This is a genomic window from Pseudomonas fluorescens (assembly GCF_902497875.1).
GTDB classification, from domain to species: Bacteria; Pseudomonadota; Gammaproteobacteria; order Pseudomonadales; family Pseudomonadaceae; genus Aquipseudomonas; species Aquipseudomonas fluorescens_BR.
Map to the genome: position 1 here is coordinate 57,672 of NZ_CABVHY010000015.1, position 57,671 is coordinate 115,342.

At 57.4% G+C, this 57,671-nt stretch carries 49 protein-coding genes, 1 other RNA gene and 1 pseudogene (2 of these 51 cut by a window edge); 18 read left to right on the forward strand and 33 right to left on the reverse strand.

The window, feature by feature from the left end; translation table 11 throughout:
- The 3 genes from F8N85_RS16580 to F8N85_RS16590 all read right to left on the reverse strand — a co-directional run.
- A protein-coding gene (locus F8N85_RS16580) for a CocE/NonD family hydrolase (RefSeq protein WP_150804641.1) crosses the window boundary here: on the reverse strand, window positions 1-1,572 show its 5' portion. 288 nt of this gene lie to the left of the window's left edge; only the first 1,572 of its 1,860 coding nucleotides appear in the window; it begins with the start codon at window positions 1,570-1,572; the stop codon falls past the left edge of the window.
- Window positions 1,573-1,662: 90 nt separating this feature from the next.
- Window positions 1,663-3,111, reverse strand: coding sequence for a YfcC family protein (locus F8N85_RS16585; RefSeq protein WP_150804642.1), 1,449 nt, complete (start codon window positions 3,109-3,111; stop codon window positions 1,663-1,665).
- 283 nt (window positions 3,112-3,394) lie between these two features.
- Window positions 3,395-4,300 carry a LysR family transcriptional regulator gene (locus F8N85_RS16590; protein ID WP_150804643.1) on the reverse strand — a complete coding sequence of 302 codons (906 nt, stop codon included), beginning with the start codon at window positions 4,298-4,300 and terminating at the stop codon, window positions 3,395-3,397.
- Between the two features lie 227 nt (window positions 4,301-4,527).
- Here F8N85_RS16590 and F8N85_RS16595 point away from each other — a divergent pair, with 227 nt between their 5' ends.
- Complete coding sequence (locus F8N85_RS16595) at window positions 4,528-5,751, forward strand: OprD family porin (protein WP_150804644.1); 1,224 nt, start codon at window positions 4,528-4,530, stop codon at window positions 5,749-5,751.
- Between the two features lie 131 nt (window positions 5,752-5,882).
- Here F8N85_RS16595 and F8N85_RS16600 read toward each other — a convergent pair whose 3' ends face one another.
- The 7 genes from F8N85_RS16600 to F8N85_RS16630 all read right to left on the reverse strand — a co-directional run bounded on the left by F8N85_RS16600 (window position 5,883) and on the right by F8N85_RS16630 (window position 11,356).
- Window positions 5,883-6,905, reverse strand: a complete 1,023-nt coding sequence (locus F8N85_RS16600; protein ID WP_150804645.1) for a sensor histidine kinase — start codon at window positions 6,903-6,905, stop codon at window positions 5,883-5,885.
- Window positions 6,906-6,914: 9 nt separating this feature from the next.
- Window positions 6,915-8,399, reverse strand: a complete 1,485-nt coding sequence (locus tag F8N85_RS16605; protein WP_150804646.1) for an ATPase domain-containing protein — start codon at window positions 8,397-8,399, stop codon at window positions 6,915-6,917.
- Window positions 8,396-8,830 carry a hypothetical protein gene (locus F8N85_RS16610; protein WP_224795701.1) on the reverse strand — a complete coding sequence of 145 codons (435 nt, stop codon included), beginning with the start codon at window positions 8,828-8,830 and terminating at the stop codon, window positions 8,396-8,398. The genes F8N85_RS16605 and F8N85_RS16610 overlap by 4 nt, the downstream gene beginning before the upstream one ends.
- A gap of 375 nt (window positions 8,831-9,205) precedes the next feature.
- Window positions 9,206-10,009, reverse strand: a complete 804-nt coding sequence (locus F8N85_RS16615) for an alpha/beta fold hydrolase (RefSeq protein ID WP_150804647.1) — start codon at window positions 10,007-10,009, stop codon at window positions 9,206-9,208.
- A gap of 63 nt (window positions 10,010-10,072) precedes the next feature.
- Complete coding sequence (locus tag F8N85_RS16620; protein ID WP_150804648.1) at window positions 10,073-10,318, reverse strand: DUF3079 domain-containing protein; 246 nt, start codon at window positions 10,316-10,318, stop codon at window positions 10,073-10,075.
- A 353-nt stretch (window positions 10,319-10,671) separates the two neighbouring features.
- Window positions 10,672-10,947: a hypothetical protein gene (locus tag F8N85_RS16625; RefSeq protein ID WP_150804649.1), complete on the reverse strand. Its 276-nt coding sequence runs from the start codon at window positions 10,945-10,947 to the stop codon at window positions 10,672-10,674.
- A 19-nt stretch (window positions 10,948-10,966) separates the two neighbouring features.
- Window positions 10,967-11,356, reverse strand: a complete 390-nt coding sequence (locus F8N85_RS16630; protein ID WP_150804650.1) for a DUF6124 family protein — start codon at window positions 11,354-11,356, stop codon at window positions 10,967-10,969.
- A gap of 720 nt (window positions 11,357-12,076) precedes the next feature.
- Here F8N85_RS16630 and F8N85_RS16635 point away from each other — a divergent pair.
- A complete protein-coding gene (locus F8N85_RS16635; RefSeq protein WP_150804651.1) occupies window positions 12,077-12,511 on the forward strand; it encodes a hypothetical protein in 435 nt (144 codons plus the stop codon).
- Window positions 12,512-12,825: 314 nt separating this feature from the next.
- Here F8N85_RS16635 and F8N85_RS16640 read toward each other — a convergent pair whose 3' ends face one another.
- From F8N85_RS16640 to mads1, 12 genes and pseudogenes are all read right to left on the reverse strand, one after another.
- A complete protein-coding gene (locus tag F8N85_RS16640; RefSeq protein WP_150804652.1) occupies window positions 12,826-13,113 on the reverse strand; it encodes a hypothetical protein in 288 nt (95 codons plus the stop codon).
- A gap of 257 nt (window positions 13,114-13,370) precedes the next feature.
- Window positions 13,371-13,830, reverse strand: a pseudogene (locus tag F8N85_RS34990) (isochorismatase family protein).
- Between the two features lie 512 nt (window positions 13,831-14,342).
- Window positions 14,343-14,609, reverse strand: coding sequence for a hypothetical protein (locus tag F8N85_RS35595; RefSeq protein WP_150804730.1), 267 nt, complete (start codon window positions 14,607-14,609; stop codon window positions 14,343-14,345).
- A gap of 812 nt (window positions 14,610-15,421) precedes the next feature.
- On the reverse strand, window positions 15,422-15,517 hold the full coding sequence (locus F8N85_RS35790) for a transposase (RefSeq protein WP_150804654.1): 96 nt from the start codon (window positions 15,515-15,517) through the stop codon (window positions 15,422-15,424).
- 274 nt (window positions 15,518-15,791) lie between these two features.
- The gene (locus F8N85_RS16670; protein ID WP_054897182.1) at window positions 15,792-16,094 is read right to left on the reverse strand and encodes a hypothetical protein; all 303 of its coding nucleotides are present in this window, start codon (window positions 16,092-16,094) and stop codon (window positions 15,792-15,794) included.
- A 713-nt stretch (window positions 16,095-16,807) separates the two neighbouring features.
- Window positions 16,808-17,239, reverse strand: a complete 432-nt coding sequence (locus F8N85_RS16675; protein ID WP_150804655.1) for a hypothetical protein — start codon at window positions 17,237-17,239, stop codon at window positions 16,808-16,810.
- A gap of 75 nt (window positions 17,240-17,314) precedes the next feature.
- A complete protein-coding gene (locus F8N85_RS16680) occupies window positions 17,315-20,089 on the reverse strand; it encodes a DEAD/DEAH box helicase (RefSeq protein WP_150804656.1) in 2,775 nt (924 codons plus the stop codon).
- 9 nt (window positions 20,090-20,098) lie between these two features.
- Window positions 20,099-20,617, reverse strand: coding sequence for a hypothetical protein (locus tag F8N85_RS16685; protein ID WP_034115125.1), 519 nt, complete (start codon window positions 20,615-20,617; stop codon window positions 20,099-20,101).
- Complete coding sequence (locus F8N85_RS16690; protein ID WP_034115124.1) at window positions 20,614-23,826, reverse strand: DUF1156 domain-containing protein; 3,213 nt, start codon at window positions 23,824-23,826, stop codon at window positions 20,614-20,616. The genes F8N85_RS16685 and F8N85_RS16690 overlap by 4 nt, the downstream gene beginning before the upstream one ends.
- A gap of 67 nt (window positions 23,827-23,893) precedes the next feature.
- Window positions 23,894-24,901 (reverse strand): hypothetical protein, encoded by a 1,008-nt coding sequence (locus tag F8N85_RS16695; protein WP_150804657.1) that lies wholly within the window; start codon window positions 24,899-24,901, stop codon window positions 23,894-23,896.
- Window positions 24,901-27,645, reverse strand: a complete 2,745-nt coding sequence (locus tag F8N85_RS16700) for a DUF499 domain-containing protein (protein ID WP_150804658.1) — start codon at window positions 27,643-27,645, stop codon at window positions 24,901-24,903. The genes F8N85_RS16695 and F8N85_RS16700 overlap by 1 nt, the downstream gene beginning before the upstream one ends.
- The gene (gene mads1 / locus F8N85_RS16705) at window positions 27,645-27,911 is read right to left on the reverse strand and encodes a methylation-associated defense system helix-turn-helix domain-containing protein MAD1 (RefSeq protein ID WP_224795703.1); all 267 of its coding nucleotides are present in this window, start codon (window positions 27,909-27,911) and stop codon (window positions 27,645-27,647) included. The genes F8N85_RS16700 and mads1 overlap by 1 nt, the downstream gene beginning before the upstream one ends.
- A gap of 723 nt (window positions 27,912-28,634) precedes the next feature.
- On the opposite strand from mads1, the gene F8N85_RS16710 reads away from it, so the two are divergent.
- From F8N85_RS16710 to F8N85_RS35000, 5 genes are all read left to right on the forward strand, one after another.
- The gene (locus F8N85_RS16710) at window positions 28,635-29,171 is read left to right on the forward strand and encodes a LasR-specific antiactivator QslA (protein ID WP_150804659.1); all 537 of its coding nucleotides are present in this window, start codon (window positions 28,635-28,637) and stop codon (window positions 29,169-29,171) included.
- Window positions 29,172-30,238: 1,067 nt separating this feature from the next.
- Window positions 30,239-31,645: a YfjI family protein gene (locus F8N85_RS16715; protein WP_150804660.1), complete on the forward strand. Its 1,407-nt coding sequence runs from the start codon at window positions 30,239-30,241 to the stop codon at window positions 31,643-31,645.
- Window positions 31,632-31,985, forward strand: coding sequence for a hypothetical protein (locus tag F8N85_RS16720; RefSeq protein ID WP_150804661.1), 354 nt, complete (start codon window positions 31,632-31,634; stop codon window positions 31,983-31,985). The genes F8N85_RS16715 and F8N85_RS16720 overlap by 14 nt, the downstream gene beginning before the upstream one ends.
- Window positions 31,969-32,949: an integrase domain-containing protein gene (locus tag F8N85_RS16725; RefSeq protein WP_150804662.1), complete on the forward strand. Its 981-nt coding sequence runs from the start codon at window positions 31,969-31,971 to the stop codon at window positions 32,947-32,949. Before F8N85_RS16720 ends, F8N85_RS16725 begins: the two co-directional genes overlap by 17 nt.
- Window positions 32,946-33,215, forward strand: a complete 270-nt coding sequence (locus F8N85_RS35000; RefSeq protein ID WP_150804663.1) for a hypothetical protein — start codon at window positions 32,946-32,948, stop codon at window positions 33,213-33,215. The genes F8N85_RS16725 and F8N85_RS35000 overlap by 4 nt, the downstream gene beginning before the upstream one ends.
- 164 nt (window positions 33,216-33,379) lie before the next feature.
- Here the strand turns inward: F8N85_RS35000 and F8N85_RS16735 are convergent, their stop codons facing one another.
- The 8 genes from F8N85_RS16735 to F8N85_RS16770 all read right to left on the reverse strand — a co-directional run bounded on the left by F8N85_RS16735 (window position 33,380) and on the right by F8N85_RS16770 (window position 43,399).
- Window positions 33,380-34,636: an integrase domain-containing protein gene (locus F8N85_RS16735; RefSeq protein WP_150804664.1), complete on the reverse strand. Its 1,257-nt coding sequence runs from the start codon at window positions 34,634-34,636 to the stop codon at window positions 33,380-33,382.
- A 186-nt stretch (window positions 34,637-34,822) separates the two neighbouring features.
- Window positions 34,823-35,216: a transfer-messenger RNA gene (ssrA, locus tag F8N85_RS16740) on the reverse strand.
- Window positions 35,217-35,313: 97 nt separating this feature from the next.
- The gene (locus tag F8N85_RS16745; RefSeq protein ID WP_150804665.1) at window positions 35,314-35,592 is read right to left on the reverse strand and encodes a hypothetical protein; all 279 of its coding nucleotides are present in this window, start codon (window positions 35,590-35,592) and stop codon (window positions 35,314-35,316) included.
- Window positions 35,593-35,799: 207 nt separating this feature from the next.
- The gene (locus tag F8N85_RS16750) at window positions 35,800-38,610 is read right to left on the reverse strand and encodes an FAD-binding and (Fe-S)-binding domain-containing protein (RefSeq protein WP_150804666.1); all 2,811 of its coding nucleotides are present in this window, start codon (window positions 38,608-38,610) and stop codon (window positions 35,800-35,802) included.
- Window positions 38,607-39,278 (reverse strand): LutC/YkgG family protein, encoded by a 672-nt coding sequence (locus F8N85_RS16755; protein WP_150804667.1) that lies wholly within the window; start codon window positions 39,276-39,278, stop codon window positions 38,607-38,609. The genes F8N85_RS16750 and F8N85_RS16755 overlap by 4 nt, the downstream gene beginning before the upstream one ends.
- The gene (locus tag F8N85_RS16760; RefSeq protein WP_150804668.1) at window positions 39,278-40,732 is read right to left on the reverse strand and encodes a LutB/LldF family L-lactate oxidation iron-sulfur protein; all 1,455 of its coding nucleotides are present in this window, start codon (window positions 40,730-40,732) and stop codon (window positions 39,278-39,280) included. The genes F8N85_RS16755 and F8N85_RS16760 overlap by 1 nt, the downstream gene beginning before the upstream one ends.
- Window positions 40,729-41,553: a (Fe-S)-binding protein gene (locus F8N85_RS16765; RefSeq protein WP_150804669.1), complete on the reverse strand. Its 825-nt coding sequence runs from the start codon at window positions 41,551-41,553 to the stop codon at window positions 40,729-40,731. Before F8N85_RS16765 ends, F8N85_RS16760 begins: the two co-directional genes overlap by 4 nt.
- Before the next feature lie 151 nt (window positions 41,554-41,704).
- Window positions 41,705-43,399, reverse strand: coding sequence for a lactate permease LctP family transporter (locus F8N85_RS16770; RefSeq protein ID WP_150804670.1), 1,695 nt, complete (start codon window positions 43,397-43,399; stop codon window positions 41,705-41,707).
- Window positions 43,400-43,660: 261 nt separating this feature from the next.
- Between F8N85_RS16770 and F8N85_RS16775 the strand changes: the two genes are divergently transcribed.
- The gene (locus F8N85_RS16775) at window positions 43,661-44,428 is read left to right on the forward strand and encodes an FCD domain-containing protein (protein ID WP_150804671.1); all 768 of its coding nucleotides are present in this window, start codon (window positions 43,661-43,663) and stop codon (window positions 44,426-44,428) included.
- Between the two features lie 158 nt (window positions 44,429-44,586).
- Here F8N85_RS16775 and smpB read toward each other — a convergent pair whose 3' ends face one another.
- Window positions 44,587-45,069, reverse strand: a complete 483-nt coding sequence (gene smpB, locus F8N85_RS16780) for an SsrA-binding protein SmpB (RefSeq protein WP_150804672.1) — start codon at window positions 45,067-45,069, stop codon at window positions 44,587-44,589.
- Between the two features lie 118 nt (window positions 45,070-45,187).
- On the opposite strand from smpB, the gene F8N85_RS16785 reads away from it, so the two are divergent.
- Genes F8N85_RS16785 through F8N85_RS16795 form a run of 3 tightly spaced genes read left to right on the forward strand, consistent with a single transcriptional unit; the run spans window position 45,188 to window position 47,337 of the window.
- Window positions 45,188-46,591: a sodium-dependent transporter gene (locus F8N85_RS16785; RefSeq protein WP_150804673.1), complete on the forward strand. Its 1,404-nt coding sequence runs from the start codon at window positions 45,188-45,190 to the stop codon at window positions 46,589-46,591.
- 7 nt (window positions 46,592-46,598) lie between these two features.
- The gene (locus F8N85_RS16790; RefSeq protein WP_150804674.1) at window positions 46,599-47,033 is read left to right on the forward strand and encodes a type II toxin-antitoxin system RatA family toxin; all 435 of its coding nucleotides are present in this window, start codon (window positions 46,599-46,601) and stop codon (window positions 47,031-47,033) included.
- The gene (locus tag F8N85_RS16795; RefSeq protein WP_150804675.1) at window positions 47,026-47,337 is read left to right on the forward strand and encodes an RnfH family protein; all 312 of its coding nucleotides are present in this window, start codon (window positions 47,026-47,028) and stop codon (window positions 47,335-47,337) included. Before F8N85_RS16790 ends, F8N85_RS16795 begins: the two co-directional genes overlap by 8 nt.
- A 64-nt stretch (window positions 47,338-47,401) precedes the next feature.
- On the opposite strand, the gene F8N85_RS16800 is transcribed toward F8N85_RS16795, so the two are convergent.
- Window positions 47,402-47,929, reverse strand: a complete 528-nt coding sequence (locus F8N85_RS16800; RefSeq protein WP_150804676.1) for an outer membrane protein assembly factor BamE — start codon at window positions 47,927-47,929, stop codon at window positions 47,402-47,404.
- Window positions 47,930-48,027: 98 nt separating this feature from the next.
- On the opposite strand from F8N85_RS16800, the gene fur reads away from it, so the two are divergent.
- Entirely contained in the window at window positions 48,028-48,432 is a 405-nt protein-coding gene (gene fur / locus F8N85_RS16805) for a ferric iron uptake transcriptional regulator (RefSeq protein WP_150641005.1), read from the forward strand.
- Window positions 48,433-48,489: 57 nt separating this feature from the next.
- On the opposite strand, the gene recN is transcribed toward fur, so the two are convergent.
- The gene (gene recN, locus F8N85_RS16810; protein ID WP_150804677.1) at window positions 48,490-50,163 is read right to left on the reverse strand and encodes a DNA repair protein RecN; all 1,674 of its coding nucleotides are present in this window, start codon (window positions 50,161-50,163) and stop codon (window positions 48,490-48,492) included.
- A 251-nt stretch (window positions 50,164-50,414) separates the two neighbouring features.
- Between recN and grpE the strand changes: the two genes are divergently transcribed.
- From grpE to carB, 6 genes are all read left to right on the forward strand, one after another.
- Window positions 50,415-50,981 (forward strand): nucleotide exchange factor GrpE, encoded by a 567-nt coding sequence (grpE, locus tag F8N85_RS16815; protein WP_150804678.1) that lies wholly within the window; start codon window positions 50,415-50,417, stop codon window positions 50,979-50,981.
- Between the two features lie 102 nt (window positions 50,982-51,083).
- Window positions 51,084-53,000: a molecular chaperone DnaK gene (dnaK, locus tag F8N85_RS16820; RefSeq protein WP_150804679.1), complete on the forward strand. Its 1,917-nt coding sequence runs from the start codon at window positions 51,084-51,086 to the stop codon at window positions 52,998-53,000.
- Window positions 53,001-53,324: 324 nt separating this feature from the next.
- Entirely contained in the window at window positions 53,325-54,449 is a 1,125-nt protein-coding gene (gene dnaJ, locus F8N85_RS16825; RefSeq protein ID WP_150804680.1) for a molecular chaperone DnaJ, read from the forward strand.
- A 10-nt stretch (window positions 54,450-54,459) separates the two neighbouring features.
- Window positions 54,460-55,263 (forward strand): 4-hydroxy-tetrahydrodipicolinate reductase, encoded by an 804-nt coding sequence (gene dapB, locus F8N85_RS16830; RefSeq protein WP_150804681.1) that lies wholly within the window; start codon window positions 54,460-54,462, stop codon window positions 55,261-55,263.
- A 257-nt stretch (window positions 55,264-55,520) separates the two neighbouring features.
- Window positions 55,521-56,657: a glutamine-hydrolyzing carbamoyl-phosphate synthase small subunit gene (gene carA, locus F8N85_RS16835; RefSeq protein WP_150804682.1), complete on the forward strand. Its 1,137-nt coding sequence runs from the start codon at window positions 55,521-55,523 to the stop codon at window positions 56,655-56,657.
- Between the two features lie 141 nt (window positions 56,658-56,798).
- Window positions 56,799-57,671, forward strand: the 5' end (the start) of a protein-coding gene (gene carB, locus F8N85_RS16840; RefSeq protein ID WP_150804683.1) for a carbamoyl-phosphate synthase large subunit. The gene runs 2,349 nt beyond the window's last position; only the first 873 of its 3,222 coding nucleotides appear in the window; the start codon lies at window positions 56,799-56,801; its stop codon lies beyond the right edge, outside the window.

Here is a 57,671-nt window from a genome sequence, read left to right on the forward strand (position 1 = left end):
CCAGGAGTCACGGTAGCGGCAGCGACGGATCCCGTCGGTGATGTTCATTGCATAACCCTGCGGATAGTCGGCGCTGGCCGGATAGACGTCGACCAGTTTGGCAGTGAAGTCGGTGTCCGGCGCGTCGCTCTCGATCCAGAGCTCGATGCGCAGCGGGCCTGCGACCACCAGGTCGTCTTTCAGCGGTTCGGTCTGGAAACTCAATACATCGCTACGCTCTGCCAAGGGGCTGTTATCGCCACGTGTGCCGAAGAAGTCCGGATGCTCGCGTTGGTCAAAGGCTCCGCCAACGAACACCGGGGCGCCGGAAGTCAGCGCGCCGCCAATGGTCGGCACCGGTGATGCAGGATCCACTCGATAGCTCAGATGCGCCTCATCGGCGGTCGGTGGCTTGCTGCTCAGCTGCTGTTGCCGGTCAAGGTACAGCGACAGTTGCTGACTGCCCGGCAACGGCCAGTGCTGACTTTCAAGCCAGCGCCCTCCGTGCTCCAGCCGGCCATTGCGGTCTTTGGCGCCGCTACCGCCACCCATCAAAAATACCTTTACCCCAGCGTGGGTGGACGTCTGCTCCAAGGGGCTTTTGAGTGAGCGTTCGAACCAGTTCAGGCGACAGCTCAGCCAGTTTTCGGCGACCTGCCCATCGAACGCCGCCCGCGGACCGAACTCGACATTGCCGCTGTGGCTGATATTGCGATCACCGTGTAGCCAAGGCCCCATGATCAGCTGCTGCGAGGCCTTGTTGTTGCGGCTGAATGCCGCGTAGTTGGCAAGGGTCGAACTGACATAGGCGTCGTACCAACTGGACATGAACAGCACCGGGATATCCGGTAGTTGGTCATAGTGCCCTTCGGCGTAAATGCCGGGCTTTTGCCAGTAAGGCCCGAAGCTGCCCCGAGCCCATTGTTCGAGCAGGTAGGCTTCGTATTCCGGGACGTGCCGCAATGGCGACTGACCCGCTTGCCAGGGCATGCGGCCAAACCATTGATGAATGTCTTCCTGCTCCAGTGCATGGCGAATCAGTGGATCGGCCAGGGCGGCGGGGCTCTCTTTGGCTTGCCTCCAGGCCCAGGTCGCCTGCTTGAGTTCGAACGCGCCACCTTGGCGGATGCCGCACTGAAAGGCGTTGGCGAAACCGCCGGAGTCCAGGACCATGCTGCTCAATCCGGGAGGATGCAGACAGGCCATCGCCAGTTGTGTATGGGCGGCATAGGACAAGCCCATACTGCCGATCCGGCCGTTGCACCAGGGCTGCTCGATGATCCAGGCCAGGCTGTCGTAACCGTCCTCGCCCTCGGCGGTGTACTTGGTGAACACCCCTTCGGAAGCATAGCGGCCACGACAATCCTGAAATACCGCAACAAACCCCTGGGCAGTGAAGCGCGCTGCCATGTTCTCGCGGGAAAGATGGTGGCCGTCGAGTTGCTTTTCCGAGCGTGAGGGTTTGCTCTTGTCGTAAGGTGTGCGCTCGATGACCACCGGGAATGGGCCCTTGGCATCGACGGGCAGGTAGATATCGGTGGCCAGGTGCACGCCATCGCGCATGGGGATCGGTTGATTGCGCAGAAGCTGCATGGCCGGGAACGCTCTTTCGCACGTTAAAGTCATCTCAAAACCTTATTGAAACCGGCGCCGGACGGCATGGCCGCGGACGCCGTTGAACACTCAGTAACCGGTCGTCACCGCGATGGCCAGCAGGACCATCGCCAGCGCCGTATAGATCAGGAACAGTGGCAGGATGTAGCGCGCCCATTGGCCCCAGCCCACCTGCGCGGTGGCCAGCAACACCAGCAAACCACTGGAGGTCGGGGTGATCATGTTGGTCAAACCGTTGCCCAGCAGGAACGCATAGACGGTGGTCTGTGGGCTGACACCCGACAGCTGGCCGAGCGGCCCGAAGATCGGCATGGTCACTGCCGCCTGACCGGAGGTGGAGGGAATCAACACATCCAGGCCCAACTGAGCGAAGAACATGCCATAGGCAGACACCACCGGCCCGTGGTCACTCACCACACTGGCCAGGCCGTTGACGATAGTGTCCAGAACCTGGCCGGTGCTGAGGATGATTTCCACTGCGGTGGCCAGGCCGATCAGCACACCGGCGATCAGCACCTTTTTCATGCCGTCGACAAACGCACTGGCGGCGACGCTGGCGCCCAGACCGGCGATCAGGGTGAAGGCCACGCTCAACAGCAGGTAGAACGCCGACAGCTCGTGGTATTTCCACTCCCAGCGGTTCGAGGCATAGACCATGAAGGCGATGCCGCTACCCAAGACCAGCAGGTTGATCAGGTGCCGGATCGGCAATGGTTTATGTTCGAAGGTGATTTCCGCGCTGGCGTCGTACCCGTGTTTGCGGATGCTCCACAGCACAAACGCGATGCCCACCAGCAAGAACAGGCCGTACGCGGCGATGCGCATGCTCATGCCGCTGAAGATCGGCAAACCAACCATGGGTTGTGCTACGGACAGGGCCACCGGGTTGGTGATCGATGCCAGGTAGCCGATCTTTACCGAGATGCACACGATGGCCAGGCCGATCAGGTTCGACAGCCCGAGGCGGTTGGCCATGGCAACCATCAACGGCACGATCAGGATGAATTCCTTGGCCAGCCCCATGAAGGTGCTGCCGGCGGAAAACACTAGCATCAGCGTCGGCACCAGCACATAGATATTGCCCCGGGTCAGGCCGAGCAAGCGCTCGAGCCCGGCATCTATCACCCCTGCCTTGTTCAGTACGCCGAACATGCCGCCGATGAACAGCACCATGAAAATCAGCCCGGCGCGCTTTTCGATGCCTTGGGGAATGGCCATGAAGCCTTCCACCAGCGACACCGGCCGGGCAGCCGTATCGCTGGCCTTGCGCGGCTCGATGGAGAACAACTGGCTCAGCGAGTCCTGTTTTTCCAGCACCTGATAGGAACCGGGGATCACCAGGCCATTCTGGCGCTGGAACTTGCCGGAGTTGACCGCATAGGTGAAGGCCACGGCGAGCAGGACGATGCTCAAGAGGATAATCGCGGGGTTGATTTGTTTGCGTTGGTGAAGCTTGCCCGACTCCACCAGAGGGGGGGTGGCGGTCGATTGGCTGATGGTGATCTGTGGTTCAGTCATGGTGCTTGCCCTGGCTGGCGACATGTCGTTGGAGGTCGGGACACAAGGTCCCGAATGAACGGTGCGAGGACGACGCTACGCTGGGTGCGGCGATGGTCCGGCAGTCAAAAGAGGGGCAACGTGGCGCTTTTCAATGAACATGGGAGTGTGGCCCTCGCGGTTATTGTTTTTGGTAGTGGCTCTTGGTGACGCAGACACTAGGGCAAACTTTCGAGGGCGACAACGTTATGCGTGGAGCGGGTTGAGCTATGCGTTTTGTCATGGTTCTCGGGTGGCATGACGCTTAATTTACCTTGTGTACGGCCTCACTCAAACGCTGCTTGAGGTGCTCGGCAAACGCACTCACCACCCTGGAACGCGGTTCGTCACGGCGGAAGGCGAGGCCGAAGGAATAGGGCAGGGCAGGTCGGAAGGGCCGTGTGACAATCGGCAAATGGAGGAAATGGCTGGCCAGCAGACCGTTGACGATCGATACCCCCAGACCCTCAGCGACAAAGCTGCACGCGGCGCCTGCCGAGTGCACTTCGATCCGCACTTGCGGCGTCAGATTGGCCCCGCGAAAGATTTGATTGAGCTCTGCCCGCAACGCTCGCTGGCGCCCCAATAGCACCAGCGGCACATCCCGTAAATGCTGCACCTCTATCACTTCATGGCGAGTCAACGGATGGTCTTCCGGCATCACGCACACGCCTTCGGTTTCCAGCACCGGTTCGATGTCGAAGTCTGGTATTTCCGTAGGCAAGCGCACAAATCCGAGGTCGGCAGATCGGTCGAGCACCGCCCGCTCAATCGTGTCGTAAGAGCCGGTCAGCAGCTCGACAACGATGTCCTCGTGGTCCTTGAGAAACCCGGCAACAATTTTTGGCAGCAGCTCCTGAGTCATGCTGGTCGGTACCCCGACCTTGAGCAGGCTCTTGCGCGAGCGGCCGACCCGAATCTCGTCCGCCAGCCGCTGAATGCGCTGCATGCCATCGACCAGTCCGGCGACTTCGGCGAGCAGCTCTTCGGCTTCGGGGGTGGCCATCAAACGCCCCTTCTTGCGCAGGAACAGGGCAAACCCCAGCGCCTCTTCGAGCTGGCTCAGCAAGCGACTCACCGCGGATTGGGAAAGGCCCATTCGGGTCGCTGCGCCGATGGTCGAGCCGGTGGACATGATGGCTTTGAAGGCTTCGAGTTGTTTGAGGTTCACCCTGGTTTTCCTGTGGGTCACGGGTTTTCGAAAGGTCTTGAAACCTGATTTGCGCATAGCCTGATGCGCTTCTCGCATAACGTTGTCGGCTCTCCGGCGAGCCGTTAGTGTCCGCTCCACAACGACACTGAGTCCAGCGTTCAGCCAAACAACAACGAATCATTTTCCGTTCGCGGGATCATTGCGACTGCCAAATAAAACCGACAATACGGCACTGGGGATTTTTTATGCGTGAGCTTTTCACGAGGGCTAGCTTCGTCTGTGCGGGGCTGTTGGCAAGTCTTTCGCCGGGGCTGATGGCCCAGGGATTTTTCGAGGATGCACAAGGCAAACTGACGCTGCGCAACTACTACTTCAACGACGGTTATCGCGACGGTGGAGCGGACCGCAAGGAGTGGGCCCAGGGGTTTTTGCTCAATCTGCAATCGGGTTATACCGAAGGAACCGTTGGTTTTGGTCTTGATGCCTTGGGGCTGGCCGGGTTGAAGCTGGACTCGAGTCCGACCCACGCCGGCACCGGGCTTTTGCCTGTGCATGGTGACGGGCATGCCGCGAATGAATATTCCAGTCTCGGCGTGACAGCGAAGATGCGTATCGGTGATGCCGTGGTGAAAACCGGTACGCTGCTGCCGAAGATCCCGGTGCTGGTCCACAACGATGGCCGTCTGTTGCCGCAGACCCTGCGCGGCACCCAGATCGAATACTCCGGTGTTTCCAATCTGTACCTGCACGCCGGGCATCTGGACCAGTTCAAGCAACGCAACTCCACCAACAGCGTGGACATCTATCCTCAGGGCTACAACGGCAACAAAGGCAGCGGGTTCGATTTCGCCGGCGCGACTTACAGGTTCACACCCAACCTCAGCGGCACTTGGTACTACGGCGAAATGCGTGAGTTCTACCGCCAGCAGTTCCTTGGACTGGTCCACAAACAACCGCTCGGCCCAGGCAACCTGACCAGCGACTTGCGTTATTTCATCAGCAGCGAAGCAGGGGTGGCACGTAACGGCAAAGTCGACAGCGACATGTTCAGCGGGTTGTTCACCTATCGCCTCGGCGCCCAGGCACTGGGCCTGGGTTACCAGAAAGTCAGCGGTGACACCGCCCTGCCTTACACCAGTGGGGCCACGGTGTACTCGTTCAGTAATGCCGGTGTCGGCAAATTCATCCTGGCCGGTGAGCAGACTTGGATGCTGCGCTACGACTATGATTTCGCCGCCGTGCTGCCCGGCCTGAGCTTCATGACTCGCTACTACAAAGGCGAGAATGGCGATTACAAAGGCCGCGAAGCCCGCGAGTGGGAGTCCGACACCAACCTGCGGTATGTCGTTCAGGACAGCACCCTCAAGGGCCTGGGCGTCGAGTTGCGCAAGGCGACTTACCGCTCGACCTACGCCAGTGACCGCGATAACTATCGGCTGTACCTGACGTATGACATTGCCCTTTGGTAGGCGGTCAGTGAATGCGCGCCTGATCCTGGCGCGGACTGAAAAAAACACCCCGTTGGGGCCCGTTGAGGTGATGTTTTTTTTGCCTGAAGAGGCGTGTATTGAGTTTTGCGCGGGATTTTCGCGTGTAAAGGTCAATGCCCCGTCAATGGCAACCTGACGATGAACTCGCTACCCATACCGTCACCTTCGCTGAGTCCGATCACCGTGCCGCCGTGGGCTTCCACCAGTTCGCGGACCACGGTCAGGCCGATGCCCAAGCCGGCTCCGTTGAAGCCGACGGCGTGCACGTCCTGGACAAAGGGGTCGAAAATAAAGGGCAGGGCCTTTGCCGAAATGCCGATGCCGTTGTCGCAAATACTCATCACCAGAGTGTCGGCTTCGAGCGTTACGGACAGGCTGACGATGCCCCCGGCCGGTGTGTATTTGGCCGCATTCCCCAGGACGTTGCCCAGAATCTGAGTGAGGCGCACCGGGTCGCCGTTCACCGCGAGCATGCCGTCGGGAAGTCGGGCACTGAAATGTAACTGGTGAGCAGTCATCACCGGGCTGCAGACGGCGATGGCTTCGTGGATGATCTGCAGCATGTCCACGACGCGGCGATCGAGGCGCAACTTGCCGGTGCTGGCGCGGGAGACGTCCAGCAGGTCGTCGACCAGCCGTGACATGTGCTGAACCTGGCCTTCGATCAGCGCCTGCATCCGCGGTAACTCTTCGCTCGGCACCCGCACCAGACGCCCGGCGATCATGCTGATGGGTGTCAAGGGATTGCGCAGCTCATGGGCGACCAGGGTGAGAATATTCCGTTGCTGCCCCAGTGCCTGTTCGGCCGAAGCTTGAAGGTTTTGCGCACTCAGCGCAGCGATCACCAGTTGTGCGTTGGCTTCACGCAGCTCCTGATACAGGCGTTGTTGTTCGCAGTGAAGGGGTGTTTGAGCGTCCGATTGCGCCAGGAGTATTGCCAGTACCAGCTGTTGATTGGCCTCGATCAGTTGCTCGACCTGCTGGCTGTCGCCCAGACGATTATTGGCATCGTCCAGCTCTTGCTGCAGCGCGGCCAGTACCGCACGCGCTTCAACGGTTTTTTGGCCAAGCAGGAAGAGTTCGCGCGCGGCACTGGCCATCGCTCCCTCATTCTTGCCATTGGCCTCATTCATGATGCCGGCTCAAGCTTTTCTATCTCCTGGGTGCTCCACACCTGAAATCTGTTTGGTCGGCCGGCCACCGAGCAGGCCTTCTTGATCTGCAAGCATTTCGCCGATCTGCAGGCCGTGGTCGTCGATACGGTACAGGCGCAGTTCATCGGAATGGGCGCTGGCCCTTACTTTGACCACAGCCATGATGCGTAGCAAGCGGCTTTGCACTTCAATATAGCGTTGAACGATGATCGCGTCGGTGAGAAACGCCGTGCCATAGGGGCTGAAGCGCAGATCGGTGTAGCGGTCTTCAAGTTCGGAGGTCATCAATACGCTGACACCGACACTGGTCAATGCGGTGACCATGCGGGCCAACGACTCACGGAAGTCTTCGCGAAAGGTCGGTGCCAGTGCCAGCTCGAAGCCCGAAAGTGAATCGATGACCACTCGGGTCGCTTTCAGACGGGTTATTTCGCTCAACAATAACTGGACGATTTCGTCGATGGACAGGTCCGGTGCACGACTGTCCACCAGTCCGACCTGACCGCTTTGGATCAGCTGAGTCAGCGTGGCACTTCGCAAATGATGGGGGCGTTGCTCGAACACCGCGATCACACCGGTTTCACCATTGCGGGCACCTTCAGCCAGGAAGGTGGCCGCCAGGATACTTTTCCCGGAGCCGGAAGGACCGGCCACCAGCAACGAATAGCCACGGGGCAGGCCACCGCCGAGCATCTCGTCCAGCCGCGGAACGCCCATTTTCAGGCGCGAAGACGGTGTGCCGTCGGACGGTTCGACCGGCTTCGTGGCATACACCGCTGCCGGTGCGAAGACCTTGATGCCCGAAGTGCCGATGCGGAAGGTGTGCAGCCCCGGCAATGTCGGCTGGCCGCGCATCTTCATGATTTCCATTTTGCGCACCATGGAGTTGCGCTGCACGCTCTGGCGCAGCCAGATCAGGCCGTCGGCCACGGTGAAAATCGGATTGGTGTCGGTCTCGGTGAAGTATTCGCCGATCAGGAAGGTGGTTGCCTGCCAGGTGGTCATCAACATGCCCAGTTGCTGAATGAACTGCGGCAAGTTGTTATTCGGATTGTCCTGGGTTCGGCTTGCCAGCACGACCGAGCGGAACGAGTCGACGAACACCAGTGCCGGACCGTGGGCCTCGACCTCGGCGACGATGCGCCGCAGCACCTCATCCAGGTCGCCCGCCAGCGTATCGTCTGCCAGGTTGATATAGCGGACCGAATGGTTGATCGCTTCGCTGTCGAAAAAGTCGAACTGCTGTTGGTAGCGCAGCATCTTCAGCGGCGGTTCACCGAGCACGGTGAAGAACAGCGCCGGACGTTCCGGGGTGGCCAGGGCGAACATCATCTGATGCGCCAGGGTGGTCTTGCCGCAGCCGGGAGGCCCGGCGATCAGGTTGAACGAAAACTCCGGCAATCCTCCGCCAAGCACCTCGTCCAGTCCTGGCACGCCAGTGGCCAAGCGGTTGATTGTCACTTTGGTGGTCATGACGAAGTATCCTGCGCGGGGCTGCCGCCCAAAGAATTTTCCCACACAGCACGAAGCAATCGTGCGGTGAGCGAGGGCCCGATCAGCGTGGTCAGCAGTTCGTAGAATGTTTTTAGAAACGCTTCACCGAAAAAAATCGCTTCGGCTTCGCTTTGCTGAACAAGTACGGATTTGAGTTCCGTCAGATCCATGCCGGGCTGCACACTTTCATAAGTACCGGCCAGGCGTGGATGGGTGGAGGCGCACAGATGGAGACTGCGGCGATAAAGCGCGGCAACCCCTTGCTGTCCGATAATCGGCGTAAGGGCTGCATCCATTTCCTGCAATGTTGTAACGATCGCATCGGCGACCTGGGCAATGTCAGCGTTGTGGCCAACGCGGTGCGCCAGAGAAGCTACGATCTGACTGCTCTCTTCGCTATCCGTGGGCATGGCAAACTGATATCTGGATGGATAGACCCTGATAGTACACCCAAAGGCGTGTAGTGGAGGCTGGTTTGAGTGGCTGTTGAGGGCTGATATTCCGTCCTTTGATCCTGATTGCCGACAGGGTTGGCGTTACCGACGAACCTTTCCCCGATTTGCCTCTGGCAGATGGGGGTGGCGGTGACCCTGATCTTGAGTTTGCACTAAGTTATACAAAGTGAAACCTTGCATTGAGCTAGTCGACCGACGGTTCGCCAGGCAAAAAAGCCCGCGGCAGAGCGGGGAAACCTTAGTGCCTTGAAATGAGCGCTCGGGAATGTACAGCGCGGGGACCGCCGATAGGGTGAAGAAAAACTCATTTCTATTGGCCGAAGAGAAGACTCAACTGCGCTCGATAAATCGTGCAATGACCTGATTGACGATGTCTGGATGGGTAACGGGACCCATGTGCCCAAGTTCCTCGAATTGCACCCTCTCGACTTTTGGCAGAGCCCCGGCCAGTAACCGCGCCACCCCAAGTGACGAGGCTGGCGAGTCCTTGCCTGTCATGTAGAGCACTGGAATGTCGAGCGAGCGAAAAGCCTGCAGTGGGGTCGGCTCGGTCAACAATGCGTGAGCCCAGCCGCGCACATTGGCCACCGCAGCGGCGATGGATTGCTTGCGTTGCTCCGGGGTTCGTTTCCACGCTGCAGAACCCATCCAGTAGTCAATGAACCGCTCGGCGGCGGCGCCCTGGTGACCTGCATCGAGGGCTCGGCCGGCATCGGCAACGACCTCGCGTATCAGGTCCGCCTCATTGGGTGGGGGCATTTGCGCATCAAGCAGCGAAAACAGCGTGGGCTCATACACCGCGATGGCACGCACCCGCTCGGGATGGTGCAACGCGGCAATCAGTGCGACTGCGGCGCCATAGGAATGACCCACCAGCGTAAGAGGTGCGCCCGCTCTGGCAAGCACCGGCTCTGCGAGCGCAACTTCGTCGCTGAGGCTGATGATCCGATCGGCTGGCCAGGCAGGGCTCTTGCCTGCGCCATAGGAGTCGAGAGCCAGCACATGGAACCGCGGAGCCAGGCGCTCCAACAGCCCTCGCCACTGCGCCGAGCTGCTCGCATTGGCGTGAAAACACACCACGCCCGGGCCAGCACCCACGCCAGACTCCTGAAAAAAGGCTTCGATGAGTTCCACGCAGACCTCCGGAGAAGAGAGACTGGGGACAATTATTTGCCTGATCGGGAAAAGAGGACAGTGCTATTTATCAACTTCTACAAGCCGAATAACACCGCTGCTCGGATCGTCCACCGGCTTTTGCGCCACGGTGGCCGGGTCAATACCCCAATCCCCGTGTAAATACCAGTCATCGCCGATCATCTCGGCCGGATGCATCGTGCGGTCAGAGCCATTGCCACACGCCAGGGAGCTCGCCGGACAGTACCTGTCACAGCCCCAGCAGATGCGCTCGGGGTGTTTCGGGTGGATGGGGAATATCTTGGCCATGGCGATCTCCAAGTGACGTGTAGGAGTGGCCTTCAGCCTACAGAACCCGGGAGGGTAGGGAGTTGATGGTGATCAAGAATGGGGAATTCGCTGCGTGAAAAGGGCACCCTCTCTGTGGGCATGAGGCCCAATGCCAGTCAGTTAAGCATTGGATACTCCCAAAAAGATCGCAGCCTGCGGCAGCTCCTACGCCGAGCCGATTCACCCTTGTAATAACGGATGTGCGCAAAACTTGTAGGAGCTGCCGCAGGCTGCGATCTTGGCGATATTACACTCGCCGAAAGGCTCTGGTTTATGTCGAAGTACTGTGCATTTTTTTAACTGACCGGCATTAGCCTTCAGGCCACCCATCTTTACGACGACGAAACCTGCGCCTGCAATCGTCGCCCAATGACATCCATCAAATCGCAGCCATCACGCAACGGAATGGCCAGCACTCGCGCAAAATCGTGCAGGACCACGGCATCGCTATGGATCTCCTCGCGCAGGGCGAGGTTCTCCAGCAGTTGCGTCACGGCGCTGATGCGGTAGGCCGCGGTTTCGTGCAGCACGTCGAGGGGCGCTTCGGTGTCAATCAACAGGGAAGGGATGGTGCAGTCCAGGCCGGTGATGGGCATGTATCGAGCCATGGGTAGAAAACTCCCGCTTTCATTGGAAGGCTGTTGGCTTCACCACAGATGCTTGTGAGGCGAGGTTATCCAGCGCTCGGTTCACCAACAGCTCACCCAATACCACCCTCTGCTGAATCGCCAGCGCCACATTGCGGCGTGAGCCTTCGAGCTCGAAGGCCAAGCCCGGGGTCATGACATTTAGCGACGCGAGCGTTTCGCTGGCGTGAACCAACAGCGTTTCAGTGTCGACGTCGGGGGTAAGGGCGAAGAGGTTGTCTGGCCGTTTGTCGAGCTTGGGTTTATCCAACGGCGGCGTCAGCTGGAAGTCGAGGGCGCTTTCGGCGGCCTCGCGGAGTTTGCTGCAGTCGAGGAACGCGTAAGCAGAAAGGCTTGGGGTTTCGGGGGGATTGGGGGTGATCTTTTTCATGGTGAAGCTCCATTGTCTCGAGAAGCTACACTTTCCGGCCTGTCAAAACCGATCGCTGATTTGAAGCGATCCCTGAAGATTATCTTCGTAGTTTGTTCCTCGCCAGTTCACCGAAGACGCCACAGGTTGCAGGAAGAGTCTGAAGCTCGTATTCAGGGGCGGTTCTGCCCTGTGGAAGACGCAACATGGGGATTGTTTCCCCACTGTTGGGTAAGTATCGACCTGCATCCCAAGTGTGGGCCTTTCAGGTTTCTAATTCAGAAAGGTGTAACCAACCTTGGTTACTGATTCAAACGAAGAGATACCGGTTCTGTAACCGGGCTTGTATCTGATTATCGGTACTCTCCGGTCATCATTTGACTAATGGCCATTAGCAATCTCTCGAGTATTGCCTATAGTCTGAGCGTGGGCCGCGGCGTTGTCTTCCAAGCCACGATCAGGCCAGAGGCAGAGCGATTGCTGGCCCATATTTTGCGTGCTGTCCCAATCGTTCTGGGGGGTAAACCAGAGAAGCGAGCGGACGGTATTGTTCTGGGCCTGGAGATGCTGAATGCGCTGCAAACCAGGGTCTGGAAAGCCTATTCGAGTAACAAAACTGGCCCAGAACAGTCTCCGACTCACCGATCGGGTAAGTCCCCCGTGTGATTTTTCGATAGCGGCTATTGGCCGCCATGGACGAGCTACCATAGGTAAACCGCATTTTTTTCCCAGGAGAAAGTCATGCCGCGTTTGGTCAAACCATCGGACTATGTACTCCAGGCTGTGATGGATAAAAAGATCTATATCCTCCCCTGGGAACGACGACTTTGTCCGGGCAATCCTACGGAGGAACCCGAGCAAGGTGCGCTGCTCTACAATAATTACATTCTGAATTTCATACATGGAGTGACACCGCGACCACCCAGCGAGCGGGTGATCGAAATTGCGCAATGGTGTCTGGCCATGGCTGGAGAGCCTGCCAGGGCCTTGGCCGATGATTTGTCTGCGGCTTATCTGAGCCGATACAGTTTTAGACTCGATGACGTGTCGAAATATGACGATGAATCGAAGGAGTTTCGGGGACATTTGGCGGTTTGGTCTGACGAGATCAAAAAGCTGCCGGCGACCCTGGTGATGGCTTTGCGCGCTCGTGCTGCAGGCCTCTTGCGACACTGACGTTTGTTCGTTAACAGAAAAAAACGGGGGCAGACCACGATGAGTCAGGTACCAACCTGCTCACTCAATCGTGCTCCGACCGGGAGTGAAAACCCCCGATCGTCCCAACAGCCCCCACTCGACTCTGTCCTCTTCGTGGTTCAAGCCAGCCCCTCAGGGCATCGCTTCCACAGTAGAGGGCGTCGAGCCAGAAGCTGGCGATCAAATCCCAAACCCCAGATGCAACAAAGCCCGCAAAAGGCGGGCTTCTTTTGATGGGCCGGGGGATTTGAACCCCTGTCTGCCAGTACTCGGCTGTCGGCCTTCACTCTCGCTTACTGATCACCTTTGGTGGTGTTCTGGATTTTCTGCATCGCCTGGGTGGTCAGGGAAATGCATTCTTTGGCCCCATCCTCGGTGCCCCTGGCTTTAGCGGCCGTTGCCTGATGAATAGTGGCATCGATATCGGATTTCAAGCCCTCGCTCATTTGCTCGGTGCTGACCTTGGCGTCGCGGATTTTTTGCAGGTTGATAGTGCAAAGATCATCCTGCGAGCCAGCAAACACCGGGGAGGCCAACATTGCAGCGGTAATGAGCAGTCCAGCCAGTGCAGAACGCTTCATGGGTATCTCCTTGAACTGATGGTCTCGGTGCTGCCGTTCAATGGGCGGCCTGGCCGAGGTCGGTTGTGAGCCTCATTCAATGGGGCCTAAGCAAAAGACTATAACTGCGCTCAGGAATTCGATTTTCTTTTTGAGATAAGAGGAATAAGCCGGTTTTGGTCCGGCAGGGGCACTGATAAAGGACGAGAGAACGCCCCTTTTCACCTGTGGCAATCCTTAGGCCGGTCTGGCCTCGATGTTTGAACATCGATTCGCCATCACACTTCACTCAACTCCACTGTGTGCCTGAAGTGATGCTGCCAAAGCCTGACCCCCAACCCTCCCGTCCGATCAGCGACGATCCCACCGTCAGATCCGTAATCAAGGTCGGTTGCAGGTCGGCATCGAACAGCGCAAAACCGGCGGCCAGGCAGCAGGTTTCAGTCTGAAGGCCTCAAACAAGTATGCGGTCCAGATTCAGGCTCTGCAGATGTTCGATAGTTTCCGGGGACGGCGCGTAACCGTGCTTGATGAAGACACGATCGGCCAGGACCAGGCTGTCGTCATTCGGCGTGGGGTGCCAGCCGAGTTGTTTCTGAAAGGGGTAGTGGCTTCGTCGTGGCGCTCGACAGTGGCGACGCTGGTTAGGGTGCCAAGCAATGCCTGGATGCCTTCGACCAGCCATTGCGGTGGGGAGAAACTGGGTTGGACGTCGATGATCAGCAGGGATTGGCGCATGTGGGGCTTCGAGCTTGGGGCTGGAATCGGGATGGGTGTGCGGGGCGTTTGCTCTTGTTGCGCCAGAATCCAAACCTCAAACCCCAGATGCAACGAAGCCCGCACAAGGCGGGCTTCGTTGATGCTTCGTTTGGTGGGCCGGGGTAATTTGAACCTGGCTTTTATCTTATTGATTATTATGATTAATAAACGGTTTGTTTTTTATTTGGGATACCAATTGGAATGCCTTTCAGCTGTTGAGGTGTGCTGTTCACGTTTTCTCTTGGAGTGTTGTCTATGACAATCCCGGAAGCTCGTAAGCGTCCGGCGAGCTCATCTGTCAAAGTCCGAGGGAGTAAAAGGCCACCAGACGCAGACTGATCTGTAAGCAATGTGAAAAATTTGCATATTGCATTTGTCGTCCACGCATTACGCTTGAATGCGTCATTGGTACAGACATCATGGTGATAAGGCAGTTGTGTCCGCTAAAAGGGGGTATACCCATCACCAATGCCAGAATGCTGACGTTATGTTCACTGGATGCTTTGTTGAGGCCAGTCAGCGGCTTCAACCTCAGAGGAAACCTCAGTCGCAGCTTCCCTGGCCTTGCTCAGAAGCTTCTCCTGCCTTTTGCTCCTTGCCTCGAGCTTCTTGAACGACTCGAATTCTGACTGAATCAACTCGTAGCATTTATGGGTGGAATAGACTTCATCCAGCACGCGGCTCTGAATCTCAGCATGGTTATCAGCTTCATAGAGCTGCCAAACGCTTTTGCCCGGCTCGAATTTCGTCCCGTACATGTATTTATTCAGAATGTGATTTTTGGACTTTGGATATAAGAGGTTGCTAGGATTGTTGAACGTCCCGATGACGAGCAGGGAAAGGTCTACGACTCGAAAACTGTTTTGGAACGCGAAGGCTTGCTGATTCGAAAGGATATGAAAGCGTTTGAACAGCTCGAACAGAATCGGAACGTCTGAGGAGGTAATTCCGATCCCGCACAAAATTGCGGACACCGCACCATCATGGGCGTTTTTCACCTGGTCACATGCTGTTTTGAGTAAGGCATAGATATGCTCAAGCATCTCCTTCTCTGTCGCATGCTCCCATAGCCAGAAGGATTTGGTCTTCTTAAGGACTTCGGATTTTGCGATGCTGAAGTCCCGCTCGGGGTTAGCCACCAGGAATGAGCCACCGATGAACCTGCAATCCTTGTCCCATGGGTTGTAGCAGAAACCCGATGCTGTGCGCTTCTTCTCAGGAACGTAAAACTCCAAATCGAAGAACACCACTTTGCATTTTCCTGGCCTGAGTCGACCTTTTTGACTTGCCATCCTTGCTTGCCCCCTTCCACGTTGCGCCAGTTACAGAGGGTCGCATCATCGCAATGAACACGAGTAGCGACAAGCTCAGCCGCATGTTCAGTGGGGCAGTTCACTTTGACCGTGCCACGCGAGTGCTGGATTTCAACGCAGATGCTCGATGAAGCAACCTGGGAATGCCCTCCGGCGAGCTGTAAAGGTAGCGGAATGAAAGCAGGTTGTAGCTGCGTGACTTCGTTCGTTTGTACCCGAATCCATTTATGGACGAGGTTCGCGTTAAGGCTGTGGTGCTACGCAACGCTGGCAATCGACGCGCCGGGCTGAGCGCACTCTTGGACTACCTGGGCCTTGAAGGATTTGGAATAGGATCGGCGTTGTGGCTGCATAGAAAGACCCGCTTAAAAGGCTAGAAATGGTGTCCACCCAAATTTAAGTGCACACCATGTCCTCGCCTCGCGGGGCTGGGTAGATGACTTGGCCGGACGGATACGGAAGCTCCTCAGAAAGTGAGTTTTTTGGTTTTTGGCCGGAGGGGATATGCATTCGTATTCTTGTCAAGAAGGCAGCGGCAACAAAAACCTTTATTTGAGCCGCTTTCTGGAGATTAAGATAAATATCTTCAAATGGAAGGTTTGAAACTAGGACTCCATGAGTACTATTTTATAGCCAGTGTGCCGGCAATTTGGTCCCGTAACTCTTTTCTACCATCCTCAATGTGGTAATGATCTCGGTATGCCTGGCTTGGTCGGCGGGCTTCCAGTCGTCTCGGTGATCCAGCAGAATCTTCAGCTCTCCAAGATTGTACATTCCCAAGCGGTGGAAATTGCCCCAGTTGGGGATACCGAACAGATTGTATATAGTTACTGTAGCGTCTCGTTCACTGGCAAGCCGCTTATCTCCAGTCACCTTTTCGGCGGCGTCTTCGGCTTCGTCACGGTCTTCGTAAGTGTTGAGAAGTTTCATAGAATTCGGGTGCAATGATAGCTGGGGTGAGGATTCTGCCTGGATATAGGCTGTTATGAACAGGTAAAGGATCAAAGAATACGTCAAAAGTTGGCGCCAGGGCAATGACTTTGATTCTGCCTAGAAAATGCCTAGGGCATGATGAATGGAAAGTTTATGCGGATGGGCAGGGTATTTCTTTCTCTGACTATCCAGAAACAGTTCTTAGATCCAACATGCCAGTCCAAGAAAGTGCACTATTTGGGTGGTCTTAATATTACTTAACATAACTAACCTACTGTAGGTGGATAAAGCGCGCTAAAGGGATCTCAATTTCGAGGCGACGTCGGCCTGCCGTCAGGACTTGGCGCGATGCGACAATGTCACGGGCTATTTGAGGAAGTAATCACCGTTCTTAGGGAATTTCTGCAAATCACTGGTGACGGGTATTATTTTTTTCCGCACAAGAGTAACAGGTCGATACGAAGTTGGGCATGCACTTTAGTGAATCAGAAAGTAGCGGCCGAGACTTATGGGAAGTCACTCCGGTTTCTACAAGCAAGGTCGAGTTGTCGAAATGACCAATGAAGCGTTCCACTAGTAAAGATGGCACGCTTCATTGGGATCCTCCGTTGTTAGCTTGCTCCCTTTGAGCTAAGAATGCCATGGGAACTATTTGAGCTAGGAGTTATATTTGCTCACGTTTTCCAGTCACGGCCTCTTCTATATGTGTATCAAAGGTATTCCGCCATCAAGCGGAGCACTCTCTTAAACTCGTCGTCTGCACCCCCACCGCCAGTTCGCGTCCCTCCCAAGGTTGCAGTTGTGTTTCTCTTAAATTTGTCGTAGTCGTACCCATAGGTAGCGCGTCCTAGGGGGCCACTCTGGTCAGCAATCCATGTCCTTAAATCGTTCTGAAGATCTGGATTACTTGTCACGTCATATGGCTTTGTCGGATCAGTTGACCTGATGTTTTCAATGTGTTCGGGGTGGGTTTGCAGGAACTGCTGGGCAACACCCACTGCTTGTGTCACATGGCCCCGGGTACCATCAGATTGGCCAATACCCTTTTCAACCACAGCCCACGCCATGTGTGAGTTGGGTGTGTGAGTCTTGATTTCAGCCAAACATTGTTTGTAAAACCATTCCTTAGACTTAAGTGCCATCGTAGTTTTCCTTTAAATTATAAAGCTACGTCAGACGTAGCGCCGAGCATCCGCCCTGATGGGCGGCGAAAAATATTACTTATTTGGAAATATCTCAGCATACCCAATTAAATCGAATGAGTAGCTTCCATCGCTGAGAAATCCGCCTTTGTGTTTTAGATCTCGTTCCAAGGCAGGTTCAATGATATTAGAAAATAGCGTGAGTCGATGCTCTAGTAGTAGTTTCGGCGATGTCGTAGGAGCCTGTAGATACCGTTCGCATTGTCGTTCGACTCCAGGAACCCGTGTACCGTCTAGCTTGACAGCAATGGGTTGGACGACGGTGCGGCGCTCTCCGTTGCCAGCGGACGCATCTACTATCCACAACGATAGCAGCACAGGTTCGTCCACATCAGCAGTTACTGAAATGCCGATGTCTTCCGGCGGTACGCTGCGCCATCGGCCAAGTGCCTCCTGCATCAACGGGTGATCCAGACCAAGCAGCTCCAGATCCCTCTGACTGGTGGCCGCGTCCCGGTTCAGGGTGAAACGAGTTCGACGGCTTCCGTCAGCAAACACCAAATCGTATGTTTCATCGTCGACCTTGACCAACTGTTGTTGGTTATCTGTCACCGCTACCGACAAGAATCGGACCAGCCTATTCAAGCTTGACGACACGTCCGAGAACGGCTGGTAATCGTCGAGGCTGAAACCATCGAGGTCTTGGAACAAGTCGAATACCACTTGCCGAGCCTCGCGAGAATTTGACAGTGCGGCTTCAAGCTCCACCTGAGTTCGCTTCAGTTCGGGGTCCGAGAGCGCCTCTTGGTAAAGCCGGTCATAATTCAGTCGCTCGGAAAGCTGTCCAAGAATCTGGGCGCGCAAGTCTTCAGCGATATTACCTTGGTCATCCACCTTGCCGACCGTGCGCGCAATTTCGACTAGCTTTTCATCAAGTAGTAAGAAAATTCGACCCTCGATGGTGTCCGACAGTACCAAGTTGTATACCTGTGCGGTGTCGCGCTGGCCATAGCGATGAATGCGTCCGATACGCTGCTCCATGTCCATGGGGTTCCACGGTAGATCGAAATTGAATAGGACACGTGCGAACTGCAGATTAATACCTTCTCGCCCCGCCGCTGTGCACACCAAAACGCGAGGGCCATCCTTTTGGCGGAAACGTCGTTCTGCTGCCAGCTTGGTACCGTGGTCGCCACCGCGCAACACTGCCACTCCCTGGCCAGGAAAGGTGTGCTCGATCTCACGGGCAATCAGGTCCACTGTGCCTAGGTAAGTGGCGAAGATTACAATCTTTTCGTTCGGGTTTTGCCGCCATAGATGGCCCAGACCGTCAAGGAGCTTCTGCGCTTTGGTCTCGCGCAGCTGCGGGAAGATGTTCAGCAAGTCGCCAATACGCAAGCGCTCCTCAGGAAGATGCAAATCAATCATTGTGGATGCAGCATCCTCGGCACCCGTGGACAAATACTCGCTACCGTAGGGGTCAGAGGCCATCTCTAATGCCTCTTCGTCCAGTTTCTTCACCAGCCTATACTTGAGATCAGCTAGAACCCGATCAACCTCGCTGCGACCGATGTTGTCATAGGCGAGACCAAAATCTTCGTGGATCAAAGCGCGAGCTTCTTCTGTGAGCCTTTCGCGACCCTCAATATCCAGCTCCTTGTCGCGCAGCAACGCCTCGTGCAGCGTCAACATCAGCAGGCGACGTCTGAGCGTGCGACGAACCGCGGAAAAGCTTGATGCCGCGATCTTCTGGAAAATCGCCATTAGAAAGCCCAGAGCACGTCCCTGGTTACCCTGGCGACGCGCCAGATCAAAGCCGTCCTCCAGATACTCGCGCAGCTTTTCGTAGAACAGCCGCTCTTCCTGATTCATCAGGAAGGACTCGGTGTGCACCCAACGCCGCGCAAACAGCGGTGAGCCATCGGGTTGGCAGGCATCGGCCTTTGTGCGACGGAACATCACCGTGTTGAGCCGATGACGATGTTCAAGCATATCCTCCGGGCTACCAAACAGCGTAGGATTCAAAAGCTGTGCGAGCATCCAAAACTGGAAGTGATCCCCTTGATGTGGGGTGGCGGACAACAGCAAGAGATCACGTGCATGGTCCTTCAATGCCTCGGCCAACTTGTAATTCTCGGTCTTGCGTACCTTGCCGCCCATGCGATGTGCAGTCAGGTGGTGTGCTTCGTCGAACACCACCAAGTCCCAGCGTGGGGCATCCAACAGACGTTTGATTCGAGCCGGGCGCTTCAGGGTGTCGATGCTGGCAATCAGTCGATCGTGTTTAGCGAAGGCATTGGTTTTGCGGTCGGTGATATCGCCCTCGGAGCCGAACACTTCAAAATCGAGGTTGAATACCTCGTTCAGTTCTCGATGCCAGTTGTTCACCAAGCCCGCAGGTACGACCATTAGCGCTCGTGTCAATTCGCCACGGCTGGCCAGTTCGCGCAGGATGAGCGCTGCTTCAATCGTTTTTCCCAGCCCTACCTCATCGGCAATCAGATAGCGCCGAGGCGAGGCGGTGGCAATGCGGTGGGTGAGTACTACCTGGTGTGGAAGCAGATCTATGCGAGCTGAAGTAAGCGCCGAGGCGCTTTCCATCACTGGCAGCGCGTGCGCCTCATAGCACAGCCACGCTTTGCGCCCCCGTTCTGCACTACCATCTACGGTGCGCAAGATGCGCTCAGTGCGCGAGAGTTCGCGTCGTAGTGACGCATCTGGTACTCGTCGTTCGCCGACGCCAAAGAACGCGCGCACGTAGCCATCACGTGGGAGATCAAGAACGACTCCTTGGCCATACTCGTGGTGAGTGATGCGCTCACCGGGCTGGAACAAGTCTTCTGTATGCACGCGCCGACCTCAAGTAATCCGCAAATGGAACAGACCCGCAGTTTGAGCCCCTTCGCGCAGTAGTATTTCCTGTGGGTACTCATTGGCTTCCCCCCAGAGGAGGCGGCCAAAGTCAAGCTGTTGACCTCGATTTGGTGCCTCGCATAGCCAGCTCACTGCATCGGTCGAGGCTTGCACCTTGAGACGTCCGTGCTTCTGCGGCAACCAGAATATCAATGCGGCCTCGCCGGCGTATTCATCCTGAAACGAGAGGATGGCACGCTTGATGGTATCTCCGAGCCAGACTTCACCCTGATCCGGGGCTAGTAAGTCAAGGCTACCCTCAAGCCCGGCCACTATCAGTGTCCGGCTATTGTTGCTGGGCAGGTCATCGGGCCAATGGCTTGGCTTACCCGGTGCCTGCGCGGACAATAGAAACTGACGCAAGCTCCATACTTCTTCCGCCTTGCAAACTTGATTGCGCGCTTCCTCATCCCACAACCAACTTGTGCCGCGCCGTTGCCACACTGTATCGAGGACCTGCCTCATTGCGCATACTCCCAATCGTCATCGAACAACGATACCTGCCGTGGTTTGGGTGCTTGGCTACTTTGCCACGTGATGTAGATCGACAGCGCACGTGAAGCAGCATTGCGTGTGATTTGATCTGGGCCATTTTTTTGCAGCCATTCCAACAACGGTTTCAAGGCCACGTGTGCCTTGAAATTCTCATTTTTTAGCGTGTCTGAGGCATTGACTCCGCTGCCGTCTACACAAGCACCGATCAGCACCAATGCCTGGTCAAGGTCGGAAATCAGCTTACGTTTGTGTTTGCCTTGCCAGTCACGGGCGAAATCGAGAGGCGCGGTGCGGGTGAAAACCTTCTTCACTTCGCTGCACCAACCACGCTGCTCAAAGTCATCAGGTGTAGTAATCGTGCCGCGCAAGAATTTCTGTAACTGGTCGCGCTTCATTTCGGTGGCCGTACCGAAGGTGCGGAGGAACTGACGGGTCATCGGTTCGGCGTTCACGGGCGGAGGTTCTTTACCCTTATCGGCGTCTTCGTCAATGAGTTGATTGATACCGACCAGCGCGTCCCTAACGGAAATAGTCCGGCCTTCATCCACATAGACCTTGCCATAGTGGCGCGAGAAATATTCCAACGCCTTGCCGCGGCGGATGACCTGGATATCAGCTGCAGGCAGTCCTTCCTTGGCATGGTTCTCCAGCATAGCCTGTAACTGCCGCACGTCAGCCATCACCTCGCGGCGCATGCGTCCCCAGCTCACGGGTTTAGGTTCCTCGGTTCGCTTGCGGCAGACATGAATGATGTCGTACTCGATAGTCTTGGAGCCGAATTCGCCGTCTCCTTTAGTTTCGTCGGAGCGGATCGGATACGTTGCTTCGAGGTAATAGCCGGCGTCGAAAAGTGATTCCAGCACCGCTACCCACGGCTCATCCTCGCTATGGTGAAATGTGAAGGCGAGAATGCCGCCGGGCTTCAAGAGCCGATGCGCCTCACGCCAGCACTGCGTGAGCAATCGCTGGTAGAAACCATCTGGATCTTCCGGCTCGCGGGCGCGGTTGGCCACTGCTTCCAACGACTTGGGGGTGTACTCTGGGCCGAAGATTTCTGGGTACTTATTCTTAAGTGCCAAACGCAGCCAGACGTAGAAAAAATCTGCAAGCTCCGAATAGTGCAACAGCCCGCCAAACGGTGGGTCGGTGATGATTAGGTCAAGGCTACTGCTTTCAAGCTGGGCCAGATCAGTCGACGAGCCCTGATACAGATCCACAGCCTGCACCGGATCCCCCGGCATGACTTTTTCACTCTTGCCGCTCAGTTGGTCAGCCAGTACAGGGTTTTTGCGCTTCAGTGCCTCAATGCTCACCGCCTCCCATGGCTGAACAGCCCATTCGCGGCCTTCGAGAATACCTTCAGTACTGGATGCCCAGTTGCCTCGACCCAATGAGGGAAAGACGCAGTTCTCTACCACCGTCGATTTCGGGTGATAGTTGTTGTTCGCAAACTGGGGTTCTAGCTTGTCGCCTTGGACATTCCACAAAGTGAATAGACTTTGATTACGCAGGTATTGCTGAAACGCACCTAGCACAAACTCCCGTACTGCCCAGTCGTAGTTCCCTACTTCACCGATGGCTTTTAGTAGCTGTGCGTGGACAAGCAACTGGCGAGGGTTGAACATGGTCCACCAGTGGGTGAAGCCGTGATTTGGCACGCCACCTTGCAAGTGGTGGGTCATGAAGCCGTAGGGAAGCTCCGAACGTGGCCAGTATTCTTTCAGATCGGCATCTTTGCGCGCTTCCCATTCAGCAAGCGCAGTGTCGTGCTGCTGTGCTTGCGCTGTGCCGTAGGCTGCGAAAAAGCGTCCATTGTAAGGTTTACCTGACGCACCGCGTTTGGGCGCATAGCCTTGCACTGCATAGGCTGCCATCGGTCCTGTCTTGCCAGTGGCCTTGACGGTGGTCAGTACATCCTGCACCGTGCCGCAGGCTCCACAGGCGTAGTGTGATCTCTTTGGTACGGTGCCGCTTTCCGGAGCGAAACTAATTCCGGTTTCCGGGTCGGTCACTTCTGCCGGCAGGGCGCCGCGCACTTCCAAGAGGCGAATCTTTTTGGCGCGTGCTGCATCCCATCGCGTAGTAGCCGCTACGTCATCCTGCGCAGAGCCACCAAAGGGCTGACCGTTGGCATCTTGCTTTGCTTCGCCTGCGAGCCACTGCGGATGGACCAGCAGGCTCAGTTCCACCTTCTTATTCTTACCTTTGCCGAGGTTGACCAAGGCCGTGTGGCCGCATTGTGGACAAATCACGCCCTTCTTACGGTCGAGAACGGAATAGGGATATTCGCTTGGTGAGACGTAGAGCAATGCGTCAGGTGCCATGCGAGCGGCATCTTCCTCTACGTCGAACGCTTCACCACACTTACCGCACGAATGTTTCCAGTGCTTGACCGTGAGTGTTTTTACCGCCATCACCGGGCTGGTCATGATCGGAGTACGATGACCGCAACCCGTTACCTGACAAGGCCCGTGTTTGGACCAGAAGGTGTAGATGATCTCTGGTCCTTCATAGCTATAGTTTTTACGCTCTTCACGCGGAATGGCGAGCGGGTCGAAACCGGCTGGCATTACCTTGTCCGTTGGAAGGTGGGTCCACTTGCCTTTTTCACCATCAGGGCCGTCGCAATAGTAGTAAGGCATGATCTGCGGCTTGACCTCTGCCTCAATGTCAGCGAGGAGTTTCTTCACATCACCGAGATCGACGTCAGCCAGTTCTTGCTTGACCACGAACCACGCTACCGGATTGAGGTCGTTGCCGACCATCTGCATACCGAGGCGAGAGCCTTCCACTAGTGTGGTGCCGCCACCCATGAAGATGTCCGCCACCTTCAGGTGCTTGAATGTGCCTTTCTTCTGATGGTTGGCGTAGTAGTTGTCCCACACGAGTCGGGCGGCGTGCGATTTGTCTTCCGGAGCCTTCGTTGCCGCCGCTATCAACATAGAGCGGAACACACTGGAGCGACGTCGTGCCCACCACTTCGACATTTGGTAGATCGGCTTGCCTGCATTGCCCTCTATGATCGCTACCTGATTGACAGGCAGGATGGGGAAGTCCACTTCTAGGCAGGTCTTAGGGCGCTTGGGGTCGTTGAAATCGACTGTTTCTAGCGCGACGGCCTTGCCCGCGCCGACTGCCTTAGCAACCTCTTGAGCGAGCAACTGTTTTTTGGTGGCCATTCAAAGCTTCCTTAGTTTTTCTTGCGTGCACGACTGTTCGCGCATGTTCTCTACGAAGGCTATATGCCTACTTCGATAGTTCTATGAAAGGCGACAGAACTTCCAACAGCGACAAGCCACCATGTGTGAGCGTCGGGTAACCGCCCTGGCTGCGCCATTTTCTTCGACCCAGTGCCAACAGGTGTGGGCCATGCGGACCGTCTATTTGCAATGCGACCGGTGGGACGAAGGGGCCGGGATCACTTCTGCCTACCTTGCTGCGTCCGCTCGAAAATGTTTGTTTTAGATGTGTCGCGACATCACCATCGGCATCTGGGAAGTAGCCGGTGGCGGCGTAGCCGTGGTCGGAAGTGATAATTAAACGTCTCCCGGTGGCTAGGTGTTCGACAAAAGCCCAGAAGTCGTCACTGGAAAGCTGCTGTGCGGCGTCCTTAGTCAGTAGTTCCAGCCCTTGGCCTGCACCGTAATCATGCAACTTGGCGTCCGGCCAGTGGTGCCAGAACACCCAGTTCTTCGCGCCTGAGGCATTGTCGAGTAAACCTTCACAATCTTTCCAGGGGAGATCAATGCTTTCTGTCTGCGCCGGTTGTAGTTTATGCGCCAAGCCGCCGCCGTTGGCTTGCAATTGACTTCGGCTGGTCAATCCCAGTGCGCGGGCAAACTCGTTTGTTTCACCGGGTAGCTCAGATGCCGTGGCAGTAACTCCATGAATAGTAAAACCGCGCTCTTTAGCTCCCTGCAATAACCACGGAAGCTCACGCAGGCTCAGGGCATCCAGTATTAAGACTGCCCGGGCCGAAAAGGGCTCATCCCACCACCGTGCGAGGCGCTCCGATGTGCGTTCTACGCCACTGATATTGGGCTGCCCGAAGGCCTGCCACAAATCCCATCCGCTGGACGCCAGGAAGAGATCGAGCTCTGCAATTTCGCGCTCGCGCTTTATCACCTCCCCTGGCGCATTGCCCTCAGCTAGTGGCCTGGAGGCAATGTTGATGGTGCGTTCAATGATCAAGCGCCAAGCTTCGGAAGGCGTGCCTTGAGTCAGTTTTTGCAATATACCTGCATCGAGCGGCATCAGTTGTCCTCCTTCTCAAGGCTCAGCTCGAATGTCATGCCATCAGGTAGCTTTTTGAGCAGTTCCTTTAGCTGCGCGCCTGTTGCAGCAGATACTTTTAGCGAGACTTCTGCCAGAGGGGTGGCTGGGCCTATGCCCCAGCCTTCAAGCTTGCCAATCAGGTTGAGAGGCGAAGTGGGCGGATTAGAGAACGGGATGCGTAGCTTAGTGGTGTTCTCTGTGTTGCCACCGAAAATGCCGCCGTTGTCCGTCGGCGCGACGCGCCCGAAACGATTGTCGCCATCGACTGACGAGGGTTGCGATGTACTCGTTCGTCCGCCAAAGATGTCACCGCCATTGTCCCCTACGAGCGGCAGTGGCACAGACGGTGCGCTGCCTCCTGTGGCGGATACTGCCGAGGGCTCCATCAGATACACCTCATCAAGCTGACGTCCGGTAAAGGAGAGCTTAGGCCGCAAACGTCGCCATGCGGTATCTTCATCTTCGCCTGCGTGAGTTTGCAGGTTTTCAAGGTTACGCAGGTTGATGGCAATCTTGCCGCGTGCACACAGGCGGAGGATACGCTCCTTCATCGCTGTTTCACCCAGCCAAGGAATACAGTCTTGTCCTGCTGGGCGAGGCTCTTGCAGCTCACGCAGCAATTTTCCTACTGATGCGTTTTCTGAGGAGGCTTCAAGCACGAGGTCTTCAAAATCTTCAGGTACGAAGAGATCGTTGATCAATGTCTCCTCGATGCCTTCAGGGATTTGCGCGCCTTGCTTTTTCAGATGCTCCACACTGAACAAAGACTGCTGCGGGCTTTGGTGGTCGTAGCGGTGCAGGACAGCAAAGCGGTCAAAACGCTTTTTCAGGTTTTCGCGCAGCGTGCTCTCGAATTCCTTATGCAGTTTCTTAAACTCGAGGTTTTGGCTACTCCACTCCTGCGCCTTCATCTCGGCGCGTGCGAGGATGAGCAGATCGCGATCCAGAAAGGCATTGGAGGAGCCGGCTCGGGGCATAAGAAAGCGAATGGTGTTGCGACGCTTCTGTAGATGATCCCTGAGCCAGCGGCCTAAAGTCTGTTCGATCTTTTCTGGCTCTTCCGGCAATACCAGAATGGGTAAACGGTCGTCCCATCGTTCAGGCTGTTCAGTTTCACCCAGCGATGTCCAAGGATCGTTCTGCCAAGATTTAGGTAGAGCGATCACGCGGAAGGTCTTGGCTACCTCATCGCTGCCACCGATGACGTAGCACACCTGTTTGGCTAGCTGTGCTTGATCGGAGCCGTCAGTGAACAGCTTGTCGTTCCGGACGCAGGCCATGAGTTTTGCACGCGGGTTTTCCTCTTCTCGGAAGACCAGGCGCGAACCATCCTGGTGGATGTTGAAGCTGTTTTCGAGAATGGTCGCCAGCTCAACCTGAAAGGCATTGCTGTCCACCGGCTTGTCCCTGGTTATATCTACCTGCAGTGTGGCGGGGTCGGCCCCGGCAAGGTTGCCGACGGCAATTGAGCGCAGCCACAACGCACCCACAATTTCTTGCAGGTGTGGCGCCAAGTTGGCGTGGTCGTACACCGCTTCGGTGACCGAGATGATGTTGTGCTGCGCTTTCTCACGCAGACTTCGGTGATGCTCGTTGGATACCGAATCCAGCAGTGCACCAATGCCCGATGCATCATCGTCGAGCCGGAAATCCGCAGCAGTGAGCACCGGAACTGCTTCGCCTTGGCTCTTGTAAAGATTGGCCAAGATGCGAATCATGTCGCGGGTTTCTTGCGCGTCAGTAGCGATAAGAACCTGCTCTTCCAGCAGGCGCAACAGGTGAGGCGCGTATGGCCAAGACTCAGTGAATTCGCGGCGCTTGCGGTCCTGCTCGGCTGGGGGGACGTCGAGCAGACGAAAAGACTCGGCCACGTGCTGAGCGATCAGAGATTCGATGGTTCCATCGGCAATTTGCATGCGATTGTCGAACAGACGGTGCAACAGCATTCGCCGCCGATCCCGCTGAATTCGCTCGGCGTTGCCACCTGCTTTGAAGTCGATAGCGACTGGGTTGACACGGTGCACCTGTTGGTAGGCATCGCTACCCCCGTTGCGCACAGAAATAACCAACACCAGCAGATCAGGGCGTTCCTTGGCGATCTCCGACAGTATTTGGATGAAATTAAACGCCCAATTTTTCCAAGGGTATTGCTTAGTGTTGGTCAGGCCGTCGTACCAGGTCTGGAATTCGTCGAGTAGCAGCATTGTTGGCGTGTGTTCGAGCAGCTCGATGATAAGCTTGTCAGAGGGAATATCGGTTTGGGCTGCACCCATACCCTCCCACTTGCCTTTGATGAATTCACCACGCGGATGGCGCTCGAACAATAAGTCCCAAAGAAATTTGTAGCGTTGGCGGTGCAGACTCTCGCCAATGACTAACATTCCTTCCCGAAGGGCGATCTTCCCGATGTTGGCATCACCCAGCGCACCGGCCCAAGAATTGAGCCACGCCCTGGTCGATGCCGCGTCGTTAACGGAGTGGTAGAGCGCAGCCATTAAGTGGGACTTACCCAAGCCGCGCTCACCGATTACCACGACGGGGCGCCCCTTATCGGGGCCAACTGCCTCTATACCCTTTAGCAGGTCGTGCGTCGGATAGGTGATCTCCAGAAACTGCTGAGCTGCGATCTGCGTCGCGCCAGTGTTTGAATCGTTAGAGAGCTCAATAGCTGTCCCTCTAAGCCGTTTACCCCGAAATTCATCTCGTAGTATCAGTCCTAGCATTACTTGCGCTCCCCATCATTCATTTGGTCTTTGGCTACGTCATCTCCTTCGCGTCCAGCATCGAGCCCTTCTAAGGACTGCAGCTTGATCCAGCTGTCGATGTCAGCACGCGAAAAACGCCAAGTTCCACCTACTTTGAAAGCAGGGATTTTCTTGGCTGCAGCCAGCCTGTAGATCGTCCGCTCCGTAACCTTCAGGTAGTCGGCGACCTGTTTAATGGTGAGGATCTCGCCTTCACTGCTATTTATGAGCATGGTGGTTGCCATTCAAGGTCAAACGACGACAGGGTAGTGTAAAATTTTCAAATCTGCGGCAAGAATTGCATGTTTTGCGTAGATTTTTCAAGATATTGACTGACGCACGACGCTAGTGAGGATCAATAGATGCGGCATTGGCGTCCCTGCAACCGGCTGCATGAAAGCGTTCAGGTCGCCAAAGGTTAATTGCTTAAATTAATGAGTGTCAGCTTCAAGAGCCAAACTATCTACGCCGGACATCATACAAACGTGCAGCGGGACAAGGGTTTTGATCGGACCCTGCGTGCTGCGGCCTGCCAATGAGGTTGCCACACATACCGTTGTCCAAGTCGAATAGGACGCTAGGTCTGATGCGGTGCTTATTGACGCTCATGCTTGTGTTGTCGCGACTTCACATTTACGCTTTGCCCCATCGCGGTCAATCCCGCGATCGGGTGTCGCAACCTGTATCGAAACCAAGGCGCGGTACGTGCCATATCGCACAGTCAGCACTTCAAGTGCTAGCTGCTGCTTTTCTATGGCGCACCGTGCAGGGCAGGCTTCGGCCTGGCCGGGTTCCTTGGTTTCCGGTTTGCGACCCCTGTACGGTGTGCCACCCATTCGTGTCGCAACGGTGAATGGCACTCCTTAATCAAACCAAGGAGATAAGGAAAATGCCCCGTCCCCCTTTCAAGCTCGTGCGCCGCCCCGGCTGTTTGTTTCGTACTTCAAACTATCTCGGAGGATTCCGCGATGTTTGATCTCTCGCTTCTAATCGGCCTACCTAAACCCAACACCATCGATACTGCTTCGCTTACCCCCGAAGATGCCGCAGTTAAATTACGGCAGGCTGCCACGCTTCGGCTTAATGGCGCGCAGAGTATTCTGCTTCATTTTCCGCAGGACGTTGAGCTGGCTGTTGAGCTGCTGGATGACGCGGCAGTGCTTTTCGACAAGGCCTTTCGATATTTGACTGGCATACCCGCTCAGCGCGTTCATCAACAGCTCGGTGAGTACGTCTCTGTCCCGCCCGCTGAAGGTTCGCCCGCGATCCAAACCCCCTGGGGCGATGAATTCGCTCCGACGATCAAGGATGGCGTTCGGTGTGCTGAGACCTGGCTCAAAGGCTCGTCATTACCGTTATGGTGGGCGCTGGCGCAGAACCGAAAACGTCATCGTCCTGGTGACTTTCAGGAGGCGTTCGAGGCCGGTTTTCTGCTGCGTTTGCAGCAGACGCTGCTCAATCTCCGTGAAGCTACTACATCTCGACCAGCCAGTTTCGATGCTTGAGGCTCTAATTGACGCTTGAGACTTTTCTTTTCCCGCCAAACCCTCTGATCAAGCGATCTTTGATCGCGCCGATCGGAGGGTTCACTCGCTTTTTCTCGAAGCTACCTCGTTCCACCCTTCCATTTCATATTTGATTAGCGCTACGTCTTCTTTTACCCGATTGATTTCCCACGATCTCTATCGAGCGCAACGCAGAGTCAGCGTTAGAGCCGAGCTTTCGTAGGGCTATGGGTAGAGATGTGGCGAAACCGGCGACAGCGGCGACAACCCACGCCTGACGTGGCCTGGAACGTGGCGACAAAAGTGGCGACAGTCGCCACTTTTTGGGCGCTTTGGCCGTGACGCTTGACCGCGTTTTCGAGTGGGTATAAAAATTGGCGCACGGATCGCTGTCGTTGACAGCACCTGCCCAGGTAGCCAGAACCTTCAAGGCTACGCCACTTGCGTGGTGGTTCTTCCCCAAGTGCGATTAGCGTCCGGCGGCTCGCACGGTCACTCCCCAAGAGTGATGGATGCCTATTCTACCAATCTGCCCACTGCGGCAGACAATGGACCTACCTCGCTGCTCTGCAGCAACCTCACCTCTCTGCACACTTCGCTGCGCCAGACTGCGCCCGTCTCTTTCTCCTGGAAAGAGACGGGCGCTCGTAGCACTGCTGCAAGCCACGTCGTACAGGGCATTGCCGCAACTCTCCTCGTGACAACCGGCCTGACAAATCTGATTCGTCGCCATCCGCAACTACACAGGCACCGGTGCCGCAGCCAATGGAAAGGCTGCACCTGACTGACAGTCAGGCATGCCCCAGGTGTCTAGGTCTTTGCCTTCTCCCCCCATGATCTCCAGGCGCCGAACTCGTCAGCCGGCACAGCCTCCACCCGCCCGCATCTTCGGATGCGTCTAAGGAGGCCAGATTCATGGGTTTATGCCCTTGCTCCCGGTCGTAAGGAGCCGTTCGTTCCGCGTCAGTGAACACCTCACAGGCCGCAGGGGCCTTGATCCCTGATAACACTCAACAGCCGTGGCGGGACTACGTGAGGACAACCAGTAATGAACGAGGAGAGGGCCCATGCAGCAGTTAGATCCGAAGCTTGAACTACCACGACCACCTCGACCGTTGATTGAGTCGAATCCCGTGGCCCAGCCTTATCCGGTGCAGGCACTGGGTGGGATTCTTGGGCCTGCGGTTCAGCGCATGGCCGAGGTCATCGGCGTGCCCCAAGCACTGGCCGCGCAGTCGGTGTTGGCTGCCTCGGCCCTGGCCACTCAAGGTCATGCGGGCTTACAACTCGACGGGAGACATTATCCCCTGTCGTTGTACCTGATCACGGTGGCTGCGTCCGGTGATCGCAAGACCGCGGCAGACCGATCCGCACTGCTGCCAGCGCGCCAATGGGAGCGTGAACAGTGGCAACACTATCGTGAGCAGCTCTTTCGGTACCGTGCCGCACAGCGACAAGCGCAGCGTATCAATCCTGCCGATCCCGCCCCCACAAACAGCGTACCGCTTGAAGCGGAGCCTTCGGCCCCTCGGCTGATCACCACAGATCCGACGATCGAGGCCCTGATCAAGGGGCTCTGCCATGACTTGCCGAGCATGGGGCTGTTCTGTGACGAGGGCGGACAATTCCTCGGCAGCAGCACCATGAGTCGGGACAACCGTTTGAAAGCGGTCACGACCTTGTCGTCACTCTGGGACGGTAGCCCGATTGATCGTGCTCGCTCTATGGCAGGCGAAAGCCTACGAGCCTATGACCGACGCCTGAGCCTGCACCTGATGCTGCAACCGTATTTGGCCATGCAGTTACTCAGTGACCCGTTGCTGCAGGGGCAAGGCATTCTAGGGCGCTGCTTGATGACCTGGCCAACCAGTCTAGCCGGGCAACGTAGCTACCAGGCTGTCGACTTGTCCAAAGACGCCGCCCTCAAGCGCTATCATCACCGCCTTTCGGCTCTGTTTTATCAGCCTTGGTCACTTTCCGCTGACGGAGCCTTGCAGCTGTCAAAGCTGAGCCTCAGTCCGCTGGCGCGTTGTCGCTGGATTGATTTGCATGATGCTATCGAAGCTCAGCTGGGGGAGTTTGGCGAGCTGGCCAGCGTACGGCCCAGCGGATCAAAGGCAGCCGATAACCTGCTACGCATCGCCGGCGTTCTTGCAGTTGTGGAGGAGAGCAGCGTCGTGGAGGTCGACCATATCCAGCGGGCCTCCGCTTTAGTCGGCTACTACCTCACCGAGATCCAGCGCCTGACTGAGCAGGAGCCGGTGTGTCGAGTTAAGGAAGAGGCGGACCGGCTGCTGCGCTGGCTGCAGGTCAAGGGTTGGAAGCGCTTCAGTATTCGAGAGCTGAATCGCAACGGTCCCCGTTTTGCCCGTAAGAGCAGTCGTCATGCTTCCAGGCTGTTGGTTGAGTTGCTTGATCATCATTGGCTGATTACCGACGGCCACACCTACGAGGTGCGCCATGTTCAATCTTGATGAGGCGCTGCGCAACCATCTGGCTCAGCGCCAAAAAAAGCCAAAAGCGCAGTTTGTCGCCGCGAGTGTCGCCACTTTGTCGCCACGCTCAAAACCAAGCGGGACAAGGGTTGTCGCCGCTGTCGCCAGTGTCGCCACCACCCATAAAGCTATCGCCTCTACGACAGCCATTATTCAATGGTTGAAAGAGGAGGGTGCGCATCTTTACGTCACCGACAACACGCTGTGTTTTCGCCCGACTGATTGGGCTCAGTCCGCGATTGTAAGTGCGCACTGGCGAGCCCTTTTGCATGATCTCGCGGCAGTCGATCAGGAACAGAAAAATGGCTCGGGTCGGTAAGCGAGCGGGGCGCAATTTCGGCTTCGGTCGCCAGCTTAGCTTTGCTGGACCGCAAGCACTGAAAGACCTGTTTGGCGACGGCCATTTTGCTACCGTCAAAGCCCATAGTGATCGCTGGCAGGCGTTCGTGCATTGGTGTCGATCCGATGAAGGACCGAGGGTCAACGACGCGCGCCAGATAGACCGCGAGATCCTCATGCGGTATGCCGTCCACGTGCGGGAGCAGGTTGATCAGGGCAACGTCGGCATTGCCACCGCGCAGAACCGACTGTCCAGCGTGAACCGAACGATGGCCGCGCTGCGCGGTGATCAGTACGTCAAAATCTCCAGTCCGAGCAAGACGCTGGGTTTGCAGCGCTCAAGCGTGCGCGGGGAGGCACCGCAAGGCCAAGATCGTGCTCAGATCGAGTTGATCGCACGCGCACTGTCAGGGCGAGGTCAGCAACGAGTGGGCGCAATTGTGCATCTGGCCCGGGAGACTGGTATGCGCCTGCGTGAATCGATCTTGGCGGACCTGCCCCGACTGCAACGTGAGGCCGGGCGCCTGGGCAAGATCAACATCCAGGACGGCACCAAAGGCGGCCGGTCAGGCGCATCAGCACCGCGTTGGATCGCGGTCACGGATCAAGTCCGTGTTGCCCTCGATATGGCCACGGAGGCTTCACCCAAGGGGAGTCGGAACCTGTTAGCACCTGATGAAAGCTATAAAGATTTCTTACAGGCAGTCGTGCGACCGGCACGAGATCTCCTGCATGAGAATGGATTGAAAGGCTTTCATGAGCTGCGGGCGGCTTACGCCTGTGAGCGCTATGAGCAGATGACCGGCTTTTCTGCACCTGTAAATGGCGTTCGTGTTCATCGCGAAGATCGAGAGCTTGATCTGTGGGCGCGACAGCAGATCAGCCAAGAGTTGGGGCATAACCGCATCGATGTGGTAAGTGCCTACATCGGAGGTCGGCGATGACGTCTGAGTTCGACATAGCGTTGTTTCTGTGCCCCGTGCTCAAAGGTGCGCATGCCACGCGGCAGCGGCACATCAGACAAGCAGAAAGGATGCACGAGGTGATTCGTGAGCGCTGGGGTTGCGCGACTCCCTGGTCCTGGAGGGAAAAACACGTGAGATGGTTTCTGGAGCACTATTTGCGATGCTCAGCTCCAGCTACCATCTACTACTACGAGTTAACAGCGGGGTTGATCCGTCGTAGAAAGGCAAAAGTCGTGGTTGCCTGATAGACCTTTAAGCGTGAGCCCCTGAGTATGGGAATGCGGAGCCTTCCCATACTCAGGGGCTTGGCTGAAGAGGCGCAGACATACCAGAGATCTAGCGACCGTCGTCACTCCTTTCTCCCTGCTACACGACACGGATCGTGGCCGGCGTCGCGTACCTTTGGACCTCAGCGAATCGGTACGACGTTGCGGTCCCTGGTTTGATTGATGGCCGATGCCGACAGGCTGCCGGTGGCCGCCTTCTGGATATGTTCACTCCACCAGGCCATCATCGGACGCCGGCGTTCCATGTAATCCGTCCGGTTGTAGGCGCTCCGAACTTCGTCTTTGTCGACATGCGCCAGTGCGACCTCGATCAGCTCCGGATCCCAGCCATGCTCATTCAGGATAGTGCTCGCCATCGAGCGTAAGCCGTGGCTGACTAGACGGTCCTGAAAGCCCATGCGTTTCAGCGCCATGTTGGCGGTCTGGCTATTGGCATGGGTGCGAGGATTTCTATCTGAGGGGAACACGTACTCTCGGTTACCGCTGAGTTGCTTGAGCGTCTCCAGTAACGAAAGTGCCTGATCGGTAAGAGGGATTGTGTGCGGCCGACGCTTTTTCATGCGCTCTGGCGGAATGGTCCAAATGCGCTTGTCGAAGTCGATATCTGCCCATCGTGTGGTGGCTGCTTCGGCAGGGCGGGTCATCGTGTGCAGTTGCCATTCGATCAGGCAGCGGGTCGTGCGCTTAATGCTGGCGTTCGCGATTTCCATCATGAGCTCGGGAAGCTCCTCAGGTGGTAGCGCAGCCATGTTCTCTTTTTTGGGTTTCTTGAACACCGCCCGAATTCCATTGAGGGGGTTCGCGAATATCAGTCCGGAATTGACCCCGTAGGTCATGATCTCGTTGAGTCGTTGGCTCAATCGTTTCACGGTTTCGAGGCTCCCTTTGGCCTCGATTGGACGAAGGATCTTGATGACCATCGGAGCAGTGATTTGAGAGAGCGGCGTTGTTTTCATGCTTGGGAATACATGAAGCGTCAGCGATCTCCAAATGTCTTCGGAGTAGGCTTTGGTTACGGAGTCTTTCTTCAGCTCGAACCAGGCGGTGGCCACCTTCTCGAATGTGTGTTCGGTCTTCGCCAGCTTGGCTTGCCTGAGTTCATCGCGGTGAGCCTTGGGATCAATGCCTAGCGCCAGTAGTTCGCGTGCTTCTTGAGCTTTCTTTCTGGCGTTCGCCAACGAAAGAGCCGGGTAAGGGCCCAGCGCCATATTGAGGCGATTTTTGATTACCGGCTCGCGGTAGTTGAAATTCCATATCATCGAGCCACTGGCTCTGACCCTGAGCTGCAGGCCGTCGCCGTCAGTGAGAACGAAGTCTTTTCCTGTTGCCTTGACTGCCTTGAGCTGGCGGTCTGAGAGGCGGGTTGCATTAGTAGGCATGAGAGCTACCTCCGACACCGTTTTGGTATCCCAAAAATAGCACCGGTGGGTCCGGGATACCAAATGGGATACCAAAAAGCTTGGAATTCTAAATTCTTCTACGGAAGCCAATGGCCCTTAAACCATTGTTTTTACTGGATTTCAGACACAAAAAAAGACGTCCGTGGACGTCTTTAGATGTTGAAGTGGTGGAGCCGGGGGGATTTGAACCCCCGTCCGCCAGTACTCCGCTGTCGGTACTACATGCGTAGCCGTGTCTATTAAGTTAACCCTCAGCGACCCGACGGGCAGGGTGCATTGGGCGAGTTGTGTAAGTTTTAGCCGATTCGTCCACAACGTACTGCACGGCGATTCTGTTCTATATGACAATCACTTTGGGTTTACAGACATCCCCTGATGATTGCTGGACCCGAAGGTACCAGGAGGGAAGGGCTAAGGCTGCTTACGCAGCGAGAGCGTATTCCCCGTAGGTTTCGTCATTGGCAACTATAAGAAGTTGCAACAGTGGATTTACGAGTTCTGTTACCAACTCGGCATGCACCTAAAGTTTCGCAACCGGCGTCGAATCCTAAACGGCCCCGAACTCACTGCTCTGTGAATCAATTCGAGCAGCAAGCACGTGTAGTGTACGTCAACGCGGGTGATAAGGCCAACCCGAAGGTTGGCCTGTCAGCACGTCAGCCTTTGTTGGCCGGGTTTCGGGTCTGGATTTTTTGCAGTGTCGAGCTTGTTTCATCGATGCATTTCTTGTCGTCGCCAGCGGCCTGGGCCTTTTTAGCTTTTTCCAGCGCGGTTTTTACGTTGTCCACGGCGGTCTCTGATGTCGAGGGTGCGGTGGTCAGCGCGTCTTCGATGGCTTGTATATTTGCCGCACAAAGGTCCTTGTCCGCAGCAAACACCGGTGAGGCCAACAGTGCAGCAGTGATGAACAATCCAGCAATCGCAGAACGCTTCATGGGTATCTCCTTATGCATGAGGGCTCGGTGCCGCCGGTCGATGGGGGCGTTGGCCGAGGTGGTTATAAGCCCATTCACGGGCTTGGCTAAATGACTATAGCCGCCCGCAGAAATTCGACATTTTTGCCAATTGAATGAAAAGGCCGGTCACATTGCTGAAAAAAGCAAAAAGGGGCGAAAAAACGCCCCTTTTTTAACAGATCGCCCTTATACCGCGCGTGCTTGTGTCACTCGGTCCACCAGGTAGATCAGCCCGTGATAGTCGATCCCGCCATGCTGGCTCAGGCCGATTTCACAGGTGCGGCTGGTGGAGATGCCTTCGCTGCAATGCTGCACCGCGTCCTTCAAGGTGCGCAGCGCATGAGCATTCAGCTCGGGCGTGGTGAAACCCTTGTCACCGGCAAAACCACAGCAGTGAATACCTTCGGGGATGACTACGTTCTTGCTGCAACGCCGGGCCAGATCGATCAGTGCCTGGCTTTCCCCAAGGTGCTGGGTGCTGCAGGTGACGTGCACGGCAATCGGCTCCTCCTGGGGGGTGAAGTCCAGGCGATCCATTAAATGGGTGCGGATGAAGCGCACTGGATCATAGAGATCCAGGCGCACATCACCCAGGTCCTGGACCAGGCGCAAGGTGCAGGGGCTGGTGTCGCAGTAGATCGGGTCGAGGCCGCCGCGGCTGGCGTGCAGGAGTGCCGCAAGCATTTCCTGGCGTTTGTGTTCAGCCTGTTCCGCATAGCCTTTGGAGGCAAACGGTTGACCGCAGCAGAGGCTGTCCAGGTTGTCCGGGAGCACCACCTGGTAACCGGCTTTTTCCAGCAGGCCGCGGGTTTTGTCGTAGAGCGACATCTGCTCCTTGTCTCCCGCGGCAGGCCCCATGACCCGTGAGACGCAGGCCGCCAGGTAAACCACTCGCGGGCGTTGATCCGTGACCGTCGGGCTGAAGCGAATGGGGCGTTCCGGTTGTGGCATGGCGTTGGTCCATTGCGGGACCTTGCCTTTGGATAGCTTGGTCACTGCCGCAGAAATTTTTGCCAGCCGCGGCGCACCCAGCAACATCCGCGCACCGTTGGCCGCATGCAGGGTGAAGCGCGCACCTTGTAGCGCGGTTCCAAAGTGCGTGCCCAGCCAGTCAGCCGTTTTGGTGTGAGTGGCGGTGCGGCCGCGCAGTTTTTTCACCAGTTCGCCGGTGTTGATTCCGACCGGACAACGTTGCGCGCACAGACCGGTGGCGGCGCAGGTGTCGAGGCCTTGATATTCGTAGGCTTGTTCCAGCTCGGAGGTGTCGATGCCGGCGCGTTTTTTTGCCTGGATATCGCGCCAGATCACGATGCGTTGGCGCGGGCTGAGGGTCAGGCCTTTTGATGGGCAGACCGGTTCGCAGAAACCGCACTCGATGCACTTATCCACAATCTCGTCGGCGGCGGGCAGCGGCTTGAGATGCTTGAGGTGGATCTGCGGGTCTTCACTGAGCACCACGTCCGGGTTGAGAAGCCCGTTTGGATCGAGCAGGCGCTTGAGCTGCCACATCAACTGGTAGGCGTCGCTGCCCCATTCCAGTTCAACGAAGGGTGCCATGTTGCGACCGGTGCCGTGTTCGGCTTTCAGCGAGCCGCCGAATTCCACCGCCACCAGTTGCGCGACCTCGTCCATGAAGGCCTGGTAGCGCGCGACTTCTTCAGCGCTGTTGAAGCCCTGGGTGAAGACAAAGTGCAGGTTGCCTTCCAGGGCATGGCCGAACAGGATCGCTTCGTCGTAGTGGTGCTTGTCGAACAGCTCGATCAAGCGGTTCACGCCCAGAGCCAGTTGTTCTACCGGGAAGGTCACGTCTTCGATGATCACCGTGGTGCCGGTTTTGCGCACCGCGCCGACGGCGGGGAAGGTGTCTTTGCGGATCGCCCAGAGTCTGGCGTTTTCCACCGGGTCTTCGGTGAAGTCGACCTGTTTTTCCACCGGGAACGCGACCAGCGAAGCCATGATCCGGGTCAGCTGTTCCTGCAGCAGTCCGGAGGTGGCGGCACGGGATTCGATCAGCAAGGCACAGGCATTGTCCGACAGTTGCTGGACGAAGGCCGGCATTCCGGGTTTGTCCTGCACCGAGCGCATGCTGCGCCGATCCAGCAGTTCGACCGCCGAGACCGGCTGGCTTTTCAGGACGCTGACGGCGTTGCAGCAGGTCTCGACATCGGGGAAGACGATCAGCGCCGAAGCTTTGTTCGGATGGTCGATCACGGTGTCGTAGGTCACCGCGCTGATAAAGCCGAGGGTGCCTTCGGAGCCGACCAGCAAGTGGCTGAGGATATCCAGCGGCTCATCGAAATCCACCAGGGCATTGAGCGACAGGCCGGTGGTGTTTTTCAGGCGGTATTTGTGCCGGATCCTGGCCGCCAGTTCGGTATTGGCGCGGGTCTCGCGACCGAGGCTTGCCAGTTGTTCCAGCAGGTCCGCATGACTGGTACGGAAGGCCGCGACGCTGGCCGCGTCTTCAGTATCGATGCGGCTGCCGTCAGCCAGCACCAGGCGAATCCCGGCCAGGGTGTGATAGGTGTTTTGCGCGGTGCCGCAGCACATGCCGCTGGCGTTGTTGGCGACGATGCCGCCGATCTTGCAGGCGTTGATCGAAGCCGGATCCGGGCCGATCTTGCGCCCGAACGGTGCCAGCCAGGCGTTCGCCTGCGCCCCAATGACACCCGGTTGCAGGCGGATCTGCGTGCCCTGACCACGTACTTCGCGACCGTTCCAGTTATCGCCGAGCACAATCAGCACCGAGTCGCTGATGGCCTGGCCCGAGAGGCTGGTGCCGGCGGCGCGGAAGGTCACTGGCACCTGGTCACGTTGCGCCAGTTTGAGCAGGGCGACCACTTCGTCTTCGGACTCGACGCGAATCACCAGCTTGGGAATCAAGCGATAGAAGCTGGCGTCGGTGCCGAATGCGAGGGTCGAGAGCGGGTCATCAAAACGTCGATCCTGGGGAATCAGTTGCTGTGCATCACGCAGAAAAGCGGCCGGTAGACTCATTGGTCCTCCAGGATCAGCACGACCAGGTCTTTCGGGCCGTGAGCGCCGTAAGCCAGAATTTGTTCGATGTCGGCGGTCTTTGACGGGCCGGACACCAGCAAGGCGTTGGTCGGCATGCCTTGGGCCCAGTTGAATTGCTGCTGCACCTGATAAAAGTTGTCATGAATTTCGCTGGCCTTGAGCAGGGCGAAATGCACCGGCGGCACCAGGCTCATCAGGCGTGGCTCTTCGCGGGTCGGCCAGATGATCAGGCTGCCGGTGGCGGCGATGGCGCCGAGGGTGGTGGTGAGGCTGGCCGGGGTGTCGTTGAACAGCTCGGCTTTCCATTCTTCCACGGGGCGGTCATAGGCCTTGAGCGTCGGCAGCGTCGGATGGTGTGCCCAATGCTCGGTCACGCGCTGGCCGTGTGGCGTGGTTGGGGCGATCAACAGGCTGGGCAGTTGGCGGTCATGCAGCAGTTGCGCGAGCAGTTCCGGCCAGGCCTGTTCAGAGGTCAGGTGGATTTCGGTGTGGACTGCTTCCATCAGTTTGCGCAGTTGGGCGATGCGTTGCTCCGGTGCATAGGTCCAAGGCTCGGTGACCAGCGCTTCATCGAAGGTGTCAGCCAGCGGCGTAGTGCCGGTCAGGCTATTGCGCAGTTTGTTGAGGATATTCTGCTTGGCGCTCATCAGCGATCTCCCTGTTTGGCCAGGTGCTCGCGGGCCATGTCGTGCAGTGAACGGGCAGCGGGCTTCGGCGCGCTGTGGTTTTGCGTCCAGGGGCCGACGTTACTGGGCGTCAGGGCGCGCAGGCGGGTGGCGCAAAAGAGGAACAGCCGATACACGGTCGGCGAGGCATTGAGCCGGGCCCAGGCGTTCCAGATAAAGCGTTCCTTGCGCGAATACTTGCTGCCTTGGCCGCGCATCACTTGATGGGGGCTATCCGGGGCTTTGACGTTTTCTTCGCGCAGGCGGCGCAGCAACGCCGGGATCGGAATCTTCACCGGGCAGACTTCACCGCAGGCGCCGCACAACGACGAGGCACTCGGATGATCCGGGACTTTCGCCAGGCCGACCATATGCGGGGTGATGATTTTGCCGATCGGGCCGGGGTAGACCTCGCCGTAGGCATGCCCGCCGATGCGGGTGTAAACCGGGCAATGGTTCATGCAGGCGCCGCAGCGGATGCAGTTCAAGGTCTGGCGCAATTCGCTGTCGGCAAAGGCCTGGCTGCGACCGTTGTCCAGCAGCACCAGGTGCACTTCTTGCGGACCATCGAGTTCATGGGCCTTGCGCGGGCCGGAGATCATGTTGACGTAGGTGGTGATCGGCTGGCCGAGGGCCGAGCGGGTCAGCAGCGAGAGCAGGGGCACTACATCACGCAGGTTCTCGACGACTTTCTCGATCCCGGTGACGGCAATGTGCACCGGTGGCACGGTGGTCGACATGCGACCGTTGCCTTCGTTCTCCACCAGCAACAGGGTGCCGGTTTCGGCCACGGCAAAGTTGACGCCGGAGACGCCGATGTCGGCTTCGAAGAATTTCTGCCGCAAGACTTTGCGGCCGATCTGAATGAGTTGGTCAACGTCCTTGGTGTACTCCACGCCAAGTTTGTCGTGGAACAAGGACGCGACCTGACCGGCATTCTTGTGGATCGCCGGCATAATAATGTGAGAAGGCTTCTCGTGGTCGAGCTGGACGATGAATTCGCCCATGTCCGACTCCAGGCATTCAATGCCTTGAGCCGCGAGGACATGGTTCATCTCCATCTCTTCGCTGACCATCGATTTGCCCTTGATCACTTGCCGCGCCTCGTGAGCGCGGATGATCGATAAGACGATGCCATTGGCCTCGTCCACCGTTTCCGCCCAGTGCACTGTCACACCGTTGCGGGTCAGGTTCTGTTCAAGCTGCTCGAGCAGGTCGGGCAACTTGGATAGTGCACGAGCGCGGACGGCGTTGCCGAGCGTTCGCAAATGTTCCCGTTCGTGGGCGTCGCTGAACGACGCCGCACGTTTGCTCATCAGTGAATCCATCGCGTTGCGAAAATTGTTTCGCAGTTGCGGGTCGGCCAGGGCCTCGTGAGCCCGGGCGCGAAAATCTTCTTCAACTGCAACCGTCGGAATCAGCGTGGAAGTGTTCATCGAGCACCTCCCGTGCGCTGCCAGAGGAAGCTGGCCAAGTGTTGACCGCGCAACGCTTCTTGCTGTTTTTCCAGCGAGCCATTGATGTTCATCAAGCAGCCGCAGTCGGCGCTCAGAACCTGGTGCGCGCCGGATTCCTTCAACGCCCGGGTCTTGTCGGCGACCATCGCACCGGAGATGTCCGGCATACGGACGCTGAACGTCCCGCCAAAGCCACAGCATTCACTTTCATGGCTGTGTTCGACCCGTTCCACATTGCTCAACTGCGACAACAACTCACGCCCGTGCAGGTGGGTGTTCATTTCCCGCCGCGCCGAGCACGAGGTATGCAGCGCCACTTTGACCGGCTGGCCGCTGTCCTTGAGCTGCACCTTGCAGACAAACAGCAGGAACTCGGCCAGTTCATACGTCCGGGCCGCCAGGGCCTGAACCTGTTTCAGCGTCTCCGGCTCGTCCTTGAACAAGTCGGCGTAGTGTTCACGCAGCATGCCCGCGCAGGAGCCGGAAGGCACCACTACCGGATAGTCCCCGGCGAACAGCGCCAGTTGCGAGCGCGCCACCTGCCGTGCCTGATCGGTGTAACCCGAGGTGTAGGCCGGTTGCCCGCAACAGCTTTGCCCTTGCGGATATTCGACGCGAATACCTTCGCGCTCGAGCAAGTGAATCGCATCCATCCCGGCTTCGGGGTAGAACAAGTCAACCACGCAGGTACCGAACAGGTAGACCCTCTGCGGTTTCTCGCTGGGGTATTGGCGCGGTTCGGGTATTGGCGGTGCGACGCGGGTCGCGTTCGGCACGGCGTTGTAAAAAAGCTCGCTCATCAGGCGTGTCTCCGGGTGGGCCCGGTTATCCGTCTGCGGCAGCGGCTGAAATATACAGCGTGAAGCTTTCAGCAGCCTTGCAGACCGGGTTGTGAATAGCTGACGCCGGGGTCGTGGCCCGGCGTCGGTTTTTACCCTAAGAGTGTGGCAGTTAGTGCACCAGCATGCCGGTGAACCAGTAGGCCTGGGCCAGAGTGATCAGGCCGACGATGGTCGCAAAGAACAGGCTGTGCTTGAGGGTGAAGCGGAACAGGTCCGATTCCTTGCCCACCAGACCGGTCGCGGCGCAGGCCACGGCGATCGATTGCGGGGAAATCATCTTGCCGGTCACGCCGCCGCTGGTGTTCGCAGCTACCAGCAGGACATCACTGACGCCAATCTGGTGTGCGGTGGTGGCTTGCAGTGAGCTGAAGAGCGCGTTGGACGAAGTGTCCGAACCGGTGAGGAACACGCCCAGCCAGCCGAGGAACGGCGAGAAGAACGGGAACGCAGCGCCCGTGCCGGCCAGCACCAGGGCCATGGTCGACGACATGCCCGAGTAGTTGGTCACGAAGGCGAAGGCCAGCACCATACCGATCGACAGAATCGGCCAGCGCAACTCGTAGAAGGTTTCTTTTAAAGTGGTCAGACCAGTTTTAACGTGGATTTTCAGCACCCACATCGAGATCAGCGCGGAGAAGAAGATCGCCGTGCCGGTCGCCGAGATCGGGTCGAACTTGAACACGGCCGCGATCGCGGTCGGGGCGGCAACGATCGGCGCGACCTTGATCACCATCTGGTCCAGGTGCGGGATAGCGATGTTGAACACCCAGCCGTACATCGAGCCGCCGGCGGCAAACATTGCCTTGAACGGTTTGAGGGTCCAGATGGTGACCAGTACGGTGAGGATCAGGAACGGCGACCAGGCTTTGATGATCTCGCCCAGGCTATAAGGCGAAGCCACGGTGCTGCGCGGCAGACCGAAACCGCCGGCGCTGGCGCCCACCACGGAAGCCGAGACGGCACCGACGATGTGTTGGCCTGCGGCGCGCTTTGGCTGCCAGACTTTCAGGAACAGCGTCAGGGAAATCAGGCTGGCCAGGGCCGAGGTGATGTCCGGCAGTTCCGGGCCGATGAAGTTCGAGGTGAAGTACTGGGTGATGGCGAAGCTCAGACCGGCGACCAGTGCGGCCGGCCAGGTTTCCCGCACGCCGCGCAGGCCGTCCATCATGAACACCAGCCAGAACGGCACGAACAGCGACAGCAGCGGCAGCTGGCGACCGGTCATGGCGCCGATCTTGAACGCGTCGATGCCGGTAACTTGCCCGGCGACGATGATCGGGATCCCCAGGGCACCGAATGCCACTGGCGCGGTGTTGGCGATCAGGCACAGGCCGGCGGCATACAGCGGGTTGAAGCCCAGGCCAACCAACAGCGCGGCGGTAATCGCTACCGGAGCGCCGAAACCGGCGGCCCCTTCAAGGAAGGCGCCGAAGCAGAAGCCGATCAGCAGCACCTGAAGGCGTTGGTCGTCGGTAATCGACATCACCGAGCTGCGGATCACTTCGAACTGACCACTCTTGACCGTCAGTTTGTAGAGGAACACCGCCGCGACAATGATCCAGGCGATGGGCCACAGACCGTAGGCAAAGCCGTAGCCGGCCGCTGCGAACGCCATGTCGACCGGCATCTGGAAGGCAAAGATCGCCACCAGGATAGCCAGCGCCAGGGTAATGCTCCCTGCGACGTGTCCTTTGAGACGGAACACGGCCAAGGCCAGGAAGAAAAACACGATGGGGATGACGGCCGCGAGAGCGGACCAGCCGAGGCTGCCGAGCGGGCTGTAGAGCTGTTGCCAGGTTTGCATATGGGGTGGCCCCTAATTGTTGTTGGTCATGCACCGATAAGCGCTCTTGGTAAATTGGTAATACCAATTTACAATCGCTGTTGGCTAGGGTAAAAGCCTTATGAGGGTTGTGTCAATTTGTCACCCTACGACTTTTGTCGAATGTCCGGCGCTAATGCCTTCTGATCGGGTCAATCGAACGTCGCCTGACAGGTGCTCGTGCAGCGCCAATAGGCCAGAATAGAGAGCCCGACGAGTAGTCGGGATCGCGGAGAATGAGTTATGGGGTTTAATCAAATTCATCAGCGCCGTTTGTCCGACGATATTGTCGAGCGGCTCGAGGGGATGATTCTCGAGGGCACGCTGAAGGCTGGCGAGCGGTTGCCGGCTGAAAGAGCGCTGGCTGAGCAGTTCGGCGTGTCTCGTCCTTCATTGCGCGAGGCAATTCAGAAGCTGGCAGCCAAGGGGTTGCTGGTCAGTCGTCAGGGCGGCGGCAATTATGTGGTGGAATCCCTGGGCTCGACCTTCAGCGATCCGTTGCTTTATCTGTTGGAAAACAACCCCGAAGCGCAACGCGATCTACTGGAGTTTCGGCATACCCTCGAAGCGTCTTGTGCCTTTTACGCGGCATCGCGGGCGACCGAGGTCGATCGCGAGCGGTTGACTGCCGCGTTCAACGAATTGCAGGACTGCTATACGCGGCCCGATGAGGTGAGCCGGCTGGAGGAGGGCGCGGCTGACGCGAAATTCCACCTGGCGATTGCCGAAGCCAGTCATAACGCGGTGTTGCTGCACACCATTCGCGGTCTGTTCGATTTGCTCAAGCGCAACGTAGTGACCAACATCGGCGGCATGTACAAGCAGCGCACCGAAACCCGCGACATGCTGATCAGTCAGCACCGGGATTTGTATCAGGCGATTATCGAAGGGCGGGCGGAGCAGGCGCGGGAAGTCTCCAGCCGACATATTTTGTATGTGCAGGAGGTGCTGGAGGAAGTACGCCAGGAAGTGCAACGCATGGCTCGGGCGGAGCGGCGCAAGGGGATGTAGTCGGCGGGAACGCAAAAAAGATCGTCCGAACGCGGCCCGAACCTGCGGCAGCTCCTACGGGATTTGCGTACACACGATAAATCGGGTGGAACGCGGTCGGCGTAGGAGCTGCCGCAGGCTGCGATCTTTTCGGTCGCGCCACGGGTCAGAGCGAAAGACTAATCTTCCTTGCCCTTGTTACGCACCGCACGCTGCAGCTCGCGATTGGAATCGCGCTCGCGTTCGGTATCGCGCTTGTCGTATTCCTTCTTGCCCTTGCCCAGTGCGATCTCGCACTTGACCATGTGCTTGCTCCAATACCAGGACAGGCACACGCAGGCATAGCCTTTTTGCTGCACGGCAGCGGCCAGCTTTTCCAACTCGCGCCGGTTGAGCAGCAATTTCCGGGTGCGGGTCGGATCAGCGATGACGTGGGTGCTGGCGGTCATCAGGGGCGTAATGTGGCTGCCGAGCAGCCAGGCTTCGCCATCCTTGAGCAGTACGTAACTGTCAACCAGTTGTAGCTTGCTTGCCCGCAAACTTTTTACTTCCCAGCCGGCCAGGACCAGACCAGCTTCGAAACGGTGTTCGATGAAGTAATCGTGTCGCGCCTTTTTATTTTGCGCGATGGTCCCTGTTGGGTGTTTCTTTTGTTTAGCCATAGGGGCGGCATTATAGGGAGTTGCACGTCAGTCGGCTACGGTGAAGCTACATGCTTGAGCACCTTGAGTGAATCCCGGACAATGCGCCCTCTTTTTTGATCGCTTGGGCGTGTTAACGATGTCGACAGACAAGGTTTCTGTCCACGGCGGATGGGCTAGCCGCTGGGTCTTCATACTCGCTGCAACCGGTTCGGCCGTGGGCCTGGGTAGTATCTGGAAATTTCCCTACATGGTCGGCGTCTATGGCGGCGGCGCCTTCGTCCTGGTGTTTCTGGCCTGTATCGCGCTGATCGGCGTACCGGTAATGCTGGCCGAAACCCTGATTGGTCGACGCGCCCGGCAAAGCCCGGCTAACGCTCTGAAAGTGCTGGCGCTGGAGGCAGGGCATTCCGGCAAGTGGTCCTGGGGCGCTTTTGCCGGGATGATCACGGCGTTACTGATCCTGTCTTTTTATAGTGTGGTGGGTGGCTGGTCGCTGGATTACATCATCGATATGGGCCGTGGTGACTTCCAGGGCGCGACGGCCGATCAGGTGGGGGCATATTTCGGTGGAGTGATTGCCGACCCTTGGCGCCTGACACTTTGGCATACGATTTTCATGCTGCTTTCGGCAGTGGTGATTGCCCGGGGCGTGGTCGCCGGGCTGGAACGCAGCTTGCGGATCATGATGCCGCTGCTCTTTGTGATGCTGGTGATCCTGTTGGGCTACAGCCTGACCACCGGGCATTTCATGGAAGGTGTGCATTTCATGTTCGACTTCAATCCGGACAAGCTGCTCGACGGCTTGTTGCCTGCCATGGGCCACGCGTTTTTCTCGCTGAGCGTGGGCGTTGGCTCGATCATGATCTACGGCGCTTATATGCCGAAGAGCTCGTCGATTTCCGGGACTATTGTCGGCGTGGCGCTGCTGGATACCTTTGTCTCGCTGCTGGCGGGGCTGGCCTTGTTTCCGATTGTGTTTGCGGCAGGCCTGAACCCGAGCGAAGGGCCGGGGCTGATGTTTGTCAGTTTGCCATTCGCCTTTGGCAACGTGGCGTTCGGACAATTGATGGGCGTTATTTTCTTCATCCTGGTGGCCATCGCGGCCTGGAGTTCGGCGATTTCGCTGCTGGAACCGATGGTGGCGTATCTGGTGGAGCGGACTAAAGTCCGCCGCGGCTGGGTGACCTTCTGGCTGGCCTTTATCTGTTGGTTTGTAGGTATGGGGACGGTTTTCTCGTTCAATATCTGGCAGCAAGCCAAGTTTTTCGTGAACGATGATGCCGGTTTCCATCTCTATCAATGGGGTGCGGCAAGCGGCCTGGACTTCTTTGGGGTGATCGATTTCTTCACCTCGCGAATCATGTTGCCTCTCGGTGGTTTGTGTTTCGTGGTATTTGCCGGGTGGGTGATGGGTCGTGAGTCTGTCCGTGATGAGCTGTCGATCCGCAGTCCGCTGCTGTTCGCACTGACCTTGTTCTTGATGCGCTATGTGGCGCCAATCGGCATTCTTGTAGTGTTTGCCGCCCAGCTGTGGAAGTGACGCTGACATGACGACACATATTCAACGTTCGGCCCTGCTGCCTTATCCGGCGCAAGCCCTCTATGACATGGTCAATGATGTGGCGCGTTACCCGGAATTCTTGCCTTGGTGTTCTTCTGCGCAAGTGCTGGAGGCCAGTGATGAACATATGCGCGCCAGCCTGGCTGTCGCTAAAGGCGGGTTCAGCCAGCATTTCGTCACGAGCAACATCTTGGTCCCGGGCCATTCAATTGAAATGAACCTGGAAGAAGGTCCGTTCAACCAGTTGCACGGTGTCTGGGTGTTCAAGCCGTTGGGCGAGAAGGCCTGCAAGATCAGTCTGGATTTGGCCTTTGACTACGCAGGCCCGATTGTCCGGGCAACCCTGGGGCCGCTGTTCAATCAGGCAGCCAATACCCTGGTCGATGCTTTCTGCCAGCGCGCCAAGCAGCTGCATGGTTGAGTCATTGATTGAGGTCGAGGTGGTGTATGCCGCTGTCGACCGTCAGGTTCTGCTCAAGGTGGCTGTCCCGGCCGGGACTACTTTGCGTGCGGCCTTGTTGCGCTCGGGGGTGGGCGCAGAGTTTCCCGAGCTGGATCTGGCGAACTGTCCGCTGGGGATTTTTGGCAAAGTGGTCGTTGATCCGGACAGTCGTGCGGTGCAGACAGGTGATCGAATCGAAATTTATCGTCCGCTGCTGGCTGATCCGAAAGAAGTTCGCCGGTTGCGTGCGGCCAAGGCTGCGCAAGCAAAAGCACGAGAGTAATAGCCTTGATCAAACCGCAGGCAACAAAAAGCCCGGCATGCCGGGCTTTTTGTTGTGTTGCGAATTATTGCGGCGAGGTGTCCAGTGCTTCTGGCGTCGGGACCGGAACGGTTTCTACACCGTCTACGTCCTTCTGGATCTGATCCAGTAGCGAGCCTGGCTTGACCGGTTTCTCTGGTTTTGGCTGTTCGACGTTTTCCGCTGGGGCGGTCACCGTCGTGCCAGTGTCTTTGCCCAGGATGGCTTCGTCACGGCTTACACCGGGCATGAAGTCACCTGAGAGGCTGACGAGTTGGTCGTTGGGATTGAAGATAACGCTGATGCGTTCCTGTTGGCGTTCACCGCCTCCAGGCTGCAGGCTATACAGGTAATCCCAGCGATCGGCATGGAATGTGTCGGTCAGCAGAGGGTTGCCCATGATAAACCGTACTTGCCGACGGGTCATTCCCGGGCGTAACTGGTCTATCATGTCCTGCGTGACGACATTGCCCTGCTGGATGTCGATTTTGTAAACCCCGGGGAATGAACAACCGGCGAGTGCGAGCAGTCCCACAAGGGTGAAACTGGTTAGCAGGAGCTTGGTGTTTTGCATCGGTGGGCGACTTCCACTATCTTGGCTGGGACAACGTAAACCCCGATCATACCCGCATTAAGAGAAGCTGCGAAGCAGCATCCGCGAGAAAGCTGACCATGGTTGAAAATAGCGAACTACGTAAAGCAGGCCTGAAAGTGACCCTGCCACGGGTCAAAATTCTACAAATGCTCGATTCCGCCGAGCAGCGACACATGAGTGCCGAAGATGTTTATAAGGCATTGATGGAAGCTGGCGAGGATGTTGGTCTGGCCACGGTTTACCGTGTCCTGACTCAGTTTGAAGCCGCTGGGCTGGTGGTTCGCCATAATTTTGATGGCGGTCACGCGGTATTTGAACTGGATGACGGCAAGCACCACGACCATATGGTTAACGTGGAAACCAGTGAAGTGATCGAGTTCTTCGACGAAGAAATCGAGAAGCTGCAGAAGGCGATCGTCGAGAAGCATGGCTTCGAGATGGTCGACCACAATCTGGTGCTGTACGTGCGCAAGAAAAAGTAAGCAAACCGCAATACGATCGAAGGCGACCCCAGGGTCGCCTTCGTGCTTTCTGCCATCCTAGATTTTGGTCGTGACAACCATCTTTTTTGCGTGCGCCAAGGACTCTTTGGTCAGATCGATGCCGCCCAGCATGCGCGCCACTTCCTCGATCCGTTCGGTCTTGCCCAGTTTGGATACCGCCGTGTGGGTGGCATCGTTGCCGCGTACCTTGTGCACGAACAGGTGTTGATGGCCCTGGGCGGCTACCTGTGGCAAGTGGGTGACGGTCAGCACCTGCCCGCGCTCGCCCAGCCGGCGCAGCAATTGACCGACGATCTCCGCAGTCGGTCCGCCGATACCGACGTCCACTTCGTCGAACACCAGCGTTGGCACGCGCGAGGTTTGCGCGGTGATCACCTGGATGGCCAGGCTGATCCGCGAGAGCTCGCCACCGGACGCCACTTTGGCCAGCGCCTTCAGCGGTTGCCCGGGGTTGGCGCTGACCAGCAGCTCGACTTGCTCCAGGCCATTGGGCAGCAGCTCATTGCTGGTGTTGGGGCGCAGCTCGATGGTGAAACGTCCGCCGGGCATGCCCAGACGCTGGATTTCTATTTCAACGGCACAGGCCAGGCTGCCAGCCGCTTGTTGGCGCAAGTCGCTCAGCTCCCTGGCTTTCTCCTGGTAATGCCGGGCATAGGACGCCAGCTCGTCGGCCAGTCGCTCAATGGATTCGTCACTGGCGTTCAGCGTTTCGATCTCGTCCAGCAGCCTTTGCTGCATATCAACGACTTCGATGGGCTGGATGCGATGTTTGCGGGCCAGGGTGTAGATCGCATCGAGGCGTTCTTCCAGGTACTGAAGGCGAGCGGGGTCGGCGTCAAAGTTGTCGAGGAAGCGGTTAAGCTCGCCCATGGCTTCTTCAACCTGAATCTGCGCGCTGGTCAGCAGATCGGTGGCTTCGCCCAGGGCGCCTACCGAATTGTTCACGCTCGACAGGCGATTGAGGCTGACTGTCAGTGCATTGAGCACATTCCCTGAATCACTTTCACTGCATTGTTCGACCACCTGCCGACAAATTCCCAGCAGGGTTTCGGCATTGGTCAGGTTCTTGTGTTCTTGTTCCAGCTGCTCCAGCTCATTCTCGCCAAGGCCGAGGTTTTCCAGCTCTTCGAGTTGGTAGCTGAGCAGTTGATGGCGGGCACGTTGTTCATCGCCGGAATTGGAGAGTCGCTCCAGCTCCTGGCGGGTCTGGCGCCAGCGCTGGGCGGCGAGTTGCACCTGGCGGGCCAGGTCCGTGGCGCCGGCGTACTCATCGAGCAGGCGACGATGGGTGTCGGTTTTCAGCAGGGACTGGTGCTCATGCTGGCTATGAATATCAATCAGCAGTTCACCGAGGGCTTTCAGGTCGCCGAGCGGGCAGGGGCTGCCATTGATATAGCCGCGTGAGCGCCCTTCGGCGGTGATCACCCGGCGCAGGATGCACGGGCCGTCGTTGTCGAGGTCGCGCTCGGCGAGCCAGGCGCTGGCTTCCGGAATGTCCACCAGGTCGAAGGTGGCCAGGATATCGGCCTTGTCTGCGCCCGGGCGAACCACGCCGCTGTCGGCGCGATCGCCGAGGGTCAGGCCCAGAGCGTCGAGCATGATCGACTTGCCGGCGCCGGTTTCGCCTGTGATTACGCTCATCCCGCGATCCAGTTCCAGATCGAGATGTTCAACGATGGCGTAGTTATGTACAGACAGGTGCACCAGCATAGAGGCCGCTCCCAGGCGATAGGTCTGGTTATTTATACAGTGTTTTGTTTCTCGCTGACAATGCCTTCCCTTAGCTCGATTTGCTTGGATAACGAAATTTTTTAGCGCGATTCGCAATGCCCATGTCGAAGCATTACGAAGGGTCAGGAGCGCTTGCCGCGCTGTCAGCCCTTGAACCTGAAAATTGCGACCCCATATACCGGGGCAGAAGCGCGAGTTGAGCTCGCGGACGAAATTGAAAGGAGAAATCTATGGCTGACGAACAGACGCTGGATACGCAAAACCTCGACGCCGATCAGGCTCCCCAGGATTCGGGTGATGACCTGGTGGCTCGTGTGCAACTGCTCGAAGAGCAACTGGCTGGCGCCCATGATCAGGCTTTGCGTGTTGCTGCCGATCTGCAGAACGTCCGCCGTCGTGCCGAGCAGGACGTGGAGAAAGCCCACAAGTTCGCGCTGGAAAAATTTGCCGGCGATCTGCTGCCGATTATCGACAGCCTCGAGCGTGGCCTGGAGCTGTCCAGCCCCGACGACGAAAGCATTCGCCCGATGCGCGAAGGGATCGAGCTGACCCTGAAAATGTTCCAGGACACCCTCAAGCGTTATCAGCTGGAAGCGATCGATCCCGAAGGTGAACCCTTCAATGCTGCAAAACATCAGGCGATGGCCATGCAGGAAAGCGCCGACGTCGAGCCCAACAGCGTGCTCAAGGTGTTTCAAAAGGGTTATCAGCTCAATGGTCGCTTGCTGCGTCCGGCCATGGTTGTGGTCAGCAAGGCACCTGCGGCGGTTTCACCTTCGATTGATGAGCAGGCTTGAAATTAGCAGCAAGACCCCCATTTAGAAGTCAAGCGTTTAAGTGCTACCGCAGTTAGCCACCACTGCTGCGGCAACCAAATCCAAAGTTTAGGGAGAGTTAACATGGGCAAAATTATCGGTATCGACCTGGGGACCACCAACTCCTGCGTCTCCGTGCTTGAAAACGGTAAATCCAAAGTTATTGAAAACGCCGAAGGCGCGCGCACCACGCCGTCGATCGTTGCGTATGCCAATGACGGTGAAATCCTGGTGGGCCAATCGGCCAAGCGTCAGGCTGTGACCAATCCGCACAACACCCTGTATGCGGTCAAGCGTTTGATCGGTCGCCGTTTCGACGAAGAAGTCGTGCAGAAAGATATCCAGATGGTCCCTTACAAGATCGTCAAGAATGACAACGGTGACGCCTGGGTCGAAGTCAACGGCCAGAAAATGTCGCCTCCGCAGATTTCGGCTGAAATCCTGAAGAAAATGAAGAAGACCGCCGAAGACTACCTCGGTGAGACTGTGACCGAAGCGGTGATCACCGTTCCGGCCTACTTCAACGACAGCCAGCGTCAAGCCACCAAAGATGCCGGTCGCATCGCCGGTCTGGACGTAAAACGTATCATCAACGAACCGACTGCGGCCGCTCTGGCTTACGGTATGGACAAGGCCAAGGGCGATCACACCGTGATCGTTTATGACCTGGGTGGCGGTACTTTCGACGTTTCCGTGATCGAAATCGCGGAAGTCGATGGCGAGCACCAGTTCGAAGTGTTGTCCACCAACGGTGACACCTTCCTCGGCGGTGAAGACTTTGACATTCGTCTGATCGACTACCTCGTTGACGAGTTCAAGAAAGAAAGCGGCATGAACCTCAAGGGTGACCCGCTGGCAATGCAGCGCCTGAAAGAAGCCGCTGAAAAAGCCAAGATCGAGCTGTCTTCGAGCCTGCAGACCGACGTCAACCTGCCGTACATCACTGCAGATGCGACCGGTCCAAAGCACTTGAACGTGAAAATCTCCCGCGCCAAGCTCGAAGCGCTGGTTGAAGACCTGGTTCAGCGCACTATCGAACCTTGCCGCATTGCGCTCAAGGATTCCGGTATCGACGTTGGCGCGATCAACGACGTGATCCTGGTCGGCGGTCAGACCCGTATGCCACTGGTTCAGAAGCTGGTGACCGAGTTCTTCGGTAAAGAAGCGCGTAAAGACGTCAACCCGGACGAAGCTGTAGCCATGGGTGCTGCTATCCAGGGCGCGGTATTGGCCGGTGATGTGAAAGACGTTCTGCTGCTCGACGTCAGCCCGCTGACTCTGGGTATCGAAACCATGGGCGGCGTGATGACTGCGCTGATCGAGAAAAACACCACGATTCCTACCAAGAAATCCCAGGTGTTCTCGACTGCCGATGACAACCAGGGCGCAGTGACCATTCACGTGCTGCAAGGCGAGCGTAAGCAAGCCGCGCAGAACAAGTCCCTGGGCAAGTTCGACCTGGCCGAGATTCCACCGGCTCCACGTGGCGTGCCGCAAATCGAAGTGACCTTCGACATCGATGCCAACGGCATCCTGCACGTAGGCGCCAAAGACAAGGCCACCGGCAAGACTCAGTCGATCGTGATCAAGGCCAACTCCGGTCTGTCCGAGGAAGAAATTCAGCAGATGATTCGTGATGCTGAAGTCAACGCCGACGAAGATCGCAAGTTCGAAGAGCTGGCCAGTGCCCGCAACCAGGGCGACGCGCTGGTTCACTCGACTCGCAAAATGATCGCGGACGCTGGCGACAAAGTGACCGCGGAAGAGAAAACTTCGATCGAGGCGGCTCTGGTTGCCCTTGAAGCTGCTGTCAAAGGCGACGACAAGGCGCAGATCGAAGCCAAGGTTGAAGAGCTGTCCAAGCTGTCGGCTCCGATTGCTCAGAAAATGTACGCCGAGCAAGCCAACCCTGCAGACGCGGCGGCCCAGCCAGCAGACTCGGCTGAAAAAGCTGACGACGTTGTCGATGCCGAGTTCGAAGAAGTCAAAGACCACAAGTAAGTTAGCTTGTTGGTCGGCCGGTTGACTGCGATTAAGCGGTGACTGGTAGGATGTCGCCGCGCGGGAGCTTGCTCCCGCGTTGGCGCGTCTGGAGTAAGCGAATTTTTACAGCACGCGACAACGCTCGGGTGCTGGCGGTACGGTCGGGGATGCTCCTGCTTTCCGGTCGATAGTTATCGCACCCGCTGGCCAGTTTTCTGGCTGCAAATCAAAGACCAGGATCGTTGAATTGACGTGAGTTGGGTCCGGGCCTGTATTGGGGCTCAACGAGTTTGGCGAGGCTCAGGAGGGGTTTGCCGAACGTCCTTAAGAGTGCAAAGACTTATGGCAAAGCGTGACTATTACGAAGTGTTGGGTGTGGAGCGCGGCTCCAGCGAGACGGACCTGAAGAAGGCTTACCGTCGTCTGGCAATGAAGCACCACCCGGACCGTAATCCCGATGACAAAGCATCGGAAGATATGTTCAAAGAGGCCAATGAGGCCTATGAAGTGCTGTCCGATTCCAGCAAGCGCGCGGCCTACGATCAGTATGGTCATGCGGGCGTTGACCCAAGCATGGGCGGCGGCGGTGCCGGTTTTGGCGGTCAGAATTTCTCGGACATCTTTGGTGATGTCTTCAGTGACTTCTTCGGTGGTGGTCGCGGCGGTGCTCGTGGCGGCGCGCAGCGCGGCAGCGATCTGCGTTACACCCTGGAGCTGAACCTGGAAGAAGCGGTGCGCGGTACGACCGTGAATATCCGTGTTCCGACACTGGTCAATTGCAAGCCTTGCGATGGTTCCGGCGCCAAGAAAGGTTCCGCGCCTATTACCTGTCCGACCTGCGGCGGTATCGGTCAGGTGCGCATGCAGCAAGGTTTCTTCTCGGTGCAGCAAACCTGCCCGCGCTGCCATGGCCAGGGCAAGATCATTGCCGATCCATGCGACTCCTGCCATGGGCAAGGTCGCGTCGAAGAGTCGAAGACCCTGTCGGTAAAAGTACCGGCTGGCGTTGATACCGGCGACCGTATTCGCTTGTCTGGCGAAGGCGAGGCGGGTGCCCAGGGTGGGCCGACCGGTGATCTGTACGTGGTGATCAATGTGCGCGAGCACGCGATCTTCCAGCGCGACGGCAAGCACCTGTTCTGCGAAGTACCAATCAGCTTCGTCGATGCCGCCCTCGGTGGCGAGCTGGAAATCCCGACCCTGGATGGCCGGGTCAAGCTGAAGATTCCTGAAGGCACGCAAACCGGCAAGCAGTTCCGGGTTCGTGGCAAGGGTGTTGCGCCGGTGCGTGGTGGCGGTGCTGGCGACTTGATGTGCCGTGTTGCGGTCGAGACCCCAGTCAATCTGGGTCGTCGTCAGCGTGAGTTGCTGGAAGAGTTCCGCAGTTCCCTGGCCGACGACAATAGCCAATCACCGAAAACCACTGGCTGGTTCGAAGGCGTGAAGCGTTTCTTCGGCGATTTATAAGGAGCAAGGCATGCGACGTATAGCTGTGATGGGCGCTGCAGGGCGCATGGGCAAGACGTTGATCGAAGCCGTGCAGCAAACGCCGGGTGCCGGTCTGACCGCCGCTGTGGATCGTCCGGATAGTTCGCTGGTCGGCGCTGATGCGGGTGAGCTGGCTGCGCTGGGGCGTATCGGTGTGCCGCTGTCGGGGGATCTGGATCGGGTGGCCGAGGAGTTCGACGTGCTGATCGACTTCACTCACCCGACGGTGACCCTGAAGAACCTCGCATTCTGCCGCAAGGCCGGCAAGGCCATGGTCATCGGCACCACCGGTTTCACTGTCGAAGAGAAGCAACTGCTGGCCGAAGCCGGCAAAGACATTCCAATCGTCTTTGCCGCCAACTTCAGCGTAGGGGTCAATCTTTGCCTGAAGCTGCTCGACACCGCTGCTCGGGTGCTGGGTGATGACGTCGATATCGAAATCACCGAAGCGCACCATCGGCATAAGGTCGATGCGCCTTCCGGCACTGCGGTGCGCATGGGCGAAGTGATTGCCGATGCCCTGGGGCGCGACCTCAAGGAAGTGGCGGTTTACGGTCGTGAAGGCCAGACCGGCGCGCGGGATCGGCAGACCATTGGTTTCGCCACCATTCGTGCTGGCGATATCGTCGGTGATCACACGGTACTGTTCGCTGCCGACGGCGAGCGTGTCGAGATCACTCACAAGGCGTCCAGTCGCATGACCTTTGCCAAGGGTGCGGTACGGGCTGCGTTGTGGCTGGATGGTCGTGAAGCTGGCCTGTATGATATGCAGGATGTGCTTGATCTGCGCTGAGATGCATCGAAAACAGGGTTCGGGTCAGTGCTTGAGCCCTGTTTTATCCCGCTAAGCGATGTTCTGTCGCATTCCTCTGCCTTTTAGGCTCATTAGCGGTAGACCAAAAAAGCCTTTTTCTGTAAGCTACAGCTTTAGTGTGTCCACTAAAAGCGCGCAGATAATTCGACGAAGAAGCGGGGTGACGTGTCTATACGTCATTCCGCTTTTTTGCAACCTGCGATCGCCCTTTCAGGCTTTATTTACGGGAGGTCTTCTTGACTAAGCCAGCCATACTCGCCCTTGCTGATGGCAGCATTTTTCGCGGCGAAGCCATTGGAGCCGACGGTCAAACCGTTGGTGAGGTGGTGTTCAACACCGCCATGACCGGCTATCAGGAAATCCTTACCGATCCTTCCTACGCCCAACAGATTGTTACCCTGACTTATCCGCACATCGGCAACACCGGCACTACGCCGGAAGATGCCGAGTCCGACCGCGTCTGGTCGGCTGGCCTGGTCATCCGTGACCTGCCGCTGGTGGCGAGCAACTGGCGTAACACGATGTCACTGTCCGATTACCTGCAAGCCAACAACGTTGTGGCAATCGCCGGTATCGACACGCGCCGCCTGACACGCATCCTGCGTGAGAAAGGCGCGCAGAACGGCTGCATCATGGCCGGCGACAACATTTCCGACGAGGCGGCCATCGCTGCTGCTCGTGGCTTCCCTGGCCTCAAAGGCATGGACCTGGCGAAAGTTGTCAGCACCAAAGAGCAGTACGAGTGGCGCTCCACGGTCTGGGATCTGAAAACCGACAGCCACGCGACGATCGACGCCTCCGAGCTGCCGTACCACGTGGTTGCCTACGACTACGGCGTCAAGGTGAACATTCTGCGCATGCTGGTCGCGCGCGGTTGCCGCGTGACCGTAGTGCCGGCGCAAACCCCGGCCAGCGAAGCCCTGGCACTCAAGCCGGACGGCGTGTTCCTGTCCAACGGCCCTGGTGATCCGGAGCCTTGCGACTACGCGATCCAGGCGATCAAGGACATTCTGAAAACCGAGATCCCGGTGTTCGGCATCTGTCTCGGTCACCAGTTGCTGGCCCTGGCGTGCGGCGCCAAGACGGTGAAAATGGGTCACGGCCACCACGGTGCCAACCACCCGGTGCAGGATACGGACTCCGGTGTTGTGATGATCACCAGCCAGAACCACGGTTTTGCGGTGGACGAAGCGACCCTGCCAGCCAACGTTCGGGCGATCCACAAATCGCTGTTCGACGGCACCCTGCAAGGTATCGAGCTCACCGACAAGAACGCATTCAGCTTCCAGGGTCACCCTGAAGCGAGTCCGGGCCCGAATGACGTGTCGCCATTGTTCGATCGCTTCATCGACGCCATGGCCAAGCGCCGCTAATCGCGCCTTGAGAATGTAGCGAAAAGGCGCCTGAGGCGAGCCCGGTAACCCCGGCGAATTTCCCTCAGCCACCTCGGAAAATGTTCAAGGCGGCCTCTCCTCCGGGATTGCCGTCGGACCTGCGGATTTGAGTGACAACTAATGCCAAAACGTACAGATATAAAAAGCATCCTGATTCTCGGCGCTGGCCCGATCGTTATCGGCCAGGCCTGTGAATTCGACTACTCCGGCGCCCAGGCCTGCAAAGCCCTGCGCGAGGAGGGTTACCGCGTCATCCTGGTGAACTCCAACCCGGCAACCATCATGACCGACCCGGACATGGCCGACGCCACCTACATCGAGCCGATCAAGTGGCAGACCGTTGCCAAGATCATCGAAAAGGAACGTCCTGACGCGCTGCTGCCGACCATGGGTGGCCAGACCGCTCTGAACTGCGCCCTGGACCTGGAGCGCGAAGGCGTTCTGGAGAAGTTCGGTGTGGAAATGATCGGTGCCAATGCCGACACCATCGACAAGGCTGAAGACCGTTCGCGTTTCGACAAGGCGATGAAGTCCATCGGCCTGGACTGCCCGCGTTCGGGTATCGCCCACAGCATGGCAGAGGCCAACGTGGTGCTCGAGAAGCTTGGCTTCCCGTGCATCATTCGTCCGTCCTTCACCATGGGCGGCACGGGTGGCGGTATCGCTTACAACCGTGAAGAGTTCGAAGAAATCTGCGCCCGTGGTCTGGACCTGTCGCCGACCAAAGAGCTGCTGATCGACGAATCGCTGATCGGCTGGAAAGAATACGAGATGGAGGTTGTCCGCGATAAGAAGGACAACTGCATCATCGTCTGCTCCATCGAAAACTTTGATCCGATGGGCGTGCACACCGGTGACTCGATCACTGTTGCGCCGGCACAGACCCTGACCGACAAGGAATACCAGATCATGCGTAACGCCTCCCTGGCGGTACTGCGTGAGATCGGCGTGGAAACCGGCGGTTCGAACGTGCAGTTCGGTATTTGCCCGGAC

Bases quoted from the DNA above. Each gene is read 5' to 3' on its own strand.
- F8N85_RS16585 (WP_150804642.1), bottom strand. From the start codon at position 3,111: ATGACTGAACCACAGATCACCATCAGCCAATCGACCGCCACCCCCCCT.
- F8N85_RS16595 (WP_150804644.1), top strand. From the start codon at position 4,528: ATGCGTGAGCTTTTCACGAGGGCTAGCTTCGTCTGTGCGGGGCTGTTG.
- F8N85_RS16600 (WP_150804645.1), bottom strand. From the start codon at position 6,905: ATGAATGAGGCCAATGGCAAGAATGAGGGAGCGATGGCCAGTGCCGCG.
- F8N85_RS16605 (WP_150804646.1), bottom strand. From the start codon at position 8,399: ATGACCACCAAAGTGACAATCAACCGCTTGGCCACTGGCGTGCCAGGA.
- F8N85_RS16610 (WP_224795701.1), bottom strand. From the start codon at position 8,830: ATGCCCACGGATAGCGAAGAGAGCAGTCAGATCGTAGCTTCTCTGGCG.
- F8N85_RS16620 (WP_150804648.1), bottom strand. From the start codon at position 10,318: ATGGCCAAGATATTCCCCATCCACCCGAAACACCCCGAGCGCATCTGC.
- F8N85_RS16625 (WP_150804649.1), bottom strand. From the start codon at position 10,947: ATGGCTCGATACATGCCCATCACCGGCCTGGACTGCACCATCCCTTCC.
- F8N85_RS16630 (WP_150804650.1), bottom strand. From the start codon at position 11,356: ATGAAAAAGATCACCCCCAATCCCCCCGAAACCCCAAGCCTTTCTGCT.
- F8N85_RS16635 (WP_150804651.1), top strand. From the start codon at position 12,077: ATGCCGCGTTTGGTCAAACCATCGGACTATGTACTCCAGGCTGTGATG.
- F8N85_RS16640 (WP_150804652.1), bottom strand. From the start codon at position 13,113: ATGAAGCGTTCTGCACTGGCTGGACTGCTCATTACCGCTGCAATGTTG.
- F8N85_RS35595 (WP_150804730.1), bottom strand. From the start codon at position 14,609: ATGTACGGGACGAAATTCGAGCCGGGCAAAAGCGTTTGGCAGCTCTAT.
- F8N85_RS35790 (WP_150804654.1), bottom strand. From the start codon at position 15,517: ATGCAGCCACAACGCCGATCCTATTCCAAATCCTTCAAGGCCCAGGTA.
- F8N85_RS16670 (WP_054897182.1), bottom strand. From the start codon at position 16,094: ATGAAACTTCTCAACACTTACGAAGACCGTGACGAAGCCGAAGACGCC.
- F8N85_RS16675 (WP_150804655.1), bottom strand. From the start codon at position 17,239: ATGGCACTTAAGTCTAAGGAATGGTTTTACAAACAATGTTTGGCTGAA.
- F8N85_RS16685 (WP_034115125.1), bottom strand. From the start codon at position 20,617: ATGAGGCAGGTCCTCGATACAGTGTGGCAACGGCGCGGCACAAGTTGG.
- F8N85_RS16690 (WP_034115124.1), bottom strand. From the start codon at position 23,826: ATGGCCACCAAAAAACAGTTGCTCGCTCAAGAGGTTGCTAAGGCAGTC.
- F8N85_RS16695 (WP_150804657.1), bottom strand. From the start codon at position 24,901: ATGCCGCTCGATGCAGGTATATTGCAAAAACTGACTCAAGGCACGCCT.
- F8N85_RS16700 (WP_150804658.1), bottom strand. From the start codon at position 27,645: ATGCTAGGACTGATACTACGAGATGAATTTCGGGGTAAACGGCTTAGA.
- mads1 (WP_224795703.1), bottom strand. From the start codon at position 27,911: ATGGCAACCACCATGCTCATAAATAGCAGTGAAGGCGAGATCCTCACC.
- F8N85_RS16710 (WP_150804659.1), top strand. From the start codon at position 28,635: ATGTTTGATCTCTCGCTTCTAATCGGCCTACCTAAACCCAACACCATC.
- F8N85_RS16715 (WP_150804660.1), top strand. From the start codon at position 30,239: ATGCAGCAGTTAGATCCGAAGCTTGAACTACCACGACCACCTCGACCG.
- F8N85_RS16720 (WP_150804661.1), top strand. From the start codon at position 31,632: ATGTTCAATCTTGATGAGGCGCTGCGCAACCATCTGGCTCAGCGCCAA.
- F8N85_RS16725 (WP_150804662.1), top strand. From the start codon at position 31,969: ATGGCTCGGGTCGGTAAGCGAGCGGGGCGCAATTTCGGCTTCGGTCGC.
- F8N85_RS35000 (WP_150804663.1), top strand. From the start codon at position 32,946: ATGACGTCTGAGTTCGACATAGCGTTGTTTCTGTGCCCCGTGCTCAAA.
- F8N85_RS16735 (WP_150804664.1), bottom strand. From the start codon at position 34,636: ATGCCTACTAATGCAACCCGCCTCTCAGACCGCCAGCTCAAGGCAGTC.
- F8N85_RS16745 (WP_150804665.1), bottom strand. From the start codon at position 35,592: ATGAAGCGTTCTGCGATTGCTGGATTGTTCATCACTGCTGCACTGTTG.
- F8N85_RS16750 (WP_150804666.1), bottom strand. From the start codon at position 38,610: ATGAGTCTACCGGCCGCTTTTCTGCGTGATGCACAGCAACTGATTCCC.
- F8N85_RS16755 (WP_150804667.1), bottom strand. From the start codon at position 39,278: ATGAGCGCCAAGCAGAATATCCTCAACAAACTGCGCAATAGCCTGACC.
- F8N85_RS16760 (WP_150804668.1), bottom strand. From the start codon at position 40,732: ATGAACACTTCCACGCTGATTCCGACGGTTGCAGTTGAAGAAGATTTT.
- F8N85_RS16765 (WP_150804669.1), bottom strand. From the start codon at position 41,553: ATGAGCGAGCTTTTTTACAACGCCGTGCCGAACGCGACCCGCGTCGCA.
- F8N85_RS16770 (WP_150804670.1), bottom strand. From the start codon at position 43,399: ATGCAAACCTGGCAACAGCTCTACAGCCCGCTCGGCAGCCTCGGCTGG.
- F8N85_RS16775 (WP_150804671.1), top strand. From the start codon at position 43,661: ATGGGGTTTAATCAAATTCATCAGCGCCGTTTGTCCGACGATATTGTC.
- smpB (WP_150804672.1), bottom strand. From the start codon at position 45,069: ATGGCTAAACAAAAGAAACACCCAACAGGGACCATCGCGCAAAATAAA.
- F8N85_RS16785 (WP_150804673.1), top strand. From the start codon at position 45,188: ATGTCGACAGACAAGGTTTCTGTCCACGGCGGATGGGCTAGCCGCTGG.
- F8N85_RS16790 (WP_150804674.1), top strand. From the start codon at position 46,599: ATGACGACACATATTCAACGTTCGGCCCTGCTGCCTTATCCGGCGCAA.
- F8N85_RS16795 (WP_150804675.1), top strand. From the start codon at position 47,026: ATGGTTGAGTCATTGATTGAGGTCGAGGTGGTGTATGCCGCTGTCGAC.
- F8N85_RS16800 (WP_150804676.1), bottom strand. From the start codon at position 47,929: ATGCAAAACACCAAGCTCCTGCTAACCAGTTTCACCCTTGTGGGACTG.
- fur (WP_150641005.1), top strand. From the start codon at position 48,028: ATGGTTGAAAATAGCGAACTACGTAAAGCAGGCCTGAAAGTGACCCTG.
- recN (WP_150804677.1), bottom strand. From the start codon at position 50,163: ATGCTGGTGCACCTGTCTGTACATAACTACGCCATCGTTGAACATCTC.
- grpE (WP_150804678.1), top strand. From the start codon at position 50,415: ATGGCTGACGAACAGACGCTGGATACGCAAAACCTCGACGCCGATCAG.
- dnaK (WP_150804679.1), top strand. From the start codon at position 51,084: ATGGGCAAAATTATCGGTATCGACCTGGGGACCACCAACTCCTGCGTC.
- dnaJ (WP_150804680.1), top strand. From the start codon at position 53,325: ATGGCAAAGCGTGACTATTACGAAGTGTTGGGTGTGGAGCGCGGCTCC.
- dapB (WP_150804681.1), top strand. From the start codon at position 54,460: ATGCGACGTATAGCTGTGATGGGCGCTGCAGGGCGCATGGGCAAGACG.